The 57671-nt window shown below is 64.2% G+C and carries 54 protein-coding genes and 2 pseudogenes (2 of these 56 cut by a window edge); 43 read left to right on the forward strand and 13 right to left on the reverse strand.

What is annotated here, in order from left to right; all coding sequences use genetic code 11:
* The 7 genes and pseudogenes from EPN51_RS20320 to EPN51_RS20345 all read left to right on the forward strand — a co-directional run.
* A protein-coding gene (locus EPN51_RS20320) for a thiolase family protein (protein ID WP_293046066.1) crosses the window boundary here: on the forward strand, positions 1-1100 show its 3' portion. 46 nt of this gene lie to the left of the window's left edge; 1100 of the gene's 1146 nt are visible here — the last part of the coding sequence; the start codon falls outside the window, past its left edge; the stop codon is at positions 1098-1100.
* 247 nt (positions 1101-1347) lie between these two features.
* Complete coding sequence (locus EPN51_RS20325; protein WP_293046069.1) at positions 1348-2502, forward strand: cytochrome P450; 1155 nt, start codon at positions 1348-1350, stop codon at positions 2500-2502.
* Positions 2503-2534: 32 nt separating this feature from the next.
* Complete coding sequence (locus EPN51_RS20330; RefSeq protein WP_293046368.1) at positions 2535-2738, forward strand: ferredoxin; 204 nt, start codon at positions 2535-2537, stop codon at positions 2736-2738.
* A 79-nt stretch (positions 2739-2817) separates the two neighbouring features.
* On the forward strand, positions 2818-3603 hold the full coding sequence (locus EPN51_RS20335) for a PaaI family thioesterase (RefSeq protein ID WP_293046071.1): 786 nt from the start codon (positions 2818-2820) through the stop codon (positions 3601-3603).
* Positions 3604-3691: 88 nt separating this feature from the next.
* Complete coding sequence (locus EPN51_RS20340) at positions 3692-4807, forward strand: CaiB/BaiF CoA-transferase family protein (protein ID WP_293046371.1); 1116 nt, start codon at positions 3692-3694, stop codon at positions 4805-4807.
* 188 nt (positions 4808-4995) lie between these two features.
* Positions 4996-5403 (forward strand): annotated as a pseudogene (locus EPN51_RS29065) (LLM class flavin-dependent oxidoreductase); the annotation flags it as partial.
* 28 nt (positions 5404-5431) lie between these two features.
* Positions 5432-5608 (forward strand): hypothetical protein, encoded by a 177-nt coding sequence (locus EPN51_RS20345; RefSeq protein ID WP_293046074.1) that lies wholly within the window; start codon positions 5432-5434, stop codon positions 5606-5608.
* Positions 5609-5777: 169 nt separating this feature from the next.
* Here EPN51_RS20345 and EPN51_RS20350 read toward each other — a convergent pair whose 3' ends face one another.
* Positions 5778-6947, reverse strand: a complete 1170-nt coding sequence (locus tag EPN51_RS20350; RefSeq protein ID WP_293046076.1) for a cytochrome P450 — start codon at positions 6945-6947, stop codon at positions 5778-5780.
* Positions 6948-7028: 81 nt separating this feature from the next.
* Between EPN51_RS20350 and EPN51_RS20355 the strand changes: the two genes are divergently transcribed.
* Positions 7029-7682, forward strand: coding sequence for a TetR/AcrR family transcriptional regulator (locus tag EPN51_RS20355; protein WP_293046079.1), 654 nt, complete (start codon positions 7029-7031; stop codon positions 7680-7682).
* Positions 7683-8160: 478 nt separating this feature from the next.
* On the opposite strand, the gene EPN51_RS20360 is transcribed toward EPN51_RS20355, so the two are convergent.
* Positions 8161-8859, reverse strand: coding sequence for a TetR/AcrR family transcriptional regulator (locus EPN51_RS20360; protein ID WP_293046081.1), 699 nt, complete (start codon positions 8857-8859; stop codon positions 8161-8163).
* Between the two features lie 369 nt (positions 8860-9228).
* Here EPN51_RS20360 and EPN51_RS20365 point away from each other — a divergent pair, with 369 nt between their 5' ends.
* The 26 genes and pseudogenes from EPN51_RS20365 to EPN51_RS20490 all read left to right on the forward strand — a co-directional run.
* Positions 9229-9942, forward strand: a complete 714-nt coding sequence (locus tag EPN51_RS20365) for an ABC transporter permease (protein WP_293046374.1) — start codon at positions 9229-9231, stop codon at positions 9940-9942.
* Between the two features lie 38 nt (positions 9943-9980).
* Positions 9981-10790 (forward strand): ABC transporter permease, encoded by an 810-nt coding sequence (locus EPN51_RS20370; RefSeq protein ID WP_293046377.1) that lies wholly within the window; start codon positions 9981-9983, stop codon positions 10788-10790.
* A gap of 4 nt (positions 10791-10794) precedes the next feature.
* Positions 10795-12132, forward strand: a complete 1338-nt coding sequence (locus tag EPN51_RS20375; protein WP_293046083.1) for an MCE family protein — start codon at positions 10795-10797, stop codon at positions 12130-12132.
* Positions 12133-12157: 25 nt separating this feature from the next.
* Positions 12158-13186, forward strand: coding sequence for a virulence factor Mce family protein (locus EPN51_RS20380; protein ID WP_293046086.1), 1029 nt, complete (start codon positions 12158-12160; stop codon positions 13184-13186).
* Entirely contained in the window at positions 13183-14529 is a 1347-nt protein-coding gene (locus tag EPN51_RS20385) for an MCE family protein (RefSeq protein ID WP_293046088.1), read from the forward strand. The genes EPN51_RS20380 and EPN51_RS20385 overlap by 4 nt, the downstream gene beginning before the upstream one ends.
* Positions 14526-15896, forward strand: a complete 1371-nt coding sequence (locus EPN51_RS20390; RefSeq protein WP_293046091.1) for an MCE family protein — start codon at positions 14526-14528, stop codon at positions 15894-15896. The genes EPN51_RS20385 and EPN51_RS20390 overlap by 4 nt, the downstream gene beginning before the upstream one ends.
* A complete protein-coding gene (locus EPN51_RS20395; RefSeq protein ID WP_293046093.1) occupies positions 15893-17032 on the forward strand; it encodes an MCE family protein in 1140 nt (379 codons plus the stop codon). Before EPN51_RS20390 ends, EPN51_RS20395 begins: the two co-directional genes overlap by 4 nt.
* A gap of 1 nt (position 17033) precedes the next feature.
* Positions 17034-18503, forward strand: a complete 1470-nt coding sequence (locus EPN51_RS20400) for an MlaD family protein (protein WP_293046096.1) — start codon at positions 17034-17036, stop codon at positions 18501-18503.
* A complete protein-coding gene (locus tag EPN51_RS20405) occupies positions 18467-19165 on the forward strand; it encodes a mammalian cell entry protein (RefSeq protein ID WP_293046099.1) in 699 nt (232 codons plus the stop codon). The genes EPN51_RS20400 and EPN51_RS20405 overlap by 37 nt, the downstream gene beginning before the upstream one ends.
* A 35-nt stretch (positions 19166-19200) precedes the next feature.
* On the forward strand, positions 19201-19869 hold the full coding sequence (locus tag EPN51_RS20410) for a hypothetical protein (protein ID WP_293046101.1): 669 nt from the start codon (positions 19201-19203) through the stop codon (positions 19867-19869).
* A 57-nt stretch (positions 19870-19926) separates the two neighbouring features.
* Positions 19927-20649: a CAP domain-containing protein gene (locus EPN51_RS20415; RefSeq protein ID WP_293046103.1), complete on the forward strand. Its 723-nt coding sequence runs from the start codon at positions 19927-19929 to the stop codon at positions 20647-20649.
* Positions 20650-20686: 37 nt separating this feature from the next.
* Positions 20687-21595: an alpha/beta hydrolase family protein gene (locus EPN51_RS20420; RefSeq protein ID WP_293046106.1), complete on the forward strand. Its 909-nt coding sequence runs from the start codon at positions 20687-20689 to the stop codon at positions 21593-21595.
* Positions 21596-22595: 1000 nt separating this feature from the next.
* Positions 22596-23384, forward strand: coding sequence for an FCD domain-containing protein (locus EPN51_RS20425; protein ID WP_293046107.1), 789 nt, complete (start codon positions 22596-22598; stop codon positions 23382-23384).
* Positions 23385-23892: 508 nt separating this feature from the next.
* A complete protein-coding gene (locus tag EPN51_RS20430; protein ID WP_293046110.1) occupies positions 23893-25074 on the forward strand; it encodes an amidohydrolase family protein in 1182 nt (393 codons plus the stop codon).
* Complete coding sequence (locus EPN51_RS20435; protein ID WP_293046111.1) at positions 25053-26168, forward strand: hypothetical protein; 1116 nt, start codon at positions 25053-25055, stop codon at positions 26166-26168. Before EPN51_RS20430 ends, EPN51_RS20435 begins: the two co-directional genes overlap by 22 nt.
* The gene (locus tag EPN51_RS20440) at positions 26168-27262 is read left to right on the forward strand and encodes a hypothetical protein (RefSeq protein WP_293046113.1); all 1095 of its coding nucleotides are present in this window, start codon (positions 26168-26170) and stop codon (positions 27260-27262) included. The genes EPN51_RS20435 and EPN51_RS20440 overlap by 1 nt, the downstream gene beginning before the upstream one ends.
* 1 nt (position 27263) lies before the next feature.
* Positions 27264-28238: a hypothetical protein gene (locus EPN51_RS20445; RefSeq protein ID WP_293046114.1), complete on the forward strand. Its 975-nt coding sequence runs from the start codon at positions 27264-27266 to the stop codon at positions 28236-28238.
* Complete coding sequence (locus tag EPN51_RS20450) at positions 28235-28972, forward strand: SDR family NAD(P)-dependent oxidoreductase (protein WP_293046115.1); 738 nt, start codon at positions 28235-28237, stop codon at positions 28970-28972. The genes EPN51_RS20445 and EPN51_RS20450 overlap by 4 nt, the downstream gene beginning before the upstream one ends.
* 42 nt (positions 28973-29014) lie before the next feature.
* Entirely contained in the window at positions 29015-29431 is a 417-nt protein-coding gene (locus tag EPN51_RS20455; protein ID WP_293046117.1) for an OB-fold domain-containing protein, read from the forward strand.
* Positions 29428-30615: a thiolase family protein gene (locus EPN51_RS20460; protein WP_293046119.1), complete on the forward strand. Its 1188-nt coding sequence runs from the start codon at positions 29428-29430 to the stop codon at positions 30613-30615. The genes EPN51_RS20455 and EPN51_RS20460 overlap by 4 nt, the downstream gene beginning before the upstream one ends.
* Before the next feature lie 32 nt (positions 30616-30647).
* A complete protein-coding gene (locus EPN51_RS20465) occupies positions 30648-30845 on the forward strand; it encodes a ferredoxin (protein WP_293046122.1) in 198 nt (65 codons plus the stop codon).
* Between the two features lie 97 nt (positions 30846-30942).
* Positions 30943-32076 carry a nitronate monooxygenase family protein gene (locus tag EPN51_RS20470; RefSeq protein ID WP_293046124.1) on the forward strand — a complete coding sequence of 378 codons (1134 nt, stop codon included), beginning with the start codon at positions 30943-30945 and terminating at the stop codon, positions 32074-32076.
* A 7-nt stretch (positions 32077-32083) separates the two neighbouring features.
* Positions 32084-34474, forward strand: coding sequence for an acetyl-CoA acetyltransferase (locus EPN51_RS20475; RefSeq protein WP_293046127.1), 2391 nt, complete (start codon positions 32084-32086; stop codon positions 34472-34474).
* Complete coding sequence (locus EPN51_RS20480; protein WP_293046129.1) at positions 34471-36567, forward strand: acyl-CoA dehydrogenase family protein; 2097 nt, start codon at positions 34471-34473, stop codon at positions 36565-36567. Before EPN51_RS20475 ends, EPN51_RS20480 begins: the two co-directional genes overlap by 4 nt.
* Before the next feature lie 24 nt (positions 36568-36591).
* The gene (locus EPN51_RS20485) at positions 36592-38991 is read left to right on the forward strand and encodes a CoA transferase (RefSeq protein WP_293046130.1); all 2400 of its coding nucleotides are present in this window, start codon (positions 36592-36594) and stop codon (positions 38989-38991) included.
* 51 nt (positions 38992-39042) lie between these two features.
* Positions 39043-39240: pseudogene (locus tag EPN51_RS20490) on the forward strand (acetyl-CoA C-acyltransferase); the annotation flags it as partial.
* 85 nt (positions 39241-39325) lie between these two features.
* On the opposite strand, the gene EPN51_RS20495 reads toward EPN51_RS20490, so the two are convergent.
* Together EPN51_RS20495 and EPN51_RS20500 are read right to left on the reverse strand one after the other, a co-directional pair.
* Positions 39326-40099, reverse strand: a complete 774-nt coding sequence (locus EPN51_RS20495; protein ID WP_293046133.1) for an enoyl-CoA hydratase/isomerase family protein — start codon at positions 40097-40099, stop codon at positions 39326-39328.
* Positions 40100-40147: 48 nt separating this feature from the next.
* Positions 40148-40753: a MarR family transcriptional regulator gene (locus EPN51_RS20500; RefSeq protein WP_293046135.1), complete on the reverse strand. Its 606-nt coding sequence runs from the start codon at positions 40751-40753 to the stop codon at positions 40148-40150.
* A gap of 124 nt (positions 40754-40877) precedes the next feature.
* Here EPN51_RS20500 and EPN51_RS20505 point away from each other — a divergent pair, with 124 nt between their 5' ends.
* The 5 genes from EPN51_RS20505 to EPN51_RS20525 all read left to right on the forward strand — a co-directional run bounded on the left by EPN51_RS20505 (position 40878) and on the right by EPN51_RS20525 (position 44399).
* Complete coding sequence (locus EPN51_RS20505) at positions 40878-41366, forward strand: SDR family NAD(P)-dependent oxidoreductase (protein ID WP_293046138.1); 489 nt, start codon at positions 40878-40880, stop codon at positions 41364-41366.
* Positions 41367-41419: 53 nt separating this feature from the next.
* Positions 41420-41644, forward strand: coding sequence for a hypothetical protein (locus tag EPN51_RS20510; protein WP_293046141.1), 225 nt, complete (start codon positions 41420-41422; stop codon positions 41642-41644).
* A 264-nt stretch (positions 41645-41908) separates the two neighbouring features.
* Entirely contained in the window at positions 41909-42496 is a 588-nt protein-coding gene (locus tag EPN51_RS20515; protein WP_293046144.1) for a hypothetical protein, read from the forward strand.
* Between the two features lie 46 nt (positions 42497-42542).
* The gene (locus tag EPN51_RS20520; protein ID WP_293046147.1) at positions 42543-42809 is read left to right on the forward strand and encodes a fibronectin-binding protein; all 267 of its coding nucleotides are present in this window, start codon (positions 42543-42545) and stop codon (positions 42807-42809) included.
* Positions 42810-42899: 90 nt separating this feature from the next.
* Positions 42900-44399 (forward strand): fatty acid--CoA ligase family protein, encoded by a 1500-nt coding sequence (locus EPN51_RS20525; protein WP_293046149.1) that lies wholly within the window; start codon positions 42900-42902, stop codon positions 44397-44399.
* Between the two features lie 16 nt (positions 44400-44415).
* Here the strand turns inward: EPN51_RS20525 and EPN51_RS20530 are convergent, their stop codons facing one another.
* The 3 genes from EPN51_RS20530 to EPN51_RS20540 all read right to left on the reverse strand — a co-directional run bounded on the left by EPN51_RS20530 (position 44416) and on the right by EPN51_RS20540 (position 47431).
* Positions 44416-45021, reverse strand: coding sequence for a TetR-like C-terminal domain-containing protein (locus tag EPN51_RS20530; RefSeq protein WP_293046152.1), 606 nt, complete (start codon positions 45019-45021; stop codon positions 44416-44418).
* A gap of 104 nt (positions 45022-45125) precedes the next feature.
* A complete protein-coding gene (locus EPN51_RS20535) occupies positions 45126-46187 on the reverse strand; it encodes an acyl-CoA dehydrogenase family protein (RefSeq protein WP_293046154.1) in 1062 nt (353 codons plus the stop codon).
* Positions 46184-47431, reverse strand: coding sequence for an acyl-CoA dehydrogenase family protein (locus EPN51_RS20540; protein WP_293046157.1), 1248 nt, complete (start codon positions 47429-47431; stop codon positions 46184-46186). The genes EPN51_RS20535 and EPN51_RS20540 overlap by 4 nt, the downstream gene beginning before the upstream one ends.
* 55 nt (positions 47432-47486) lie before the next feature.
* Between EPN51_RS20540 and EPN51_RS20545 the strand changes: the two genes are divergently transcribed.
* On the forward strand, positions 47487-48467 hold the full coding sequence (locus EPN51_RS20545; protein ID WP_293046160.1) for an acyl-CoA dehydrogenase family protein: 981 nt from the start codon (positions 47487-47489) through the stop codon (positions 48465-48467).
* Between the two features lie 12 nt (positions 48468-48479).
* Here EPN51_RS20545 and EPN51_RS20550 read toward each other — a convergent pair whose 3' ends face one another.
* Complete coding sequence (locus EPN51_RS20550) at positions 48480-49037, reverse strand: TetR/AcrR family transcriptional regulator (RefSeq protein ID WP_293046164.1); 558 nt, start codon at positions 49035-49037, stop codon at positions 48480-48482.
* Between the two features lie 224 nt (positions 49038-49261).
* Here EPN51_RS20550 and EPN51_RS20555 point away from each other — a divergent pair, with 224 nt between their 5' ends.
* The 3 genes from EPN51_RS20555 to EPN51_RS20565 all read left to right on the forward strand — a co-directional run bounded on the left by EPN51_RS20555 (position 49262) and on the right by EPN51_RS20565 (position 53618).
* Positions 49262-49873, forward strand: coding sequence for a TetR/AcrR family transcriptional regulator (locus EPN51_RS20555; protein ID WP_293046167.1), 612 nt, complete (start codon positions 49262-49264; stop codon positions 49871-49873).
* An 83-nt stretch (positions 49874-49956) separates the two neighbouring features.
* Positions 49957-50961 (forward strand): hypothetical protein, encoded by a 1005-nt coding sequence (locus EPN51_RS20560; protein WP_293046169.1) that lies wholly within the window; start codon positions 49957-49959, stop codon positions 50959-50961.
* A 35-nt stretch (positions 50962-50996) separates the two neighbouring features.
* A complete protein-coding gene (locus EPN51_RS20565) occupies positions 50997-53618 on the forward strand; it encodes an NAD-dependent epimerase/dehydratase family protein (RefSeq protein ID WP_293046171.1) in 2622 nt (873 codons plus the stop codon).
* 278 nt (positions 53619-53896) lie between these two features.
* Here the strand turns inward: EPN51_RS20565 and EPN51_RS20570 are convergent, their stop codons facing one another.
* The 5 genes in view from EPN51_RS20570 to EPN51_RS20590 are tightly spaced (at most 15 nt apart) and all read right to left on the reverse strand, a layout consistent with a single transcriptional unit that may run on beyond the window.
* A complete protein-coding gene (locus EPN51_RS20570) occupies positions 53897-54730 on the reverse strand; it encodes an SDR family oxidoreductase (protein ID WP_293046174.1) in 834 nt (277 codons plus the stop codon).
* Between the two features lie 13 nt (positions 54731-54743).
* Positions 54744-55901, reverse strand: coding sequence for an acyl-CoA dehydrogenase family protein (locus tag EPN51_RS20575; protein ID WP_293046177.1), 1158 nt, complete (start codon positions 55899-55901; stop codon positions 54744-54746).
* Positions 55902-55916: 15 nt separating this feature from the next.
* Positions 55917-56693, reverse strand: a complete 777-nt coding sequence (locus EPN51_RS20580; RefSeq protein ID WP_293046180.1) for an SDR family oxidoreductase — start codon at positions 56691-56693, stop codon at positions 55917-55919.
* Positions 56690-57580, reverse strand: coding sequence for an enoyl-CoA hydratase/isomerase family protein (locus EPN51_RS20585; protein WP_293046183.1), 891 nt, complete (start codon positions 57578-57580; stop codon positions 56690-56692). The genes EPN51_RS20580 and EPN51_RS20585 overlap by 4 nt, the downstream gene beginning before the upstream one ends.
* Position 57581: 1 nt before the next feature.
* Positions 57582-57671, reverse strand: partial view of an acyl-CoA dehydrogenase family protein gene (locus tag EPN51_RS20590; protein WP_293046185.1) — the end only. The gene runs 1083 nt beyond the window's last position; only the last 90 of its 1173 coding nucleotides appear in the window; its start codon lies off the right edge, out of view — the gene reads right to left on this strand; the stop codon is at positions 57582-57584.

Consider the following 57671-nt stretch of genomic DNA (forward strand, 5'->3'; position numbering starts at 1 on the left):
GCTACGGGGACAAGCTTTGTCTACAGATGGGTGCCGAGGCCGCACAGGCGGCGCTCGCCGACGCCGGCACCGAGTGGTCGCGCATCCAGGCCGCCTACGTCGGTAGCTACGAGGTATCCAATCCCGATGCCGTCGTGGGATGGCTCGGATTGACGGGCATACCGGTGCGCGGTGTGTTCAACGGCTGCGCGACCGGTGGCACATCACTTCAAATGGCGGCGCAGGCAATTCGCCATGGCGAGGCTGATGTCGCGATGGCGATCGGGATGGACAAGCATCCGCGTGGTGCTTTCGCCGCCGACCCCTCCGTGGTCGGACTGCCGAGCTGGTACGGCCAGACGGGGATGTTTCTCACTACCCACTTCTTTGGCACAAAGATCAACCGCTACATGCACGAGTACGGAGTGACCACCGGGACACTGGCGCGTGTCGCCGCCAAGAATCTCGCCAATGGCGCAATCAATCCGCAAGCGTGGCGGCGAAAGGCGATTTCGGTCGAGGAAATCCTGCACTCCGATGTGGTGAACTACCCGCTGACTCGTTACATGTACTGCAACCCCGACGAAGGAGCGGCCGCACTGGTCTTGTGCCGCGCCGACCTGGCTGAACGGTTCACCTCCAAGCCGGTCTACGTGCGGGCGGCGGAATTGCGCACTCGTCGTGACGGGGCATTCGAGGTGCAAAGTCCATCATTGCCGTTGCAGAGTTCTCCCAGTCCGACCGCCGATGCGTCGCGGGCGGCCTACGAGATCGCCGGTATCGGCCCTGAGGACGTTGACGTCGCTCAGCTGCAGGACACTGACGCCGGATCGGAGGTAATCCACATGGCCGAGAACGGGTTCTGCGCCGACGGCGAACAGGAGAAGTGGATTGCCGACGGCGACACCGAGATCGGTGGCCGGTTACCGGTCAACACCGACGGCGGGCTGATTGCGAACGGCGAGCCGATTGGGGCATCCGGCCTGCGCCAGGTCTACGAGATCGTCCTCCAGTTGCAGGGTCGTGCCGGCAAACGCCAGGTTTCCAACGATCCCCGCGTCGGCTATACCCACCTATACGGTGCACCGGGCGCCTCGGCGGTGTCGATTTTGTCACGCTAAGGCCCACCGACGGTTGTCTAGCTGCCAGTAAGTGCTGCCGTTCACGTGACCGGTGCATCAACGATCATGCCTTGACGTTAAATTATTTAACCGATAAATTGCCTGATAGAAGTGCTGCATGTGGACGCGTTTCAGTGCGGCCGCATCACATACGTGGCGGAAATCTCACGGGTGAGGCAGGGGAGATATGGAAACCGCATCACGATTCGACGCCCGGCTGGCCCCGGTTACCCAACGTGTCAAGAGCATGGCGACGCCGCAAACCTTCTTCAGTGACAAAGCCGGAAACGTTCGTGCCGAACGCGCCGACGGTGTGGTCACTCTGTACCGGCACGAGGACATCATCAAGATCAACCGTCATCCCGCGATACTCGGCACCGGCGGCAGGGGTGGGACTTTCGGCAACGACAACCCGCTGATTCCACTCGAGATTGACGGCGAGGAGCACAAGAAATGGCGGCGCCTACTCGACCCGTTGTTCGCTCCGAAACAGATCGCCTTCCTCGAATCATCGGTGCGGGATCGCGCGTGCGCGCTCATCGATGCATTCATCGATCAAGGTAAGGTCGAACTGACCGAGGCATTCTGTGTCCCACTTCCCTGCCTGACGTTCCTCAACTTGGTCGGCGCGCCGGTCGAAGACCTCGATTTCTTCCTCGAGTTCAAGAACAACGTCGTCCATCCCAAGGGTGACACCATCGAAGAGATGGACGCCAACATGACCATCGCCGGCGCGAAGCTGCTGGAATACTTCGTGGACTTCATCGCCGAGCGCCGCCAAGATGCCGAGCCCAAGGGCGACCTGATTGCAGTCCTGATGGAGTCGGAAGTCGACGGATCACCACTGACCGATCAGGAACTGCTGAACATCATGTTCCTGCTGATGTTCGCAGGTCTGGACACTGTCACGGCGTCGTTATCGTGCGTCTTCGCCTGGCTTGGCCAGCATCCCGGCGAGCGTGACCGGTTGGTCGCTGACCCGTTGCTGATCCCCACGGCCGTGGAAGAGATCATGCGCTACGAGTCGCCAGTTCCCTCCGGACAGCGTTATGCGGAGGAAGACATCGACCTCGGTGACGGCCTGGTAGTCGAAGCAGGCGAAGCAATTCACGCCATCTGGGCCGCGGCCAATGTCGATCCCACAGCGTACGACGATCCGCTCACCGTCAATTTCGACCGCGGACGGACAAGTCATATCGTGTTCGCCAGTGGCACACACCGGTGCCTCGGCTCTCATCTTGCACGAATGGAATTGCGCATCGCCACCGAGGAATTGCTCACGCGCATTCCCGACTTCCATGTCACGCCTGGGGAGGAGCTCTTGTACGACAACGTCTCAGTCCGCACGGTCACCCGCCTTCCTATTTCCTTTGCAGCGCAATCAGTTTCATCCGGCACTTAACCTCCGGCACGACGCATAAGGAGAGAATGTCTTTGAAGATTCGGCTCGATTCCGACAGGTGTGTTGGGCATGCCCAGTGCTATGCGGTAAATCCCGACATGTTCCCGCTCGACGATGCCGGCTACAGCACATTGCAAGCTCACATCGTTCGTCCCGAGGACGTCGATATCGCGCGTGCCGGGGTCTCGGCCTGTCCGGAACAGGCTTTGATCCTCGAGGACGATGATCAGCCCTGAGGGTGTGAGCCGGATCGGCTGGTGGATCGTTGTGCGCGCCTGATCCCGTAGAGCCCACGACGTCGAAACGCCGGATCCCGTGGAGGAAAGGTTCGGGATCGAGACGCTCGATTATCAACAAGGGGATGCCACGGCGATCCTGCGGCTACCGATTCGCGGGCTGCGAAATCCGATTACAAACGAACCGACTCTCGCCCCGCTGGCGCTGCTCGTCGACGATGCTGGCAGTACCGCCACGTACGCGTGTCGTGGCAGACGTTGGCGGGTCACGTCGGAGCTGAGCATGCAGTTCGTTGCGGGTGCTGAATCGCTTGTCGAATGCGGTCTCGACGAGTACGTGCTCGCAAATGCCCGAATATTGAGCGCAACCCCTGGCAGTGCACTAGCCGAGTGCACACTGATGTTCGGCCCCAAACTAATTGGGGTGGCAACTGTACGGTCGGTGTACATCTCGGGGCACGTGGCCACTACCCACCGCCCATCCGAGACATTGGTGAAGACATCATGCACGTCGCTCGCCGAGCTCATGGCAGTCACGCCCTCGCCGGACGCGATATCGCGCTATACACTAAAGCAATTGCCCGATCCGATGGTCTTCAATGCAAAGGGGACGGTGCACGGAGGGGTGTCGGCCACGGCTGCCGAACTAGTTGCCAGCGCTGCTATCTGGGGTGAGACCTCTGGTGGCGGGTTTCGTTCAGGGTCTCTGCACGTCAATTTCCTGCGGCCATTCATCGCCGATGCCGATTCATGTTACCGGGGATCCGTCGTGCATGCGGGTTCAACAGTCGCCGTCGCCGAAGCGCAAGCAATCGCATCAAACGGCAAGATAGTGGTCACAGCACAGTTCACCGAATATCGATAGATGTAGGGGCAGAATCGATTTCATTATACGAGCTTTTGGGCGCCTCCGGCCGAGCGGCAGATCGCACATCCAGGGAGTCGTAGGAGGAATCTTGGGGCCACTGGCAGGACTGAGGGTCATCGAAGTCACCAATTTGGCACCGGTGCCATTCGGCTGCATGGTATTGGCGGATTTGGGAGCACAGGTGGTCCGGATCGACCGTCCCAAACGGGCCGGGCCCACCCTTCAACCACCACCCGGACCGCTGGATCGTGGTAAGTACGTTCTGAGCCTCGACATCAAAGCTGTTGAGGGCAAGGAGAGGTTGCTTGCGATCGCTGAGCACGCCGACGTCTTCGTGGAGGGCTTTCGGCCAGGTGTGGCAGAGCGATTCGGGATCGGACCGGCCGACGTTCAATCCCGTAATCCTGGGATCATCTACGGCAGAATGACCGGCTGGGGCCAGCAGGGCCCCCTGGCCCACATTGCCGGCCACGACATCAATTACATCGCGGTCGCCGGTGCTTTAGATCTGATCGGCCGTCCTGGTCAATCGCCGGTACCACCAGGCAACCTTCTGGGTGATGTCGCGGGTGGCGGAATGTTGTTGGCACTAGGTATTTTGGCAGCGTTGCACGAACGGCACACCTCAGGCCACGGCCAGGTCGTCGACGCGGCAATGGTGGATGGCGCTGCGCTCTACACCGCATTCATGCACGGCATGCACGCCGCCGGCTTGTGGAACGGGCCCCGCGGCCACAACGTGGTTGACGGTGCGGCTCCGTTTTATGACTCCTACCAGTGTGCTGACGGCGCCTACATCGCAGTCGGATGCTTTGAGCCCCAGCTCTCTCGTGAGTTGCTCGAAAAGCTGGATATCGACCATGCGGCCGTTCCGGCGCAGATGGATCGCGCCGGATGGCCGATGCTGCGCCAGGCACTCGGTGAGAGGTTCAAACAACGCTCACGTGACGAGTGGGCTCGTTTCTTCGCCGACTCCGACGCATGCGTGACGCCGGTGCTTAGCCCATGGGAAGCGCACAATCATCCCCATCATCGCTCACGGAAATCCTTCATCGAGGTGGCCGGCCTTGTGCAGCCGGCGCCGGCGCCGCGGTTCGAACGAACCCCGCCGCCGACACCGGGTCCCCCTGTCGACAGCAGAGCGTCTGTCGAAGAGTTGCTCTCGAGTTGGGGAGTCCCGGATGCGTCTGCCGCCGTCTGACCGTGAGGCGGTGGTTGTCTTTGCGAGGGCCGCGGGCATGCGGTGAAGGTCGGCTGTTGGCGGCTGCACGACCGGATCGCCCGCTTATCAACAGCGAGATCGCCTCGACCGAGGAACACGGCGCCGGCCCACTGCGGGCTGCCGGCCATGTGCTAATCGGAATGCGGGTCCCGAGGCGCTGACAAACGATGGCACGCTTGGCCGCACTGAGCGAAAGGGTGTTGGTAGGTCCGGTGGTGCTGCTATTACCGCTCTACGATCCGGCGATTCTCTCTAAGCAGTTGGCGGAGTTGGACCGCAGCAGAGGTGGCCGCATCGCCGTTGGCATCGGTGTAGGAGGGGAGTATCCGCTGGAGTTGACTGGCTGCGGTGTCTCATTGCACGACCGGGGACCGCGGACCGACGAGGCAATCGACCTCATGCGCGCGTTGTGGATGGACAGGCGCGGCAACCACGAAAGTCGTTACTGGCCTGCGCTCGACGCCACCGTCGGCCCACCGCCAATACGATGTGGAGGTCCGCCGATCGTCGTGGCCGGACGTAAACGCCCGGCGACGTGCCGCGCTGCTCGTCGTGGCGACGGGGGATGCCCTTCTGGTCTCTCCCCGGAGATATGCAGAGTCGGTGAACGTCATCGCCTTCGAGGCCGCCAGTGCGGGACGGGATTGGGCCGCGTTCGAATGGATGTGTTTCGTGTATGTCAGGGTCGACGATGATGCGTCGGCGGCGCGGCAGCGAGCGCTCAGTTTCATCGGTGACGGTCAGGCGGGAAGCTTCCACGTCGATTCAATGCGGTGCTGAACAAGATCGCGGCGGTGGGCGACCGGATACGGTAACCACGCGCTTACACGTATACGTTGACACTGGGGTTGGTCACCCGGTTCTCGCCTGCTGTGCACACGGGTGCTCACAGAAGTAACCCCAAGGCTTTTGGCGCCGCGGCGGGTGATCGGGGAATAGCCACTAAGCTTCACCATGCCACTGGCAGGGTGCGTCGGCCCCAGAAATTGAACGGTGCAATCCGTGTGGTGGGACCATCGAGTCGCAGAGTCGGGAAGCTGTCGAGCAGCGCGTTGACGGCGATGTGTGCCTCAAGCCGTGAAAGTTGGGCGCCGGGGCACACGTGTGCCCCACGGCCGAACGCGACGTGACGGCGTAGTTCCTCGGGAGAGCGGTCAAGCCGAAATTCGTCTGGCTCGGTAAATACGTCCGGATCCCGGTTCGCTGAACCGTAATTGACGTGAATCTTGGACTTCGCCGGGATCGCGACGCCGCTGAGTTCGACGTCATGCAGGCTGGTTCGGAACATGCCCAGCACGGGAGCGTCGAAGCGGAGGCTTTCTTCGATCGCGCGGTCGACAAGCGAACGATCTACGACTAGCGCAGCCCAGAGGTGGGGTTGTTCCAGCAGTCGCCAGATCAGGTTTGTCAGAAGTGAAGTGGTGGTCTCGTTTCCTGCGAGCAGCAGGTTCATCAGGGAGTTCGAGATCTCCAGATCGGTCAGTGGCCGGCCATCTTCGGTACGGAACACTAGGAGGGTCGACATCAGATCGTCGGGTATCAGTATTCCCAGATATTTGGGTCCTGGCTCCGCGACCGATTCGAGTGCGGCGCGGCGCGGCGCGAGTTGCTCATCCCAGTACTGGTTGAGTTCATCGACGATGCGATGGAATTCGCTGACGTCGGTGTTGTTCATGCCCTCTGCCATGAGCGTGTCGGACAGTTCCTTGAACCGATCGTGATCGCCGCTGACTCCCAACAGCCTGGCAATCACAGCCACCGGCAGGGGGGCGGCGAACAGGTCATGAAAGTCACCGGGGCCGTGCTGGCGCATGCCGTTGACGAGATCGTCGACTTGCGCGGTGATTTCAGGCTCGAGCGCAGCGATGCTGCGCGGTGTAAGCCCGGAGAGCACGGCGCGCCGGAACTTCAAATGTTCGGGACCATCGTTGTTGAAACCGACGCCGCGTTGGAACTGCGGTGAGATGCCATAGCGCGCGGTCCAATCGTCGCGGTTCATCGCGATCTCCACCACGTCGGCGTGTTTGAACGCGGTGTAGAAGGGTGGCTCGTGGCCATCGAATCGGTGCACTGGACACTGTGCCCGCATGGCGGCATAGGCAGGGAAGGGGTTCTTCATGACTTGGGGTCCCAGGGGGTCGTAGATCGGGCAGCCGGGCACGGTGATACTCCTATATTAAGGATCCAGGGTGGTGCCCTAATGATTGCGCCGTTGTGCGGTTCCGTCAAGGGGTGCGATGCTGCGGCCGTGACGACTTCGAAACCCCGGCAGCCCAACCGCGTAGGCAGGCCTCGCGATCAGGCCCTAACTGCGCGCATCCTGGATGCCGCGCGCCAAGAACTTGCTGCGGTAGGCGTCGACGGTTTCAGCATCCGGCAGGTTGCGCGCCGGGCGCAGGTGACGCGCAAGGCAATCATCGGCCGCTGGCCAGCCGCTGAGGGCCTCCTGCATGACGCCCTGGGGGCCATCGATGAGCTGCAGTTTGAACCCACGGGCGATTTGGCTACCGACCTCACTGAACTCGGCGAGCTTTTCATCGCCGGCCTGAGATCTGGAGCGCTCGACCTGCAGCTGCGTGTCACTGCCGACGCCCCCGAGCATCCACAGGTCTACGACATACTCCGGCGACACGTGGAAGAGCCGATGTCGCGAGCACTCGGCAAGGCGTTTAAAGCGGCGCAGGATTCAGGACAGGTTCGCGGTGGCGATGTCGCCTGGCTGATACGCGGGTTCGTGGGCGCCCTTCTCGCCAGGACCTTTCAACAACCACGGCGTGTCCCTCCGTCATCGATCGATCTGCAGGAGCTGGTTGCAGAGATGCAGCAGTGGAGCCGGCCAGCATCGTCGCCGTGAAATCGAGCTGACTGTCACGCATGTGGCCCTGCGGGGCGCTTTCCCAGTTCCGATCGCAACGATCCCCAGCCCCAAAGCCGGGGAAGTACCCGGTGCGGCGGCGAAAACCGCATTTGCGTGAGGGGTGTCTCCACCCCCCGGATTCGGGGACCGGGCGCTGGGATATGGAACGTCAATCGCGACAACCCGTTGTACACGTGTCCCATGCGGTGCCGCCCGATTCGCCACCGGCCCAGGGGAAGCGAGCCCGCGAAGCGATGATCCGCACGACAGTCAAGAACGTCGCGAGGCTCAGTTGGGCAGTTTCGCAAAGGCCCATCACTGTTAGCTCGACGGATCTCTGACCGCCCGGAAGCGAGGAATCCGATAAATTGTATAGACGTATAGGTTAGGTAATCGGATGTTGCTCGCGGGCCGGCGGACACCTGACGCGTGATTTTCTTAGCGTCTTCGGATACGCACGTTCCCTAGACCGTAATTAGTGCAATTGTATTCCTGAATCGAAGTGCAATGGGAATGCATTGGTCGGCGTCGAGTGCCGGTGTGCGGATGCGACTACAGGGAGCACTTCGTCCACTGCGGTAGCGATGAGGGCCGACAGTTCGGAATCGGGGACGGTGGCCCATCGTCGGTACGCAACGGTAATCGCGCCAATCAGGGCGCTGGCCCGCACGTCCCAGAGCAGCAGGTCGTCGGCGGAGGGTTCTGTCGCGTACTCAGTCGCGGTTGTGGCGCGAAGCGCGGAGGCCAGCGTGGTCTGTACCCGATGCGATGCCCCCAGGAAATATCGCCACACTTTTTCGTCCGTCGCGGCCAGTCGCATCATTTCGCGACTTTCTCCATTTAATTCAATATCGGCGTCTTTGATGGCAGTTATGATTGCGTCTCGCAGTGGCAAACATTGAATCAATTCGGAGAGTTGCTGCAAAAATTTTTTGATCGATTCCTCGACAGTTGCTGCAAATAACTCGCTCTTGCTTCCGAAATACCGATAAAGCGTCCGAGGTGATACACCCGCAATGGCAGCAATAGCCGACATCTTGGTCGCCGTATAACCTTGGACTCGGAAGGTATGGATTGCTGCCGCGACTATCTCGCGGTGCGTCGTCTCCATCCGCTCGCGCGTTGGTACCGCCTCGTAACTGGGAAAAGAGCCGGACGAACGACGACGCGCCACGTGTCGCAGTGTGTCACAGTCACACCGTGCCGCACGAGGATTGGTTTCCCGGGGTGTTCGTATCAGATGTCGCGCGCGAGGCCTCAGCAAAGGCGCTGGTTTGGCGTGAGAGTACCAACCTGTATTGAAAAACCAATTGCATCGACTGTTGCTCGACAAGTTTTTTGTGGTGTAGGGTTCACCGCAGCCGGGGGTGCTTCGATCACAGTATTAACGGAGACCTAGGAAATCGGGGATTGCGGAGGGTTAGTTGGCAATGCAGTGTCCAGGTCCGTCCGGTGGAGGCGCGTTTTGATCTCCGCCGGAACTCTCTCTAAGGGCATCGAAGGCGCAGCCAAGCCACTCCGGGGCGTCGGTGGCTTCTTTGCGATGTCGCTGGACACGTTCGTAGCGATCTTTCGGCCGCCCTTCGCGCTGCGCGAGTTCCTCACCCAGACCTGGTTCGTGGCGCGCGTATCGCTGCTGCCGACAGTCCTGCTGTCGATACCGTTCACCACGCTGGTGGTGTTCATCCTCAATGTGTTGCTCGTCGAGATCGGGGCGGCCGACTATTCGGGAAGCGGCGCGGCGTTAGGCACGGTGAACCAGATCGGTCCGATCGTGACCGTGCTGGTCGTCGCCGGGGCCGGAGCGACCGCCATGTGCGCCGACCTGGGAGCGCGCACCATCCGCGAGGAGCTCGACGCGATGCGGGTCATGGGCATCGATCCCATCCAGGCCCTCGTAGTGCCGCGCGTACTGGCGGGAACCCTTGTCGCCCTGATGCTCTCCGCGTTGGTCACGATGGTGGGCTTGGTTGGCTCATTCGGATTTTCGGTCTTCATCCAGCACGTCACACCGGGCGCGTGGGTGGGTGGACTGACACTGATCGTCGGGTTGGCGGACGTCATCATCGCGATGATGAAGGCCGCCCTGTTTGGTCTGTCCGCCAGCCTGATCGCCTGTTACAAGGGCACCACGGTGGGCGGTGGGCCCGCCGGCGTGGGCAACTCAGTGAATGAGACTGTGGTCTATACATTTATGGCTTTGTTCGCCATAGACGTGGTCGCGACCGCGGTGGGCGTGAAGGTGAGTCCGAAGTGAGTGCAACCGTACCGAGCACCCTGTTTGGCCGCACCGCCATGCTGGGATCGGGGCTCGCATCGGGCTGGAACCGCATCGGGCGGCAAACCCAGTTCTACATATTCACCCTGCGCAGCATTGGTGATGCTGTAGTCGCCTACCCTGTCGAACTACTGCGTCAGATCGCCCAGATGGCCTTGGGTGCAGGCGCTTTGATACTCATCGGCGGCACGACGGTCATCGTTGGCTTTCTCACGCTGTCCGCCGGTGCTCTTGTCGCGGTCCAGGGTTATAACGCTCTGGCCAACATCGGCGTGGACGCACTAGTCGGGTTTGTCGCCGCATTCATCAACGTTCGCCTTGCCGCTCCGTTGATCGCCACCGTCGGGTTGGCGGCCACCATCGGAGCGGGTGCCACCGCTCAGCTGGGTGCCATGCGCATCAACGAGGAGATCGATGCCCTAGAAGTCATCGGGGTCCGATCGGTGTCGTTCCTCGCCTCTACGAGGGTTGTCGCCGGTGTCATCGTGGTGGTACCGCTGTATTGCGTCGCGTTGCTCACCTCTTTTATGGCTTCGCAAGTAGTTGTCGGCATGTACGGTCAGTCGGCGGGTGTCTACAAACACTATTTCCGCACGTTCCTGAATCCGACCGACATGCTGTGGTCGGTGCTGCTGGTGATCATCTCCGGCGTCGTGGTGATGCTGGTGCACACCTACTACGGTTACACGGCATCGGGCGGACCCGCGGGTGTGGGCGAGGCCGTGGGACGTGCGGTGCGGGCGTCACTGGTCATTGCGGTATTCGTGATCTTGTTCGCGTCGTTGGCAATTTACGGCCACACCGGCAACTTTCACCTCGCGGAGTGACGGCGTGACGCGCAGACCTGGAGAAAGTCGCCTGCATCCGGCATGGTGGACTGGAGCTCTCATCATCGGGACCGTCGGCATGGTCGTGCTGTCCATGCTTCTGTTTAACCGGTCCTTCAATTCCTATGTGCCGGTGACACTTACGTCGGATCGAGCCGGTCTCATGATGGAAGCCGGCGCGAAAGTCAAATTACGCGGCGTCGACGTCGGACATGTCGCGGCGATCTCCGGGGGCAAGGAACCGGTCAGCCTGCACCTGAACATCGACACCGGCCAGATCAAATACATCCCGGCCAACGTCGACGCCCAGATCAAGGCCACCAGCGCGTTCGGCAACAAGTTCGTGGAGCTGGTCTATCCCAAAAACCCAAGTCCCCGAAGGCTTTCAGCCGGAGCAGTGCTGCACTCACGTAACGTCACCGTGGAGGTGAACACCGTCTTGCAGAACCTGGTCAATCTGCTCCACCAGATTGACCCGTCGAAACTCAACGCAGTGCTGACCACGCTCGCGGACGGTCTGCGCGGCCAGGGCGATCGCATTGGTGAAGCTATCACCGGCGCCAACCAGGTTCTTATGGCTGTGAACCCTAGAAGCGAGACCATCAGGCAAGACTGGCGTGCGCTCGGGAATTTCAGCGACACGTACGGCGCCGCGGCGCAGAACATCCTCAGCACCCTTGATGCGGCCAGCGTCACCAGCGCCACGATCAACGATCACGCGAAGTCGTTGGACTCACTGCTACTCAACGCAATCGGGCTCGCCCACGAAGGAATCAACACCATTGGTCCCAATGAAGACAACCTGATCCGCGCGATCAACATTCTCGAGCCAACCACCAACCTGCTGATGAAGTACAACCCGGAATACACCTGCTTGCTGACGGGGACCAAGCATTTCCTGGACACGATCGGCTACTACGCCACCGGCGGCGGAAACGGGTACAGCCTGATCACCGACACCGCGTTGATGTTCGGCGAAGACCCCTATGTATATCCAGACAACCTGCCCATCGTCGCGGCCAAGGGCGGGCCAGGTGGTAAGCCGGGTTGCGGCTCGCTACCCGACGCGGCGAAAAACTATCCGGTTCGCTACTTGGTGACGAACACCGGCTGGGGGACCGGCATGGACATACGGCCCAACATCGGCCTGGGCCATCCCTGCTATTCCCAATACTTCCAAGTGACCAGGGGCACCCCTCAGACTCCGAGCTACCGCTGCGTAGGCCCGCCATCGCCGGGCCTGGCCGTTCCGGCGCCCGGACCGCTGCCGCTGCCCCCACCCCCCGGGGGGCCGCCGCCCGGGCCAGTCCCCGAAGCCGCACCAGCTCCGCCGGGCCCATGATGATCTTCGACCAAAGGAACTCGCGATGAGAGAAAGCCTCTCCGGAATCCTATGGCGCCTCAGCCTCTTCATGATGGTGTGCGTGCTGGGCATCGTCGCGATCATCGCGGTGTTCGGACAGCTCAGGTTTCAATCAGAGAAGACCTATAGCGCGATCTTCGCCGACGTCAGCGGCCTTCGTGACGGCAATTTCGTACGCATCGCCGGTGTTGAGGTCGGCAAAGTGAAGAAGATCGACGTCAACGACGACGCGACTGTGACTGTGCAGTTTTCCGCCGACGACTCGGTGGTGTTGACGCAGGGCAGCAGGGCGGCTGTCCGTTACGAGAACCTCATCGGCGATCGGTATATGGCTCTCGACGAAGGAACCGGCTCCGTTCAGATACTTCATCCCGGTCAAACCATCCCCCTCGAAAGAACGCAACCCGCACTGGATTTGGAAGCCCTGATCGGCGGCTTCCGTCCCTTGCTGCGCGCTTTGGACCCCGACAAGGTCAACGCATTGACGGGACAACTGATCGTGGCGTTCCAGGGCGAAGGCGCCACGATCGGCTCCTTTTTGACTCAAACCGCCTCGGTGGCAAATACTTTGGCGGACCGTGACCAGCTGATCGGCCAGGTCATCACCAACCTCAACACGTTGCTGGATTCTCTGGGTGGCCAGACCAAACAATTCGACAAGGCCGTGCAATCCGTGTCAGAGCTCGTGAAGGGTCTTTCTGATCGCCGCACGGACGTCAGCAACGGGGTCGCCTACCTCAACGCCGCCGCGGGTTCGGTTGCCGACTTGCTCACCCAGGCACGCCCTCCGTTGCAGAACACCGTTCACCAGGCCGACCGCACGTCCGGACAGATCCTCGCCGACCACGACTACGTCGACAATCTGCTCGACAAATTGCCTGAGAAATACGCGATCCTGGCACGGCAAGGCCTACAAGGCGACTTCTTCAGCTTCTACCTGTGCGACGCGATCCTCAAACTCAACGGCAAGGGCGGCCAGCCAATGTATGTGAAGGTGGCCGGCCAGGCCTCGGGTAGGTGCACGCCGAAGTGAAAACCTTCTCCGAACGCAATCCGCTCATCATCGGCGCCATCGGGTTGGGCGCTACGGCTGGAATTGTGCTCGCCGCGCTGTTCTACGACAAGCTGCCGTTCATCTCCAGCGGAACCACGTACACCGCGTACTTCACCGAGGCCGGCGGGCTCAAAGGTAACGCCGACGTTCAGGTGTCCGGGTACCGCGTGGGAAAGGTCGCCAGCATCAAACTCGACGGGCAAAGAGTCCGGGTGACTTTCAAGATCACCGACAACATCCGCCTGGGTGACCGCACCGAGGCCGCCATCAGAACCAACACGTTACTGGGAACCAAGATTGTCCAAGTGAGTCCGCGCGGCACAGGCCGACTATCCGAGCCCATCCCGCTGGAGCGGACCACATCCCCGTACCAATTATCAGATGCCCTAGGGGATCTCACGAAGACCATCAGCGGCCTCGATACGGGTCAAGTGTCCAAATCGCTCGCCACCCTCGCGCAGACCTTCAAGGACACCCCTCCGGATCTGCGGGTTGCGGTCGAAGGTGTGTCCCGCTTGTCGCAGACTCTTGACAACCGCGACGAGCAGCTGCGCAATCTGCTGACCAACGCCAACAAGGCGACCACGGTATTGGCCCAGCGGAGCGACCAGGTAGTCGGCTTGATCTCAAATACCAACGCCTTGTTGGCTTCTCTGCTCGAGCAGAGCAGCGCGCTCGACCATATCGCCAACAACGTCTCGTCGCTGAGCAAGCAGCTGTCCGGCCTGATTGCCGATAACCGTAGTCAGCTCAAGCCAGCTCTGGACAAGATCAACGGTGTCCTGACAATCCTCGACAACCGCAAAGACCGCATCCAAAAATCCGTCAAACTGCTCAATGCCTACGCGATGTCATTGGGCGAATCCGTCGCGTCGGGACCGTTTTTCAACGCCTATGTAGTGAACCTGCTGCCGGGACAGTTTGTGCAGCCGTTTGTCGATGCGGCCTTCAAAGACCTGGGACTGGACCCCCATGTCCTGCTGCCGTCTCAGCGCACCGAGCCTCCGGTGGGACAGCCCGCGACGCCGCCGCTTCCGATGCCCTATCCGCGTACCGGACAAGGGGGGCCGCCACGGCTCAACCTGCCTGATGCCATTACCGGCAATCCCAATGATCATCAGTGCGGTCCCGTGCCATTGCCGGGTCCGGGGTGTTATCCATATCGCGAGCCACCACCGGCCCCGCCGCCAGGGGGGCCGCCGCCCGGCCCGCCGGCGCCGGCACCCCCAGGATTTGGCTCCGTGCCCTCGCCGTCACCGTCGCCTGTGTTCGTTCCGGCGCCCGGCGAGGCGGCCCCCGGATCTTCAGGGGGACAGCGATGACCATTCGTCGTAAGGCGCAAGCCGCACTCGCCGGCACGCTTGCGCTGCTGTTGGTGGGCGGCATCGCCATGGCCGTCCTCAACGCCAGCGCCGGCGCGAAGACGCGAATTGTAGCGTATTTCGACAACAGCAACGGTATCTATGCCGGTGATGACGTGTTCATCCTGGGTGTGTCGGTCGGCAAGGTCGAAAAGATCGAACCCCAGCCGATGCGGGCCAAGATCACCTTCTATGTCGATGCCGAATACAAGGTTCCCGCCGACGCCAAAGCGGCAATTGTCTCTCCGACGCTGGTGACGGCGCGCGCGATCCAACTCACCCCCGTCTATGCCAGGGGTCCCGCGATGAAGAGCGGTGCCATCATCCCGCAGGACCGCACAGCCGTGCCAGTGGAGTTCGATGATTTGCGTAAACAACTCGATAAACTGACCGCGACGCTGCAACCGGACCGGCCCGGCGGCGTGAGCACTCTCGGTGATTTCATCAACACCGCCGCGGACAACCTCCGCGGCCAGGGTGTCAACATTCGTGACACCCTGATCAAAGTCTCGCAGGCGTTTTCGGTGCTGGGCGATCACAGCAACGACATCTTCGGCACCGTAAAAAATTTGGCGGTTCTCGTCTCGGCGCTGCAGTCAAGCACCGACCTGATGCGCCAGCTCAATCAAAACCTCGCCTCGGTCACCGGTCTGCTCGCGGACGATCCCAATGCGATCGCCAACGCCGCCGACAATCTCAACAAAGCTGTGGTCGACGTTCAGTCCTTCATTGGCGAAAACCGTGAGCCGCTGGGCACCACCGCGGACAAGCTGACATCGGTGAGCAACGCGCTCGTCGAGAGCATCGACGACATCAAACAGACGCTGCACATCGCCCCGACGGCCTTCCAAAACTTCGTCAACATCTATCATCCCGCCTACGGCGCTTTCACCGGCGCCTTGGCGGTGAACCAATTCTCCGACCCGATCGCCTTCCTGTGCGGCGCAATTCAAGCGGCCTCCCGGCTGAACAACGAGCAGTCGGCCAAGCTGTGCGTGCAGTATCTGGCGCCGATCGTCAAGAACCGCCAATACAACTTCCTTCCGCTGGGTGGCAATCCCTTCGCTGGCCCCATCGCACGACCCAACGAGGTCACCTTCAGCGAGGACTGGCTGCGCGGGTTGTCCGAACCTGGACAGATCAGGGATCACTATGAGGGGCCACTGCCCGATGAAGGCCACCCACCACCGGGCACGGTGCCCCCGGTGGCGGCACCCATTGGGGTGCCTCAGGATTCAAGTCCGGTACCGCTTCCGGCTCAGGCCACCCCTACCGATCCTGCGGCCGGGCTGTCCGGCCTGATGACGCCCCCCGGAGGTGGGTCATGACCTGCCTGCTGCACAGGCCGCGCGCGGTGATGGCGTTGGCCGCCATCGGGCTGAGCCTCCTGTCGGGATGCCAGTGGCGTGGACTGAACTCGCTGCCATTGCCGGGAACCGCCGGGGGAGGGCCCGGCTCCTACAGCGTGCAGGTGCAGCTACCCGATATCACTACGCTACAACAGAATTCGCGGGTCCGTGTCGGCGACGTCACCGTTGGCAATGTCACCAAGATCGAGCGCCAAAACTGGCATGCCCTGCTGACGCTGAGGCTGGCCGGAGATGTCGACCTGCCGGCCAACGCCACCGCCAAGCTCGGACAGTCCAGTCTTTTGGGATCGGTGTATGTCGAGTTGGCTCCCCCCGCCGACACACCGCCGCGCGGCAAACTGCGCCAGGGGTCAATGATCCCGCTGTCGTCCGCCGGGATGTACCCGACCACAGAACAGACACTCTCGGCGGCGTCGCTGCTTCTCAACGGCGGGGGTGTCGGTCAGATTCAGCAAATCACCCAAACGCTCAGTGCCGCGTTCGCCGGACGCGAGCAAGACCTCAAAAGTCTGATCCACCAACTGGATAAGTTCGTTACCTACTTGGATGACCAGTCAGGCGACATCATCTCGGCCACCGACAAACTCAACAACCTGGTCGGTCAGTTCGCCGACGACAAACCCGTCGTCGACCGCGCGTTGAAGACCATCCCCGACGCGCTGGCGGTACTCAAGGATCGGCGCGCACAACTGGTCGAAGCCGTCGACCAACTCGGGAAGTTCAGCGCGTTGGTCGCCAAGGCAAGTAACCAGACCAAGGAGAGTTTGGTTTCCGAACTGCGCCAAATCGGCCCGGTGCTGGATTCGCTGGCCAATGCCGGTCCCGCCCTGACCCGATCGTTGAGCCAGCTTGCCACCTACCCGTGGCCTAATGAAACGCTGGACAAGTGGATTCGTGGTGACTACGCCAACCTGACCGCCGTTGTCGACTTGACGCTGAGCCGGATCGACCAGAGCATATTCACCGGCACGCGATGGGAAGGCAACCTCACTGAACTCGAAATGCAGTGGGGCCGAACGATCGGGCAGATGCCCAGTCCCTACACGGCCGGCAATCCGCTGATCAGACCCTATCGCTGGGATCAGGGGCCCTGACATGAACCTCACCAGAAAGATCAGGATCCAACTGGCGATCTTCGCTGTGGTCGCTGTGGTCGCGATCGGCATCATCGGTTTTGGCTACATGAACTTGCCGTCCCTCCTGTTCGGCGTCGGTCACTACGACGTCAAGATGGAGTTGCCGGAAGCAGCCAACCTGTATCCCACCGGCAACGTCACCTATCGCGGGACCGAGGTAGGTCGGGTCACCTCGGTACATCTGACCGACAGCGGAGTCGAGGCCGAATTAGCGCTGAGATCAGGGATTCCCATCCCTTCGGATCTCGATGCCGAGGTGCACAGTCAGACGGCCGTCGGTGAGCAATACGTTGCGCTACTGCCGCGCAACGCCACGTCGCCGCCGCTGAAAAACGGCGACGTGATACCGCGTAGCCAGACGTCGGTTCCTCCCGACATCAACGATCTGCTCAACTCCGCCAACCACGGCCTGCAGGCCATCCCGAACGACAACCTCAAAACTGTGGTCGACGAAAGCTACACCGCACTGGGCGGCCTGAGCCCCGAATTCACCCGCTTTGTTAAGGGATCCACCTCACTGGCCATCGACGCACAAAAGAACATCGATGACATCACCGCGCTGATTGATGGCAGCAAACCGGTGCTGGACACCCAGACCGACACTAGCGATGCCGTGCAGGGGTGGGCCAAACACCTGGCCACCATCACCGGCGAACTCAAGAACAAAGACCGCGCCGTCGCCGGCGTCCTCGACAACGGTCCGGCCGCAGCGGATCAAGCGCGAGCATTATTCGACCGGCTGAACCCAACGCTGCCAACGTTGCTGGCCAACCTGGTGAGCGTCGGACAGGTCGCGGTCACCTACCAGAATGACCTGGAACAGCTACTGGTCCTGCTGCCAGTGGGCATCGCCGACATCCAGGGCAGCGGCGTGCCGGATCAAGATCTCAAGTCCGCCTATCGCAGCATCTACCTGAGTTTCCATTTGAACCTCAACCTGCCGCACCCGTGCACCACCGGCTTCCTGCCCGCACAGCAACGGCGCGACGCCTCCTTCGTCGACGCTCCGGGTCGCCCAGCGGGTGAATTATATTGCCGCATACCCCAAGACGCGATGTTCGATGTGCGCGGCGCGCGCAACATTCCCTGCGAGACAGTTCCCGGCAAGCGAGCGCCGACCGTGAAACTGTGCGAGAGCAAGGACCCCTACATACCGCTGAACGAGGGCGACAACTGGAAAGGCGACCCCAACAGCACTCTGTCGGGCCAAGACATTCCGCAGATGCCGCCCGGCACCCCACCGCGCTCGGTATCGCCGGCGCCGGGTGCCCCGCCACCTATACCGGCTGTCGCCGCCGCTGAATACGACCCCGCGACAGGCACCTACCTGGGTCCGGACGGACGCACCTATACCCAGGCCGACCTGGCTGACCACCGACCAAGGGAGCAGACGTGGCAAAGCATGCTGATGCCGCAGAACGCGCGATGAACGGCTCGACGGCCGTGCTGCTGCAGCCGGGGGCACCCGTCCCGGAATTCGATGACAACCATGGCCCGGTCGAGGAAGAGGTCGGCGCCGCCGCCGCGACCCAAGGAGAGTGTGAAGGCGAGGAGCAGGCCCAGGCCGCAGAATCCGCGGACGGATCCAATGCCTGTGCGCCCGAGCCTAATCAGGGTGTTCGACTTGCGCTGGTCGTGGGGCTGGTAACCGTGCTCGCGCTGGGCGGTGTGGCCGGATGGTTCGGCTACGACGTCTATCAGAACCACCAGCAAGACAAGACGCGCAGCCTGTTCCTGGCCGTCGGAAAACAGGGCGCGCTGAACCTGACCACCATCAACTACACCGAAGCCGACGCGGACGTCCAGCGAATCCTGGAGTCATCGACCGGGCAGTTCTACGACGACTTCTCCAAACGTGCCCCAGCGTTCGTCGACGTGGTGAAGGAAGCGCAAGCCAAGACCGACGGCAAGATCACCGAGGCGGGCTTGGAATCGGTGAACGCCAATTCGGCGCGCGTGTTGGTGGCGATGCTGGTGAACACCACCAACAAAGGCGTCAGCGACCAGCAGCCACGGCACTGGCGGATGCGCATCGACGTACAGAAAGTAGGCGACACAGTGAAGGTCGCGAATGTGGGGTTTGTCCCGTGATCGGATTGCGTCGTCGCCGGCGGAGCGTTGACGAGGTGAATGACACCCGCTGCGATGCGCTCGACGAGGCATCATCGCCGGATCAGGTGTACGACGCCGCAATCCTTGACGCCGACGCTGCTGACAACATCGAGGCATGTTCTGCCGCTGAGGACGAGCGGCAGGATCCACCATCAGACACCGAAACAAGCGATCCTGCGACGTACGCGAAAGTTGCCGGCGCCCGGTGGAAGCGGATGGTCGCGTACGGGCTGCTGCCGGTGTTTGTGCTCCTGACCGCGGGCGGTACCGGATACCTCAAATGGCTACAGGCCAGTGCACGCGAAACGCAAAGCGCACGAATTGAATCCGTGCAGGCGGCCGCCGAAGGCACAATCAAGATACTTTCCTATAGCCCGGAATCGGTTGATCATGATCTCGATGCGGCGCGTGACAGACTTACTGGCGCTTTCCGTGACGCTTACACCCGGCTGGCCCACGAGGTGGTCATTCCGGGCTCCAAGGAAAGGAAGATCTCGGCGACGGCGACCGTGCCCGCCGCAACGTCGGTATCGGCAAGCCCGAGCCGCGCAGTCGTCATGGTCTTCGTCAACCAGAGCCTTGCGGTTGCCAATGATCCACCCTCCAGCACTGCGTCAACAGTGCGAGTCACGATGGACAAGCACGAAGACCGCTGGCTCATCTCCGATTTCACGCCCATCTAGCGACTGGCGGGTACAACATCCGCCGGCCTGGACGGTTGAAAGAGAAAGGAATACCGGATGATTCACTCGTTACGCGGCCGTGCGCCAACGTTGGCCGTTCCGGTGATTCTGATCGTCGGGGCAGCTCTTAACGTGCCAAGCGCTCACGGCGACAATGACAACAACACCCTTGTGCCGAACAACAAACGACTCAATGACGGTGTCATCGCCAACGTCTACACCGCGCAGCGGCAGGCCGGTTGCGACCACGACGTCAACAGCAACCCCCAGCTTCAGCTGGCTGCCCAACGGCACACCGACGATCTGATGAACAACCGGAACCTAAACGGGGACATCGGCTCCGACGGCTCCAACCCCCAGGATCGTGCAAACGCCACCGGCTACCGCGGCGCGGTCACGGAAACCGTGGCGATCAACCCGGCGATGGCCATCAATGGCATGGACATTCTCAAGCAGTGGTTCAACGACCCTGCGGCGAAGGCGACGATGACCGACTGCGCCAACAGCCAAGTCGGGGTGTGGTCCGAAAACAGCCTCAATCGCACCGTCGTGGTGGCCGTCTATGGTCACCCGGATCAGCGACCGGCGAGTCACCAGCCGGCACAGCCGGCGGCGGAACCCGGGCAGCTGCCACAGCCCCTCGACGTACTTGCCAGCGGCCCAGTCGCCATGGATCCCACCCCCGACTACGACGCCAGCGACGAGGTGGAAAAAGTAGACCAGTGGTTCGCGTGGATCCTGCGGGGCGTGAGCCCGTCGCCGGGCTACCCGCCGCAATAATGCTTATCTGCAACATATTTGGGCGACGGAGGCTGACATGGGGGTCGTGGTGTTGTCACCGGTGGTGCGAGTGATCTGCGTTGCCGTCCTGTCTCTCGGGTTTGGCGGTGCAAGCGTGACGGCGGGAACTACGGCGATAGTAAGGGCGGCCGGCTACGAAAGCCTGATGGTCCCGTCTGCGGCGATGGGCCGCGACATCCCCGTGGCCTTCCTGGCCGGCGGTCCGCACGCGGTCTATCTGCTCGATGCTTTTGACGCCGGCCCCAATGTCAGCAACTGGGTCACTGCGGGCAACGCGATGAGTACGCTGGCCGGAAAGGGGATCTCGGTGGTGGCCCCGGCCGGTGGGGCATACAGCATGTACACCAACTGGGAGCAAGACGGCAGCAAGCAGTGGGACACCTTCCTGTCCAGTGAGCTGCCGGACTGGCTGGCCGCCAACAAGGGCCTGGAGCCAGGTGGCCATGCCGTCGTGGGTGCTTCTCAGGGTGGTTATGCCGCAATGGCATTAGCCGCCTTCCACCCCGACCGGTTCGGCTACGCCGGTTCGCTGTCGGGATTCTTATACCCGTCGAGCACCACCACTAACGGCGCCATCCTGGCCGGTATGCAGCAATTCGGCGGTGTGGACGGCAGCAGAATGTGGGGTGCTCCGCAGTTGGGCCGGTGGAAATGGCACGACCCGTGGGTGCATGCCGCGCTCCTGGCGCAGAACAACACGCGCATTTGGGTGTTTTCCGCAAAGTCCGGAGCCAGTGATCCCGCGGCCGTATTCGGCGTCCCCGACCAGGTGACAGGAATGGGCCTCGAGTTCTACCAACAGTACCGCAGCGTCAGCGGGCGCAACGGCCACTTCGACTTCACCGACGGCGGCGACAACGGCTGGGGCTCGTGGTCCGGACAGTTGGGCGCCATGTCCGGTGACGTCGTCGCGACGATCCGCTAAGCCCTCTTCGCTGCGCGGCAACCCATCCTGACGTCACCGCGGGCAGCTATTTCGGCCCCGCTGAGGACTGGAGGCCCGACCAGGGGGATCGCGTCCCGCGTGGTGGTAGTCATAAGAGCATGGCATCGCGTCGAACAGCCGACCGACCATTGGCGGTGTCGAGACACGTTGGTGAACTCGGTTTGACCAGTGACGACGGTGGCCCGTTGTATCGATGGTCGGAATCCACTTGGCCGGATAATGCGGACGCAGTGTCCAACGGCCTGACAGTCGACATGACGGGTTTGACGGCATTTGCGGGCCGGGCGGGGCTGCAATCTACGTTCACCGGAAGGCCAGACACCGATGAGCGGCATCGGTACATCACTGTGATGTCCAAGTCCGAACTAGGTATCAAGTCGCTTGACCGTGAAGGACTGTCGTTGGGCGGTCTGTGACCTCGAGCCGGAGTCCCGTGCCATTGTCGATCTCCAGGACACCGCCGGCTTTCCGATCTTTGTCGTCTCGAAGCCACCATTGCCCAACGCATCGCCGAATTAGCCCCATACCAACAGCCTTGCGCTGATCTGCCGAGAAGTGAAGTGCTAGCTGCGGGCGGACTGCACAAAGTGCGTCGGTCCGCCCGGGCCCTTTGCAGACGCCAGGGCAGGGGCGAACGAGTCATAGTGACGAAACGATTCGTCAGGCGTCTTGGGTTGGCTTGCCGGCGGGGCGCCCGTGTTCGCGCCTAATCGGTGAGCTCCGAAGAAATGACACGAATTTGAAACGGATCGCAGATGACACCGTGTGAGACACATGCGATCGCCGCAGGTCAAGGCTCCGCGATATGACACCGGATTTGGGAGCCTACAGCGGGGGTGTGTGGGGTACATCGCGCCGCGCAGACCGGCGGCTATGGCGGACACACGAGTGCACTGAAGGCCATGAAGCTAGCTCAACTAGATCAGCTGTATCTGCTGTATCGTGTGGATTCGGCATTCGGCAAGCTGAGCCGGAAGGGGTGTTCGTGGCCGGGAGAGAATCTTTCGTCTTAGCCGGTAGCCATGAGCGTGTCCGTCCGATGAAGATGTCGGATCAGGTTGCGGCTCAGATCCGGCGGATGATCGCGCGAGGCGAGCTTGTCGACGGGGACTGGTTGCCCACCGAGGCCGAGCTCATCGAGCGGTTCGGGGTTTCCCGCCCTACCCTGCGGGAAGCTTTTAGGCTGCTGGAAGGCGATTCTCTGGTCACCATCCGTCGCGGTCCCCCCGGCGGGGCACGGGTCACGCTGCCGGGCCCGGACGCCGTCGCGGACCTGTTCGGGATGATCTTGATGCTGTCGGGCACCACGATCGGCGACGTTTGGGATGCACGGTTGACCATCGAACCGCCGGCCGTGCGGCGGCTGGCCGAATCGGCCACCAAAGACGCGCTGAAAGACCTTGATACCGAACTGGAACACGTCAGGGCCGCCATCGATGATCCCCGCGAATTCAGCAAAGCGGGAGTGCGGTACCACGTCAAACTGGTGCAGCTATCGGGGAATCACACTCTCACCGCTGTCATCGGCATGCTCTCTGAAATCGTCGAACGCGAGCTCACGAAATCTTTGGCCGAAATCGGACCGGACAGCGACGAGGTGCGCCGCGCGAACCGCCGTGCCCTTCGAGGCTACGAGAAAATCGCCGAACTGATCCACGCAGGTGACGGAGAAGCTGCCGAAGCCGCATGGCGCGATCACATGAAGAGCGCGCGCCGCTACGTCGCGAAGACCCAAAAGCAGGATCGCGTCATCGACTTGCTGTACTAGCGCCGACTCCGCTTGACGTGCGGAGCCGCTTCGCGAGGGGCCCTCGCTATTGACCGGGGGCGCGCCAGATAACTAACTGCGGTTGCCTCATACGCGCCCGAGAAGCAGCTCGGGCCACACCCCGGATATTTGGTGAACAGTTGGGGCCGCGCATCCGATCGGTCGAACACGGCCGGAGCCGATAACCCGTGTCGGCTGCTGGCGGCCGGGCGGTCGCAGGGGATATCGAAGAATATAAAGAATCTTACTTCAGAGGATTGACACAACGCCGCAATAACGCCTACATTCGCCAATGAAAGACAAGCGGAAGACGGGCGAATCGCGGATGCGTGCGACAAACACCCTCGCCTTGAGCGATCTACGTCTCTGCTTTCTTGCCCAGCCTGCTCGCGTGGCACGCGGTGGGTGTTCTCAGGCGACAGCCAAAGCCGCTGACCACGACCGCGTAGCTATTGATTTTCAGTTTGCTGAGCGGCACTAAGCCCGCTGCGGTGAAAGGAGTTATATTATGCCGCTTCAGGATTGGATGAAGTTGGTATCGGTGGACGATCATGCGATCGAGCCGGCGGATGTGTGGACGTCGCGGATGCCCGCGAAGTACGACCGGGGCGAGATTCCCCATGTGGAAGAGGTCGAGGTCGACGCGGCGCGGCTGCAACTGGGGGCCACCGCACACGGTCGAGTGCAGTCCTGGGTGTACGCGGGCAAGAGTTACCCGCAGATCGGGCTGAACGCGGTGGCGGGCAAGGATCCGCGGACCTGGGATGTGGAGCCGGCCCGCTACGACGACATGCGCCCCGGCTGCTACGACCCCGTTGAGCGGCTCAAGGATATGGACGAAGACGGGGTGTGGGCGCACCTGTGCTTCCCCAGCTTCGCCCGGTTCGCCGGTACCCGGTTCCTGGAGGGGCCCGACCGCGAGATGGCCCTGGATTGTGTGCGGGCCTGGAACGACTGGATGCTGCAGGAATGGTGTGGTACCGCGCCGGATCGCTTTGTGCCCCTTACTATTCTGCCGCTATGGGACGTGGAACTGTGTGTGGCGGAGCTGCACCGGGTGATCGGGCTGGGAGCGCGCGCGATCTGCTTCCCCGAGAACCCGTCGCCGCTGGGGTTGCCGTCGTTCCACACCGAGCACTGGGATCCGGTGTTGTCGATCGCGCAGGAAAGCGGGATGCCGTTGATGCTGCATTTCGGTACGAGCTCGCGTACGCCGTATGTCAGCCCGGACGCCCCCACGCCGGTGGTGGTCTCCCAGATGGGGCTGAACTCGATGGGCACGCTGGCCGATCTGCTGTTCTCGCGGACGTTTCACGCCTTCCCCGACCTGAAGGTGGCGCTGGCCGAGGGTGGCACGGGTTGGCTGCCCTACATGCTTGAGCGCATCGATCAGGTATGGGACAAGCATCGCTGGTATGCCCACGTGGACACCGAGACGCGACCGTCGACGCTGTTCTCGAAGAACGTGTGGGGGTGCTTCATCGTCGACCAAGCCGGCATCGACTTCCGTCACCGCATCGGCGTGGACCGGCTGACCTGGGAATGCGACTACCCGCATTCGGATTCTCGCTGGCCCCACTCGCGTAAGGGTATGGCCGAGATGCTGGCCAACGTTCCCGATGACGAAGCCCACCGCATCGCCGAGCTCAACGCCTGCGAATTGCTCGGATGGCGACCCTGGGCGTCATAGCCGGCGCCAGCCAGAAGCCGGTCCGGGTCGTTCAGTGGGGTACGGGTAACACCGGAGCCGTTGCGCTGCAGGCGATCCTGGAAGTGGCGGGCCTCGACCTCGTCGGGGTATGGGCGCACAAGCCCGAGTTGTCCGGCGAAGACGCCGGACGGCTGGTGGGGGCAGATCATGCGATCGGCGTGACCATCACCAACGACCGTGAATCCGCGCTGGCGGCCACCCCCGACTGCGTCAGCTACATGGCCACCGACCGGGGCCGCCACCACGACGTCATCAACGACTTCTGCATGATCCTGGCCGCCGGGTGCAACGTCGTCACCACGACCCACCCGTTGTTGGTTCATCCGGCCGGCGACGGGCAGGAGGTGCACGATCGCATCGAAACCGCTTGCCAGACCGGCAGATCGTCGTTTTTTTGCACCGGCGTCGAACCGGGTTTCATGGCCGATGCCCTGGTGTTACACCTGACCAGTTTGTCGCGCGACATCACCCGCATCCATGTGCAGGAGGCCATGAACGTCGGCAGCTACCGCGGCGGCCGGTGGCGTTCCGGGCTGGGCAGCGACGTGACGACCGATGCGCAGCGATACGTGTCCGGGACCATCGCGCACAACTGGCTGGGCCCGATGACGATGCTCGCCGACGGTCTCGGTGTCACGCTCGGCCGCGTATACGAGAAGCGTGAAATCGCGTCCGCTGGACACGAATTCACCGTCCCAGCGGGGACATACGGCCCAGACGAGGCCGCGGCACTGCGTTTCGAGGTGATCGGTGAAGTCGGGGGCCAGCCGCTGTTCGTCATCGAGCACTGCTACCGGTTGCTCGACGAGGTCGCGCCGGACTGGCCGCGGCCGGTCGACCCCCGACGCCGCACCACACGTATCCGGATCTCCGGTCGCCCCGACATCGACGTTGACGTCGCCCTCGGCGGACACGACCTCGACGCCACCCAACAGGGCGTACTGGCGACCGTGATGCGTGCGATCAACGCCATTCCCGTTGTCTGCGCGGCAGATCCGGGTATGTACAGTCCCCTCGATCTGCCATTGATCACGGGGCGAGACACCATCCGGAACACCAAGACGGAGGCGTGATGAGCGATCTCAGGGTTGCCCTGTGCGGAATGGGCGACGTCGGCCACTACGCCATCCGGGGTGTCCTCAGCCGGCCCGACATGACGCTCTGTGCGGTGCAGACCTTTTCCCTGGACAAGGCGGGCAAGGACGCCGCGGAGTTGATCGGCTGGGAGTCGTGCGGCGCCTTGCTGACGACGTCGCTGGACGAGGTCCTGGCACAGCGGCCCGACGCGCTCCTCTATTGCGGCAAGAGCCGTAGCTACGAACCCGTCCTGCCCTACCTGCGAGCCGGAATCGACATCGCATATTTGGGGATCCCCGAGCTGCTGCACCCGCCGTCGTGTCCGCCGGAGATCCGTGAGCCCATCGAAGAGGCGGCGTTGGCAGGGGGCGCGTCGATCATGTACGGGGGCATCGATCCCGGCTTCTCCACCCAGTTGCTGCCCTTCGTGCTGTCGGCGGTAAGCGAACGCATCGATCACCTCACCGTCTACGAGGTACGCGACTACGACCCGCTCCCGCTGTGGCGCCTCGACGATCTGGGCCTGGGCGCCATGGATACGTCCGCCAGCCGCTTCTACCGCGCCGGAGTGCTGGACCGCACCTGGGGATCCTCGCTGCGGGGGCTGGCCGACGCATTCGGATTCCCGAACGTGCAGGTGGAGGAGTTTCACGAAAGCTTCCGCTGCACAGAGCCTTTCGACGTCCCCGCCAAGCGTGTCGAGACCGGGGCGATCGCCGCGATCCGATTCGGCCTCACCGGCGCCGTCGACGGAGTGGAGCGGTTCAGAATCGAACACGTCAACCGGCTGCGCCGCGACATCGCCGAACACTGGCGCCATCAACAGGGCTACGGGGTCGAAATCCGTGGCATACCAGACTATGATCTGCATTTGAGCCTGCGCGACCCAGCGGGAAAGCAGGACCGCCCCGCGCTGTTCGGCACCGCGATGTACAACATCAACATCCTGCCGGCCCTGATCGCCGCCGAGCCGGGCATCCGCACCCCGTTCGAGCTGGCCGTCACCGGGTGCCGCAACATCGGTGGCCGTCACCAGGACGACAACTGGACGATCTCCCCCCACCTGCACGCGCGCCAGGCGGGAGGCTGACATGCCGATTTCGCTTGCCAAGCAACGCCGCGGTGACTTCAACCATCAGGCGGTCCTGTCGGCGGTTGAGATCGACTTCGCGGACATGCTGCCGACGTTTCGCTACCACCACCTCGTTCAAGACGGCACCTACCTGTACGGCGGCTTCGCCGACCAGGCGGGACGCCGATACACGGTGTTGCGCAAGATCAGTGGCGAACTCAGCGCCGGCTTGGTGCTCAACGCCTCGGACGGCCAGAACCTTGCTGCACACCCCCGGGCCGCCGAGACGATGCGCGGGGGCACCCTGCGGTACCAGGCCGACGACAGCGGATTTCGCATCCGGCCGTCGTCGGTAAAGGGCAGCTTGGGTGAGCCGTTCAGCCTGGAGATGACGCGAGAGACGACGGTATGGGACGAGGGCGACGTGATGCGCGTCGAGGGCCGGATCGTCGGTGACTGCGGACTGCAGTGGTATGACCCAGGCCGCGAGGCCGGCGACCTCTACGTGTCGCACATCCTGCGGGCAGCCGGAACGCTGCTCGGCCAGCAGGTGGAGGGATTTTTTTCCGTCGATCAGCAACACCTGGTGCCCGGAACGGTCTGGCGGCAGACGCCGTACTTCCAGCGCCTGGAGGTGGCGTGGTTCACCATGGGCGTCGAGTACGACGACGGGACAATCGAAGTCGGCCAGCTGTGTCATGGCGGTGACGACTGGGGATTCGCCATCATGGCCAACCAGGACGGCCCGTTCAAGCTGACGCGCGATGTGACGGGCAGGCCCAGCTTCGGCGACGACGAGTTTCCCACGCGGGTCGACTACATTATCGACGGCGAGGACTGGGTGTGGCAGGCGCATGCCGACGGGGTGATGCCCGGCTACGCGGCCGACCCGCACTACCGCCCGGCCGACGGATGGTGTACACGGGCCGGCGAAAAGCGCTCCGTCGTCGCATCATTCGGCTGGATCGACGCCTTCAACGACGGCCGCAGTTGAGCGGCGACCTGATCGGTCGCCGCGTCCTGGTGACCGGGGCATCCACCGGCATCGGAGCGGCCGTGGCCCGGCGCGTCGTGGCCGCGGGTGGCGTCGCCGCGCTGCTGGCGAGGCGGGCTGATCGGTTGTCAGAGTTGGTGTCGGAGTTGGGCGATCGCGCATCAGCGGTCCTCTGCGATGTCACGGACCAGACGCAACTACAAGCCGCAGTCGCGGAGGCGGCCGCAGCCATGGGCGGCATCGACGCGGTAGTGGCGAACGCCGGTGCGGCCCACATGGGCCACATCGCCACCGGTGATCCGGCTGTCTGGCGTGAGTTCATCGAGCTGAACGTGGTCGCGTGCCTGAGCACCGTACGTTACTGCCTCGACCACGTCGCCGCCGCGCCCGCTGACGTCGTGCTAGTTGGCTCGACGGCCGCGCACCGGCCCTCGGAAGCGACCGGGATCTATGCCGCCTCGAAGACTGCGGTCGCGGCCGCAGCGGAATCGCTTCGGCTGGAACTGGGTTCCCGCGGGATCCGGGTGTGCCTGCTGGAACCGGGACGGGTCGACACCGATATCGGGCAGAACGCGCGACTCGAACCCGGCGGCCGCCATGGAACGATGGGATCGGACTTCACCCCCCTCACGGCGGAGGAGGTCGCCGAGGTGGTGGCGTTTGTATTGAGCAGACCGGACAACGTCGCGCTGAACACGGTGGTGTTGCGGCCCGTCGGTCAGCGATCGCCATGAGGCTTATCTGTTGAAATATCCTTTAAAGCAAGGAGATTGGTGATGTCAGAAGCTAAGGCTCCGTTGCCGGCGTTGGATCCCGGCAACACGCCGTTTTGGACCGGAGGCGCGGCGGGCGAGCTGCTCATCTGCCGGTGTGGCGCGTGTCGGCGCTGGCTGCACCCGCCGGTCCCAGTGTGCAGGTTCTGCCTGAGCACCGACGTGACACCCGAGGCGTCCTGCGGCCGCGGCACCGTGTTGACCTACACGATCAACCGTCAGCCGTGGTTGCCCTCGCTGCCGCCGCCGTACGTCATCGCGGTGATCGCTCTGGATGACGACCCGGAGCTGCGGCTGACGTCGCGCCTGGTGGACGTCGAACCGGAGGAGGCATCGATCGGCATGCGGGTCAGTGTTCGATTCGAAGAGGCCGACGACGTCTGGCTGCCGCTGTTCGGCCCCGAGCGGGATCAACGATGAGCGACGAAGGCACCGGCACGGTAATCAGCGGGATCGGGCAATCCGAGGTCGGTCGGCGGTTGGGTCGCTCCGGTTTGTCCCTGACCATCGAGGCGGTGCTCGGTGCGCTCGCCGACTCGGGTCTCGATCGGTCCCAGATCGACGGGATCTCGACGTGGCCGGGTGGATCGGGACCCGCTCCCGGCTTCACCGGGGCGGGCGTGTGGGACGTCAAGGACGCGCTCGGCCTCAACCTCGAGTGGTTCTCGGGCGGTAGCGAAACCGCCGGTCAACTCGGCGCGATCATCAACGCGGTGGCGGCGATTCGCGCCGGGCTGGCCACCCACGTCCTGTGTTTCCGCACCGTGTGGGAGAGCACCGCGCAGACGGCAGGCCGACGCGCATCGGTGATCGGATCCGGCGGCGAGCGCGTCGAGGGCTCGCATCAATGGATGGTGCCGTTCGGCGCGGTCTCGGCCACCAACTGGGCGGGCCTGCTTGCCACCCGTCACTTCCACGAATTCGGCACCACGCGTGAGCAGGTCGCCGGCCTGGCCACCACGCTGCGCGCCAATGCCGCCCTGAATCCCAAAGCGGTGCTGAAGGATCCGATGAGCATCGACGATTATCTGAACGCGCGCATGATCTCCGAGCCGCTGTGCCTGTTCGACTGCGACATCCCGGTCGACGGCTCCACCGCGGTGATCGTCTCCGCCGCCGGCGCCGCAACCGATCTCGCGGCACATCCCGTCCGCATCGAAGCGGTGGGTGCCGCATTGCATGGCCGACCGTACTGGGACCAGCATGCCGATCTGACGTCGATGGCGGCGCAGGACGCCTCGGAGTCACTGTGGTCTAGGACGACACTGACGCCCAAGGACGTCGACATCGCCCAGTTGTATGACGGCTTCTCGATCTTGACGCTGATCTGGCTGGAAGCCCTCGGATTGTGCGGCAAGGGGGAGGCGGGCCCATTTGTGGCCGCCGGCAAGCGGATTGCGCGCACGGGCGAACTCCCGCTCAACACGGGGGGCGGCCAGCTGTCGGCCGGGAGGCTGCACGGGTTCGGCCACCTGCACGAGGCCTGTGTCCAGCTGCGCGGGGTGGGTGGGAAGCGCCAGGTTCCCGGCCAGCCTGAGGTCGCGGTGGTGGCCGCGGGCGGCGGATACCTGGGCGGTGTGCTGCTACTCACTTGCAATCGGTAATGGGAATTCGATCAAGGAAGGGAAGGGATGCGATGAAGGTCAGTGTCGACAACTCGCGCTGCGAGGCACACGGAATGTGCGAGGCGACGGTACCGGAGTTCTTCACCCTCGATGACGACGGCTACAGCTCGATCGGCAAAGACAAGCCCGTGCCGCCCGGGCAGGAGGACCTAGTTCGTATGGGCGTCGAAGCCTGCCCGGTCCAGGCCCTGTCGATCACCGAAGACTAGCGAGGCGGGCTTGTCACAATCGAATAGCTAGCCTAAGCTGCTATCCGTATCGGACGGTATCCGTCGGTAATCGAAGATCTAGTGAATCGAGTTCTAGGTGAAAACCCCCATTTGCGACATGCTTGGCGTCGAATTCCCCTTGCTGGCCTTCAGTCATTGCCGTGACGTAGTCGCCGCCGTGACCAACGCCGGCGGGTTCGGTGTGCTTGGGGCGTCGTCGCACAGCCCCGAGGAACTCGAGCACGAGCTGGCCTGGATCGACGATCACGTCGGCGGCAAGCCCTACGGGGTCGACATCGTCTGCCCGGAGAAGTTCGAGGGCAAGGGACTGGACCTGACTACCGAACAGATCGTCGCGATGGTCCCCGCCGAGCACCGCGAGTACGTCGCCAAGTTGCTCTCCGAGCACGGGGTGACCCTTGACGAGATAGGGGACGAGCCGTTCAGGATGATTCAAGGGGTATCCGACACCATTGGCGAAGAGCTGCTTGATGTGTCGTTTCGCCATCCCATCAAGCTGATGGCCAACGCCCTCGGTGTTCCGCCGCAGTTCATGATCGACCGCGCCAAGGCCGAGGGTGTTCCGGTCGCCGCGCTGGTCGGCGCGAAGGAGCACGCCATCAAGCAGGTGAACGCGGGTGTGGATGTGCTGGTGGTGCAGGGCACCGAGGCCGGCGGCCACTGCGGCGAGGTCACGACCATGGTCCTTGTGCCCGAGGTGATCGAGGCCATCCGCCCGGTCCGGGACGTGCCGGTGTTGGCCGCCGGGGGCATCGTCACGGGGCGTCAGGTGGCGGCCTCGATCGCGCTGGGCGCCGCGGGCGCCTGGACGGGATCGGTCTGGTTGACCACCGAGGAGGCCGAGACGGCGCCCTACACCGTGGAGAAAATGCTGAGCGCCTCGTCCCGGGACACGATCCGGTCCAAGGGCCGCACCGGAAAGCTGTCGCGGCAACTGAAATCGGCGTGGACGGACGCGTGGACGGCCGAGGCCAGCGGGCCTGGCGCGCTGCCGATGCCGTTGCAGTCGGTCGTGTCCGAGAACGTACTGCGCCGGCTGGACGTTCTCGCCGAGAACGGCAACACAGGAGCCCAGGAGTTGGCCACCTATTGGGTGGGTCAGGGCGTTGGTCTGATGGACAAAGTCAAGCCGGCTCGTGAGGTGGTGCGCGAAATGATCGAGGACTACGTGGATGCGGCAGAACGCCTCGCGGGCTCACTGGAGGGCTGACCTAACGATGACAACCGAGACCATCACCCTCGACCCGCGAACGCCGATTGTTGTGGGCGTAGGGCAGGCCGCCGAACGCGTCGACGACACCGACTACCGGGGCCTGTCACCGATCGACCTCGCGGTCACCGCCGCACAGGCGGCGGTCGCGGACGCCGGTGCGGACGCGCCGAAAGTCATTGCGGCGATCGACACCATCGCATGCACCCGCCAATTCGAGGACTCGACCCCCGGCGCACCGGCGCCGCTGGGAAAGTCGACGAAATACCCTGTCTCGGTCGGCAACCGGCTCGGTGCGACCCCCAAGCGGGCGGTCCTGGAGATCGCCGGGGGACAGTCACCGCAACACCTGGTCACCGAGTTCGCTCGTGAGATTGTCGCCGGAAACGTCAACGTCGTCCTGCTGGCCGGAGCCGAGGCGATATCCACCATTCGCCATCTCGCCAAGTCGGAGAACAAGCCCGACTTCTCCGACGACCCGTCGGATTCCGACGCCACGTACGAGGATCGCGGTTTCGGCCTGGCCGGGTTGGTCACCATGGAGCAGGTGGCCCACGGACTCACCACCGCGCCCGCCCAGTACGCATTGCTGGAGAACGCCCGTCGGGCGGTTCGGGGCGAGACCCGGGAAAAGTACTCGGCCGCCATGGGCGCCCTGTTCGCGCCATTCACCAAAGTGGCCGCCACCAATCCATTTTCAGCGGCGCCCGATGAGCACAGCGCCGAAGAGCTCGCCACGGTCACCGAGCGCAACCGGATGATCGCCGACCCCTACCCGCGCTTCATGGTTGCCCGGGATCAGGTGAACCAGGGCGCCGCGGTGCTGCTGATGTCGGTGGAATCGGCCCGCCGCATCGGGATCGATGAAAGCAAATGGGTGTTCCTGCACGGTCAGGCCGACCTGCGCGACCGAAACCTGCTCGAGCGTGCCAACTTAGGAGAGGGGCCTGGCGCCGTGTCTGCGGTCAGGCATGCCCTCGAGGTCGCCGGCCTGAGGCTCGATGACATCGGCTTTTTCGACTTCTATTCCTGCTTCCCGATCGCGGTCTCCAATATCACGGAAACGCTGGGGCTTTCACCCGACGACCCGCGCGGCCTGACCCTTACCGGCGGCCTGCCGTTCTTCGGCGGCGCCGGCAACAACTACTCGATGCACGCCATCGCCGAGGCGGTGGGCCGAGTCCGTTCTAAGCCCGGAAGTTACGCGTTGGTGTCGGCCAACGGCGGTGTCGTCTCGAAGACGTCGGTGGGCATCTATGGCACCAAACCCGCTGAGTTGCGGACGGATAACAGCGACAAGTTGCAGCACGAGATCAACGCCCTCGACTTCCCGCCCCACATCGCCCACCCCAGCGGCTGGGCCACCATCGAGGCCTACACCGTGGTGCACGGCCGCGGCGGGCAGAAGACCGGCATCGTGATCGGGCGCCTCGACGACGGTGGGGGGCGGTTCCTGTCCCAGGTCGCCCACGGGGACGTCGAGTTGCTGTCGGTGCTGGAAACCTCCGAGCAACCCATCGGCGAACGCGTGTACGTCACCGCGTTCGGATACGGCAACCGCGTCACGCGCTCGGACGCGACCGCTGCGTCGCTTTTCCCCACGCGCGCAGCCGTTCTGCGCGACGACTACGAGTTCATCAAGGTCCGTTGCGACGGGCACCTACTCGAGGTCACCATCAACCGGCCCGATGTGCGCAACTGTCTGCACCCGCCGGCCCACGAGGAACTCGACGAGGTGTTTGACGTGTTCTTCGCTGATCGTGACCTGTGGGCGGCGATCATCACCGGAGAGGGAAGCAAGGCGTTCTGCGCCGGCAATGACCTGGTTTACAGCGCGAGCGGCAAGCCGATGTATGTGCCGTTCAACGGCTTCGGCGGGCTGACCGGTCGGCGAAACATGCACAAGCCGGTGATCGCCGCGGTCAACGGGTTCGCCATGGGCGGTGGTTTTGAGATCGCCCTGACCTGTCACCTCGTGGTCGCCGACGAGTCCGCAAAGTTCGCGCTGAGCGAGGTCAAGGTCGGGCTGATTGCCGGCGCCGGTGGGGTGATCCGGTTGCCGCGATCGATTCCGCCAAAGGTCGCCAACGAGATGATTCTGACCGGCCGTCGCATCGGGGCGGAAGAGGCAAAGGAGCTGGGCGTCGTCAACCGGGTGGCTCCCGAGGGCCAGGCACTGGCGGCCGCCCGGGAGTTGGCGGCCGAGATCCTCGACGCCTCGCCGACATCGGTGCGGTTGTCGCTGAAGCTGATGGAGCAAACGCGCGGCATCGCCGACACGGTCGACGCGGTGACCGCGCCGAACGACATCGTCGACGAGCTGATGACGAGCGCGGACGCGATCGAGGGCATGACCGCGTTCGCGATGAAGCGCCAACCGGAGTGGAAGAACCAATGAGCAACGACGCGTCGGAACTGGCCGCGTTCGAGAATTCCGTAGCCGGGGTCATCGAAAAGATCTGGGGTGATGCCACCTCCGCCGAAAGCGGTGAGGTGGGCAAGCTTTGGGAGGCCGCCGCCGAACAGGGCTGGTTCGAACTGGGTGACGCAGGGGCGCTCGACCTCGCGGTCGCCGCGACGCGGCGGCTGGGTCGCTCGGCCTGTCCGCTCCCGGTCCTGGACACCTACGCGGCAACCGAGCTGTTCGACGAGCCGGGCATCGCGAGCGGCGAGGTGCGCCTGGTCCTCACCGCGGACCCGAGTGGCCCGATCGACGCGGGTGGCGCGGCCACGCATGTGCTGGTGATACCGAGCGAGGGCGGCGTCGCGCGGCTGCGCGCTATCACCGAGCAGACGGCACTGCCGGGCCTCGCCGTGCCATCGTGGAGTCGTGTCAGTCTGGGCGAGACGGTGGCGGAGCGCGAGATCGACCGCGACCGGGCCGACCGGGCTCTGGTGCTGACACGGTTGGGCAAGGCCGTACGCGCTTTGGCCGCTGCCGAGTACGCCCACGAACTGGCCCTCGAACATGCCAAAGCGCGCAAGCAATTCGGCAAGGTGATCGGAAGCTTCGGCGCCGTGCAGCAGCGCACCGCGCAGTGCCAGATCGAGATCAGATCGGCTAACCTGCTTCTCGGGGACGCTATTTCGGCACTCCGCAACGGCCGCACCGGCGCGGTGTTGGCAGCTGAGATCGCCGTAGCCCACGTCGCGGCGATCGCCCCCAAGGTGCAACTGGGCGCTCACCACACGCTGGCCGCCATGGGCTACTTCAACGAACACCCCGCCCCGTGGCTGTTCCGGCGGGTGCACAGCGACGTCACTTTGCTGTCGACGGTCGCGCTGGCCCAGGGGTCCGTGGGCGACGTACTGGTGGAGACCGAATCTCGGCTGCCTGCAGCGGATCTCGGGGAAACCGGCGAAGCCTTCCGCGCCGAGTACCTCCAGTTCATCGCCGAGCACGGCGGCCGGGACAAGGCGCCGACACCGATGAACATCGATACCGACATGATCCACGGCATGGCGGACAACGGGTGGTTCGGCTTCGGCTGGCCCGCCGAATACGGCGGTCGCAATGCCTCACTGGCCGAGCAGGTGGTGCTCAACGAGGAGACCACGTACAACCGGGTCGGAGCGACGAAGCCGCTGGGATCGGTGATGCTGCTGGGCGCGTCGATCCTGAGGCACGGCAGCGAGGAGCAGAAACAGAAGTTTCTTCCGATCATCCGTGCGGGCGAGATGAACTTTTGCCTGGGCTACTCGGAGCCCGAGGCCGGTTCCGATCTCGCGTCGCTGCGCACCCGCGCGGTCCGCGACGGCGACGAGTGGGTGATCAACGGCCAAAAGCTGTGGACCACGGGTGGGCATGTCTCCGACTGGGTTTGGCTGGCCGCGCGGACCGATCCCGACGCCCAGCCCCGCCACGCGGGCATCACCGTGTTCCTCTTTCGCATGGACACACCGGGTGTGACGATTCAGCAGCACACCGCGCTCTCCGGTGAGGTGTCGTGCACCGTCTTCTACGACAACGTGCGGATGCCCGATTCCGCGCGCGTCGGTGAGGTGAACGGCGGCTGGTCGGTCATCGTGGACGCCCTTGCCGGCGAACGAATCACAATGGGCAACATCGCCGCATCCATGCATCGCCAACTCGACGATCTGCTCGACTTCGTCGGCCCCGACCCGGTGGGCCTGGTCGGCGCGCGAGGCTCGGCGAAGCGCGCATCGATCACGGACCTCGCGGTGCGAGTCCAAGCCACCCGGGCGCTGGTAACCGCCGCCGTGCAGGCCAGCTCGACCGACATCGGCGCGATGTTCGACGCCGCGATGGCTGGGGTGATGGGGGGCGACCTCGCCGAGGACTTCGGTGAGGCTACCTTGGCGATCTTCGGTCCGTCCGCCGCGTTGAGTCGCGGCTCGGGCGAGAACGACATTCCCGGCGGCGGGGCCTTTGAATACGGGCTTCGGCAATCGATCATGTACGTGGTTGGCGGCGGCACCAACGATGTCCAGCGCGGGCTGATCGCCCGTGGCCTGGGCCTGCCCCGCTAGCCGACTAACGAAAGGACGGCGACCATGCCCGACACACTTCCCTTGAGCGGCCTGCGCGTCATCGACTTCACCGACGGCGCGGCCGGTTTCGCGGGCCGCTTCCTGGCCGACCTGGGCGCCGATGTAGTGCTGGTGGAGCCGCCGGAGGGCGCCGCGTCGCGCCGGTCCGAGCCCCAATACGACGGCCACGGTCTGCGCTTCGCGACCGCGCATGCCAACAAGCGCGGCGTCGTCGTCGACATCAACACGGCCGAGGGACGTCAACAGTTGCTCGGATTGACCGATGGCGCGGACATCTTCCTGGAATCCCATCCGGCGGGGCGCCTCACCGAACTCGGCGTCGGGCACGCGACGATGCGCGAGCGCAACCCACGGCTGGTCGTGGTTTCGGTTACCGACTTCGGGCAGACCGGCCCTTATCGCGACTATCACGCCAGCGAGGCGGTGTTCACCGCCATGTCGTCGCTACTCACCCGCTCCGGAGCGCCAGGGCGTGAACCGCTTTTGCCACCTGGCGAATTGGCCACGCAGACGGCCGCCGTCGACGTCGCCTATGCCGCGCTGCTGGCGTACTTCAAAGCGCAGCGCGGTGGCGGTGGGGATTATCTCGACTGTTCGTTGTTCGAACTCGTTGCCCAGGATCTCGACCCCGGATTCGGGATGGCCGGCACTGCGACCATGGGCCAGCCGCTCTACACCGCGGCGCCGGGGCGGCCAGACGTGCGCATGATGTACCCCATCGTGCCGTGCGGCGACGGACACGTCCGGATGTTCGTCGCCTCGGCCAAGCAGTGGCGTGCCCTTTTCACCTGGATGGGCGAGCCAGAGGCGCTGTCCGATCCGGTGTTCGAGCAGCTCTTCGGCCGCTTCATGAACTGGGGCAAGATCCGCCCGGTAATCGTCGACTTCTTCGCCGACAGGACCCGCGACGAAATCGTCTCGCACGGATCCCAATTGGGAATCGCGATCGCACCACTGAACACCGGCCATGAAATCCTGACCAGTGACCACGTTCGCGAACGTAAAGCCTTCGTCGACGCGGAGATCGCACCCGGCGTGCGCGCCGCCATCCCGAACGGCTACCTCGAATTCGACGACGAGCGGGCTGGATTTCGGCACCGCGCACCGGAACTCGGCGAGCATACGGACGAAGTTTTGGCCGAAGACTTTCGTCCGGCGGCCATGGCGAGCACGGACGTGGACGCCCGGCCGCTGGCCGGTGTGCGGGTGCTCGATCTCGGCGTCATTGTGGTCGGCGCGGAAACCGGTCGCCAGCTCGCCGATCAGGGCGCCGAGGTGATCAAGGTGGAGAACCGCGCGTTCATCGACGGTGCGCGCCAAACAGATTCCCCAGGGAAGGTGGGCTATTCGTTCGCGCTGGGCAACCGCAACAAACGCAGCTTGGGACTGAACCTGCGCAGCGACGCGGGCAAAGAGCTGTTCGGCCGATTGGTCGCCTCCTCCGATGTGGTGCTGACCAACTTCAAACCCGGAACGCTCGACTCACTCGGGCTGGGCTACGCCAAGCTCAAAGCCATCAATCCACGCATCATCGTGGTCGAGAGCAGCGCGTTGGGCAGCACCGGGTCGTGGTCGCGGCGAATGGGTTACGGTCCCCTGGTGCGCGCCACTGTGGGGCTGACCACGCTGTGGCGCCACCGCGACGCACCTGAGGGTTTCGGTGATGACCAGACTGTCTATCCCGATCACGCCGCGGCGCGCGTGGGTGCCGCCGGGGTCGTCGCCGCGTTGATCGAGCGCGAGCGGACCGGGGTGGGGCAATGGATCGGTGTGGCACAAATGGAGACGGTGTTCTGCCAGTTGGCTACCGAATACGTTCGCGAATCCCTCGACCCCGGGACCATGGTCGCTAAAGGAAACAGCGGCGAATTCGACGCGCCGGCAGGCATTTACCGGTGCACTGGTGAGGACGCATACTGCGCGGTGACCGTGCAGGGTGATGACGACTGGGCCAAGCTGGCCAAAGTCATCGGCCGGCCGGAGTTCGCGGACAAGGCCGAGTACGCGACGGCCGCCGATCGCGTCGCGCACCGCGGTGAACTCGACGCGCTGGTGCAGGATTGGATCGCGCCGCTGACGCCGCGTGACGCGCAGGAGCGCCTGCAGGCCGCGGGAGTGGCCGCCGGTGCCGCGGTCCACGTCAAGGATCTGCTCAGCGAGCCGCACCTGGCGGCCCGCCATCAGCTGGGCGAACTGGACCAGCCCGGCCACGAAGAGCCGCTGGAGGCCTTCATGGGTCCGGCGCTCTTCGAAAACATCCCAGAGCCACTGCTGCGGGCCGCGCCCGCGATGGCGGCCGATACCCGCGACATCTGCCGCGACCTGCTCGGCATGTCGGCCGCCGAGATCGACGAGCTCGTTACCGCCGAGGTCCTCGCACTCACTCAGGCCGCAGACAAATAGCGCCGCCCGTCACCAGTCTTACTAAGTAAACTATATTGGTTAGCGGTTCGTATTGACGCTGCAAGCAGCAAGGCGGCCATCGTCGCCGCTGCGCGCACCGCGATCGGCACCTCGCGGTGGGGCAGCCTCGCGAGCATGCCGGCGATCGAGCTGGCCAAGCCGGTGGTTGCGGCCGTCGTTGACCGCTCGGGTCTGGCCCCAAGCGATTTCGACGACCTCGTGTTGGCGGAAAGTCTGCAAGGCGGTGGCGGCCTCGACGCGCTGTCCATGTGCGCCGGTGGCGGCATGGGCGCGGTGATGGTGATCGAGGTTTCCTAGATCCGGAACGTCCCTCTCAGCGGGTGCGCGGCGCGCGCTTGTTGGTGCGTGAATCGGTGTCGGCGCCGGCGTTGCCGATATGGGTGTAGGACAACCCGTGTCGCTGCGCCACGCTGGGCGGTAGGTCACGGGCCTCCCACATCGCGCGGACGGTGCCTTGGATCGCCTGCGGGCGTCGGGTTGCGATCTCTGCCGCTAATTCGGCTGCGCGGGAACGTAGTTGGTCGTCCGGTACAACTTCGGTCACCAGCCCGAGGCGCTGTGCAGTGTCGGCGCCGATCCGCTCCTCGCTGCCGAGGAGCGCCCAGCGCATCACGTCGCCGTAGGGCACGCCTCGAGCAATCATGCCCATCGGTTCGAGCGCGGACACGACGCCGCCGTTGGCGTGCGGGTCGAAGAACACCGTCGACTCGGAGCAGATCGCGAAGTCGGCTTCGTTGACGAAATACATTGCGCCGCCAGCCACCATGCCGTGCAGCGCCGCGATCACCGGCTTCCACACCAGGTGCGCCTTGGGGCCGAGCAAGACGCCCGGATCCTCCTGGTTGAAGATCGGCTCGTGAAACCACCACGGACCCTTTTCGACGTCGATACCGGTGGAGAACGCCCGGTCACCGTTGGCCTGCACGACGGCCACCCGGATGTCATCGTCCTCCCGGGTCCGGCGCCAGACCGCGGCCACTTCGTCGGCCATGCGTTCGTTGAAGGAATTCAGCCTCTCGGGCCGATTGAGCGTCAGCGTGGCGACATGGCCGCTCACGTGGAACTCGATGGTCTCAAAGTCGGTCATGTCTGTCACATTGCTCCTGCCTTGCCTGCTCATTCAGAAGGACACGGGTTAATGGGCGTGGCCGGCCTGGGCCTCGCTCTCGCGGGTGAGCCCGGCGGCCAGTATCAGTTCCTCGTGCAACTCGAACCACACGGTGTGATACGAGTCGACGATCGGGCGTGTCAGCCAGGCCGTCTCTCCCGCCTGCACCTTCGTCAGCGCGGCCTGCAACTTGTCCGAATAGCTTGCCAACCGAGGTATCTCGTTCGCGACGGCCGCGTTGACCGGTGTCACCCTCCGGTGTACGTCGGCGAGCCGGGCCAGCACGGCCGCGTCGTACTCGTCGTCATCGTGCGGATTCGGCTCACCGTTTTTGAGCTGCCAATCCGACACCAGCGCTTTGAAATCGGCATTGATGCTGCGGAACTTGTCATAGGCGACGGCGATGGCATCCTGGTCCCCCTTTTCCCGCTCGCCCGCAAGCAGCTCGCTGAGCCGGGTGCGACCCTCGGGGGAGATTCGGATCGTCTTTCCCTCGATGAGCAAGCCCGCCTCGATCACCGCTCTGACCGCGTCGGCCACGGTGGCTGGGTCTTCACCTGTGGTGCTCGCGATGTCGTCCTGCCCGATGCGGCCTTTGAGGCGAACCGCTTGCAGGACTTTCAGCTCAATCATCACCGATCCTTCCAACGACCACGCGGTCGCCATCGCGGCTCGAACTCCGAATATATATCCTTCAGATGTATAGCGCCCTCGATCATAGCCAGTTCGATGCCGCGTTCTTCGGGAGGAGACCGTGATGGTCGCCGGGGTCGCCGTCGTAACCGGAGCCGCCAGCGGAATGGGCGAACTGATGACCACCCGGCTCACGAACGCGGGATGGACCGTGGCCGCGGTCGATCTCCCCGGACCCAAACTGGACGCCGTCGCCGCCCGCACCGGCGCTGTCGCGCACCCGTGTGACGTCACGGATGACGACCAGGTCGGCGCGACCGCCCGGGCCGTCGCGGACCGATTCGGTGCGATCGACAGAGTGGTCAATGCGGCCGGCATCGCGGTCTCGGGCCGCATCGAAGATCTGCCGCAGGATGCCTTCGAACGTTCGATGAACGTCAACTACCTCGGGACCGTGCGTTGGGTGAAGGCGGTGCTGCCGGGTATGCGCGCACGCTGCGCGGGCGAGGTGGTGCTGTTCGCTTCGCTCGCCGGGTGGATGCCGACGCCTGCGATGGCGGCCTACACGGCGACCGCCGTCGTGGGTTTGCCGGGACCCTGGATATGGAACTGAAGGGCAGTGGTGTCAGTGTGCGGTGCGTCTGTCCCGCTGGGGTTCAGACACCGATGCTCGACGACATCATGGCCCAGGGAATGTCCGAACGGCTGAAGAACCTGTCTCCCGTTGCGGCTCCCGAGCAGGTCATCGACGCCATCGAGGCGTCGCTGGTCCGTCGGCACGCGAGGATCCACGTGTTCCCCGGTATACCGGCGAAAGGACTATGGCGAATGCGCCGGCTATCGCCGCGGCTGCTTGCCGGTGTGGTGCGACGCCTCTCGGCCATCACCTGAGTCGCGCCGCACATCCATCGCAACAATTACCTAGCACCGGTTCACAGGTTGAGCTGTTTAACTTAGTGTGATAGCAGCGAGGACGCATGGTCATTGCTGCGAGCCAGGGAGCGGGGTGGTCTCATGGGGGTACGTCTGGGGAAGAACGCCTCCGGCGGTGTCACCAGCGGGCGGCACCGACTCCCGCGCGCTGCCGAACCTGCAGCGTCCGATGCGACGGAGCCGATCGCCGGTTGGAATACGGCCGATTGGCCCGATGAGCTGGTGGACCTCGAGGAGGCATCCACCGTGGGCCTTCCCGGGGTCCCGGCTGATGTGGACAAGGCCCCGACTGATGACTCGACGGCCATTGCTTCCCCTCCGAAGGGCCGCCGCTGGCCACGGGTCGTCGCCTTCGTCCTGCTGCCCACGCTGACCGTGATCCTCGGGGGCGGCGCCGGCTGCTTGGCGTGGGACACCATGTCGGCGCATCTCGTGCAGCAAGCGCGCGCGGAATCGGTTCATGCGGCTACGGACGGCGCGTTGGCTCTGCTGGCCTACCAGCCCGACACCGCGGAGAAAAGTCTCGGCGCCGCCCGCGAATTGCTGACCGGCAAATTCAAAACGTCTTACGCAGTATTCACACACCAGCACGTGATCCCGGACGCACGCGAACAGCACATTACTTCGGTGGTCACGGTGCCAGCCGCGGCGTTCGTGCAGGCATCGATCGACCACGCGGTGGTCATCGTATTCGTCAATCAGACCTTCCTCCGCGACCCGGACCCGCCCACGAGCACCGCGTCCGACGTCCGCGTAACCCTCGAGAAAATTGGCCACCGCTGGTTGATCTCCGACTTCACGCCGGTCTGATCGCTAGCAAGACACCCGCCGCCCGAATCAACAGCTAAGGGGTTCAATGAAAATCGTCAAGAAGGCCGTGATGGCTGCAATTGGTGCCGCCGTGGCGGCGTTGTGCTGCACGGCGCCGGCTGGCGCTGACCCCGCCAACGATCCTTGCGAACTGGCAGTGACATTTCTCTGCAAATTCATGCCCGTCGCGCCAAATCTCGACCACGACATTGACCTGACACAGGGCCCGGCCACCATCAACGGCGTATCGGTTCCGCAGCTTCCCGCCTCGAATCCCAGTGGCGCGCCGGCGGCGTCACCATTTGGTCCGTGAGTGGATGGCGCTGCCACCGGCGCGCGCATCCGTGTTAATATAGTTAACCTGGTTATATATTTTAGGGATCATCACTAAGGGGTCGATCGGTTGACTATTTCGTTGCTGCTGGAAATGGCCTCCAGTGAAGCGCCCGAGCGTCCGGCGGTAGTCGACGGTGATACCCGTTGGACCCTTGCCGATTTATCGCGGCTGGCCGACGGTGGCGCCGGGGTGGCCGCGGCGAGCGGTGCACGTCATGTCGCCTACATCGGAGTCGGCGGGGCGATGTTGCCGCTGCTGTTGTTCTCGAGCGCTCGTGCCGCAGTACCGTTCTGTCCGCTGAATTACCGCCTCAGTAGCGACGCGCTGCGCGAGTTGCTCGACCGGATCGCGTCTCCGTTATTGATCGTTGATCCGCAGTATCGCGGCATCCTCGCCGATCTTGGCGTCGAGGCGTTGTCAAGCGACGAGTTCATCCAGCGCGCTGCGACTGTGGAGCCGGTGGCGATGATGCCAGAGCCGGACGACGTCGCGGTGTTGTTGTTCACCTCCGGAACGACCGCACGTCCCAAAGCCGTGGAGTTGTCTCATGACAACCTCGTCAGTTATGTCACGGGGACAGTCGAATTCGGTGCGGCGTCACCGCAGGACTCCGCGCTAGTTTGCGTACCGCCCTACCACATCGCCGGTGTGGGCGCGGCATTGTCGAACATCTATGCCGGCAGGCGGCTGGTTTACCTTCCCAATTTCGATGCGCGAGAATGGATCCGCCTGGTCGACCAGGAGAAGGTCACCAACGCGACGGTGGTGCCGACGATGCTGGACCGGATCGCCTCGACTTTGGAATCTGAACCTGCTGACTTGAGTTCACTGCGCAGCCTCGCCTACGGTGGCTCCAAAGTCCCGCTGCCCCTGGTTCGCAAGGTGCTGACACTGCTTCCACACGTCGGCTTCGTGAACGCCTACGGTCTCACCGAGACGAGTTCGACGGTCGCGGTGCTGACTCCCGAAGACCATTGGGCGGCACTCAATTCAGACGATCAGGCCACCGTGCGGCGCCTGGGCTCGGTTGGACGTCCGGTGCCCGACATCGAGGTGCAAATCCGAGATGAGAACGGTCGAGTCCAACCCGCCGGCGTCACCGGGGAACTGTTCCTACGCGGCCCCCAAGTGTCCGGACGTTATGCAGAAATCGGCTCGGTGCTCGACGACGACGGATGGTTCCCCACTAAAGATCTGGCGCTGCACGACGACGACGGCTATCTGTTTGTCCTGGGCCGTAGCGACGACACCATCATTCGCGGCGGAGAAAACATCGCGCCGGCTGAGTTGGAAGAGGTTCTGGTCGAGCATGCTTCGGTGCGTGACGTCGCGATTGTCGGCGCCGATGACCAAGAATGGGGACAAATCATCGTCGCGGTCGTGGTGCCCGCGGCGGGTACGAGTCCGACGGATACCGAGCTGCAAAAGTGGATGCGCGCGCGTCTCCGAGGGTCGCGCACGCCCGACCGCATCGTGTTCCGTGATGAGCTGCCGGTCTCGCCGACGGGCAAAATTCTTCGCCGGGAACTCACCAGGGAACTGAATTCGAGCCTCGCTCAGCCCTGACGCCGGGCAGCCGCCCTCACGTCGTGGGCACGGCAGCGAGAACCATATCGACCAGTGCCTCGGTGAACTTTTCGGCCTCTTTGGCAACTCGCCCCATGCGTGACGGTGGTGTAGCCATGTAGTGCATCAGCAGCCCGCCGAAAAGGGCATCCAGCATGAGGGTGACCGGCGCGTTTTCAGGTAGGTCGCCGCGTTCGACGCCACGCTGTGTGATCGCCCGCATGGCGGTGGCCTGCGCGGCCATGAAAGCCTCCCAGCGCGGCGCCAGTTCGGGTACTGAGCGCGCCTCCGCGCTGAGCCGCACGACGACGTCACCGACGTCGCTGACCAAGAGGTCAAACGTGCTGCGGCTCAATACACGTAGGTCACTGCGCAGGCTGCCCGTATCGATATCGAGCGGCAGCGCGATGCGGGCCTCGAGCGTGTCGAGGAGCAACGCCGTTTGGTCGGGCCAGCGCAGGTAGATCGACGACTTGCCGACCCGGGCCTCCCTGGCCACCGCGTCGATGCTGAAACCGGCCCAGCCGACGCGCCCATACAGTTCACACGCGGCCTGGCGCACGCGTTCCTCCACCATCGGGTCGCGGGGCCGACCGGTGCCCGCATTTGCCGATCGTGTCATGACCGTCCTTGCCCGTTCGACTCGATCTCAGAAAAATACTGGAGCGCAATTATGGCCCAGGATCGGGGGACTGCCCGCCAAACGCGCAAACCAGCGGGCCGTTTTCAGCCGTCGAGCAGGTTCTGCGCGATGAGCGCGCGATGCGTTGACGGTGATCCGTACGTCGCCTCGAGGGCCTTGGCCCGGCGCAGAAACAGATGTAGATCGCATTCCCACGTCACACCGATGCCGCCGTGCAACTGGATCGCGTCGCTGACCACCGTGACGGCGTTGCCGGTGGCCACCGCCTGGGCCAACCACACCGACCGCGCGGTGCGGTCGCTTTCGGCGAGCGCCCAGGCCGCGCCGTAGACCGCCGATCTCGCGTTCTCGACGGCCACAAGCATGTCGGCAAGGCGATGCTTGACGGCCTGGAAGGTTCCGACGGGAAGGCCGAACTGGTGCCGTTCGGTGGTGTAACGCGCGGTCTGCTGCAGTGCGGTATCGGCAGCGCCCGCCGCCTCGGCGGCAGCCAGGGTCATCAGCAGTTCGCCGGGGCGCTCGGTGGTCTCGGTGCCGGACAGCAGCTCGGCGTCGGCGTCACCGAATTCCGCGCTCGCGGCGGGCCGGGTGCGATCGACGGTGGGCAGAGCGGTGACTTGGGCGGCCTCGGTGATGAACCATCTTGTCCGCCCGTCGACGATGGCGGGGACCAGCAACACGTTGGCGGCACCGGCGTCGGGGATGAGCGGAAGATGACCGTTGAGTCGCCACTGCATCCCGTCCCGGCGCGCCTCGATCGCATCGAGGTTGGCCGGGGTCGGCAGGACGATGCCGGCGATCGACTCGCCGCGAGCCAGTGGGATCAGCAGCCGTTTCCGCTGATCGTCAGAGCCCAGCAGCGCAACGATTTCGGCGGCGGCGGAGTGTTCGCTGAACGGGACTGCCCCTACCGTACGGCCCAACTCCTCGGCGATGATCACCTGTTCGACGGGGCCTGCGCCGCCGCCTTCGTAGCGCTCCGAGACTCCCACGCCTACCACACCGGCGTCACACAGCGCGCTCCAGAGCCGGGCGTCGAACACCGACTGGCCCTCGTAACACCCGCGAGGTTCGGCCTCCCGCCGACACGCCTCGGAAATCAAGCTGCGCAGCGCTTCATGCTCTTCGGTGAACTCAAACTTCATGCATCGGCCCAAGGGTCTCGGGGCTGCCCGAGGATGCGCTCGGCCAGCACATTGCGCTGAATTTCCGAGGTACCGCCGCCGATGGTGGATGCGCGTGTGCGCAGCCAGCCCAGGGCCCACTTGCCGCGGTTGGGCGCATTGGCAGCACCGCGGTCGAGGATGGCGAACTCTCCGCCCAGATCAAGGGCCAACTCATGCTGACGCTGTTCGACGTGCTGGCCGAACAGCTTGGACATGGCGCCCTCCGGGCCCGGCTCCTTGCCGGCCAATACCTTGGCCAAATTTCGCATTCCATTGAGCCGCACCAGCTCCACGTCGATCCATGCCTGAGCGATTCGGTCGCGTATGTGCGGGTCATCAGCGGCACGAACGCCATGCGGATCCGGGGTTTTCGCCATCGCGATGGCCTTGCGCAGCGTCGCCGTCAACGCCATCTGCTGACCCATGAACAAGATCGCCCGCTCGTTGGCCAAGGTGGTGCGGGTGACGTTCCAGCCGTCGTTGAGCTCTCCGACCACGTTGCTCAGTGGCACCCGTACTTCGTCGAGAAACACCTCGTTGAACCCCGCGTCACCGGAGATCTGGTGGATGGGCCGGACGTCGACGCCGGTGGCGGACATCGGGACCAAGACAAAACTGATACCACGACGTTTGGGCGCGTCAGGGTCGGTGCGCACCAGCGCGAACATCCAGTCGGCGTGCTGGGCGCCTGATGTCCAGATTTTCTGTCCGGTGATCACCAGGCTGTCACCGTCGATGACACCTCGGGTCCGCAGCGACGCGAGGTCGGAGCCGGCCCCGGGCTCCGAAAAGCCTTGACACCATATGTGCTGGCCATCGAGCATCGGCGGCAGGAAGCGTTGTTGCTGCTCGGTTGTGCCGTGCGCGATGAGGGTGGGCCCGCACAGGTTCAGACCGATCCGACCGGCCAACGGGGGAACCCGGCGCTCGGCCGAAACGAGGTAGAAGATCAGTTGCTGTCGGGCGGTGGCTGCTCGGCCACCGAATTCGGGTGGCCAGGTGATGGCCGCCCAGCCACCGGCCGCCATCTCCGACTGCCATTCGCGGGTTAACGCATGCTTGACGTCGTCGCCGGTGGCAGTCGCGAGTCTCTTGTTCATCGGTGGGAGGTGTGCGTTCAGCCACGACGTCCACGCCTCGGCAAATACGGCATCCTCTTCGGACAGATCGATGTCCAGCTCGCCGAGCCCGGGGGGCGGCGCCGTCTTGGGGTCCTGCTGCACAGCGAATAGTATAACCTGGTTGACGATTTACTACGCGAGATGGTCGGAGTGACGGATGTTCGATGAGCGTTGGCCTCAGCAGGCCGAGGAACTTGCGGATGCGCTCGCCGCCGTTCTCACCAAATACTGCTCACCGGAGGCCCTGCGCGGCATGGAGGTTGGTGAGTCCGAGGCGGCGACCTTTGTTGAGCAGCTTGATCAGGCGGTCCGCGATTTCGGCCTGTGGGAGCTACCCCCCGATCCGTATCTGTTGACCCGCGCGGCGGTCACGCTCGGTGCGCACCTTGCGCCGGTGCCGTTCGTCTCGGCGATGCCGGCCCGCATTCTGCTCGGCAAGCCTGACGTGGCCAACGGCGTCGACCGGTCGGTGGTGCCGGCGGGACTTTCGCGAGTAGCGGTTCCCCTGCAGTCGGGTCTTGGCATCTCAGGACTGGCCGGTGCGGCGCGTCGCAGCGCCGCGGGAGAGTCCGTGGTATTCGTCGAAAACGTCAGTCCGCAGGCGTGTGATGGTGATGTGGACGCGATGCGTGCTTGGGGTTTTCTGCTGGAGTCGGCCCAACTGGTCGGCGCCGCCCAAGCGCTGATCCGTTATGGGGTCAACTACGTCGCCGAGCGCCGCCAGTTCGGGGTTCCCGTCGGCAGCTTCCAGGGTGTTTCCCATCCGTTGGCGGACGTTGCGACCGCCGTGCAGGCCGCCGACTTGCTGATGCGTCATGCGACGTATCTCGCCGCGGCAGACGGGGCCTTGCCGCTTTTCGCCGCGGTCATGGCGGCGGCCAAGACACGTGCGGCGTCGCGTCAGGCCGCGGCCACCGTGCATCAGGCGCTGGGCGGCTACGGCTTCACTGTCGAGGCCGACTGCCAGCTGTACTCCAGGCGCATTCGCGCGTGGAGCGCCGCGATGCCGGACCCCGCTCCGTGGCTGGCGCAACTGGCCCGAACGTTGGCCGATCCCGCGACGCGGGACCAAGCCACTGACTTATGGCAGTTCGACCGTGGTTTCACCTTGCCCCGGTGGTCACGCGAAAGTGGTTGAGCCGCAATCGGTCTAGGATCGTTTCTTTGCCGTACGGATCTTACTAGGTGGTGTCCGCACTGCCGGCAGGATCAGCGTGTCGATGACTTGACGAACGAAATCGGCGTCGGCCGTCTGTCCGCCGATGACACGCAGCAGGCCCATCGCCGATATGACGTCAGCGAGCAACGACCAGTCGTGGGTGGCGGACATCTCGCCACGGTCCGCGGCTCGCGCCAGGACTGTCGACATCATCCGTCTCCCCCTGAAGAGCATCAAATCGTCGAGTGCCGTGGCCAGTTCAGGGTCGTGCGCGGCCTCCAGGGCTACCCGCAACACCACGTCATTGGAGATCAAACCGTTGTCGTTGCGCTGCACGCGGTCAACCAGTGCATCGAGGTCTCCGACCAGGCTGCCGGTGTTGGGAGCGTCATCGCCGACCAACTCGGGTCGCCAGTAGACCAGAGCGTCCGTCATCAAGGCGGCTTTTGAAGACCACCGTCGGTAGATTGCGGCCTTGCCGACTCCCGCGCGGGCAACGATGTCGTTCAAGCTGGTGGCGTGGTAGCCGTGCTTTGCCAGGGCTTCCAACTTGCGAAATCGGCACCGGTCGGGGCATACAAATCTTTTTTGAACGCTCGGAACAAGTTGTGCCCCTAACCTTTCCCGCGCTGTGCGGACATAGCCATACCTAGAATGTTTATTGCGAAACCCACCCAGTTAGCGGAACTCGAGCTCCGCATCGATGGAACTGTTCAGCATCGGAAGAGATGGTCAGACGATGGAGGCCCGCCGGTGCGTGCGAGGATCCGGACGTGAGCACGAGGGGTTCGGGCGCGGGCCCTGGTCGCCCCCGCGACCCGGACATGGACGCCCGCGTGCTGGATGCGGCATTGCGTGTCTACGCCGCGCACGGCAAGGCGGGCTTCACCGTTGACCTGGTGGCCAAGACGGCCGGCTGCAGCCGACCGGCGGTGTACGCGCGCTGGCCGACCCGACAGGATCTGCTTCTCGCGGCGGTGAGATCGTTCGACGCGGGCCTCGAGGTCGCCGACGAGGGCAGTGTGCGGGATCAGCTTGTGTCCGTGGCGCAACAGATGCTCGAAGGCTTCTCCAGCACGCACGGAATCGCGACGTTTCGCATCGTCTTCGACAGCAGCGACGACGAGGCGCTGCGCGCCGAATGGGAACAGATCAATACCGTGCGGCTCAAGAGCGCACGAGAAGTCCTCGAGCGCGGTGTCGCACGGGGCGAGTGGCACCCGGACGTGGCCTCAACGGAATTTCTCCGCAGCCTCACCGGGGCGACGATGTTGCAGGGGTTCTATACGAACCTGGGCTTCCCCGAACAGTCGGCTTCCGCCCGGCGCGAGGCCGAAAGGATGGTCGATTTCCTGCTGCGCGGACGCACACTCGGTTCTGACTGAGGCCCTGTTACGGCGGAGGCTCGCGTGGTACGGTCACCAATTAGCTGCATTGTGTGCATTTAATTGGCCTGGAGGTCGCTGAGATGGCGGAGAACTTCCCGCGCCGAGCCGATTTCGCGCATCAGCCGTTGGTCGGCTTTTTCCGACCGGAGGCCGACCAGAGCGTGGTCACCCGGACCTACTTCGGGCTGGTCCTGGAAGGCACCTGGTTCTACGGCATCCTGCGCACCGCGGACGGGCGGTCGTACGCGATGCTACGCAAGGCGGTCGGGTACACCACGCGCGATATCGCCATCATGGCGTCCGACGACGTCGGGCTGCGGGCCGACCCCCGCAGTTCGCAGGCTTCCGTCGGCGGCAAGGTCCGCCGCGACTTTATCGACGGCTACGACCTGACGGCCGGCGGTTCGGCGCGCGCCGCGAACTTCGAAGTCCAGTTGGGGGACCGAGATTTCGCGTGGCGGGAACAGGGCACCGAAGGCCAACTTCTCGACATCCGCGGTAGCCTCGCGGCGCCCGGATTTCACGTCTACGTTCCCTGGCGCAACGGGCCGGGGGAGGCTGGGGTCCCGGGTGAGCCCGGCGCCCTGTATTACACGTCGACACCGTATTTCGCCGAGGGCACGATATTCGGCGAACCGGTCACGGGATTCTTCGCCGTCGACCAGAGCTATCTCCCGCACGGCGTCGACTGGAACAACAGCGCGATCTGGATGCGCCTGCAGGGCGGCTGGAACGTCTTCGCCAATGAGTACGGCGACGGTTCGGTCGAGTGGGGGCACATGAGCATCGGTGCCGACCGTTTCCGCTTCGCGGCGGTGGCGTCCTCGGATGCGGTGCTCGTCGACTCCCGCAACGTCGGCGCCAAGATCGATTGGCGCGACGACGAATTCGTCGACCGGATCACCTTTGACTTGGGAGATGGGCGACCGTGGGAGTTCGTGACCGACTCCAACGGTCAGATGGTCGAGTTCTCGGCTGCCCGGCCGGGTTGGTCGGGTCACGCCGGCGTGCTCCGGCGCGTCGGTGAAACTCGTGAACTCAAGCGCCACTGGGCATGGCAGGAAGTCTTTCCCGACCGCGTGTAAGTAGTTCCGCCACTTGCGATTTTGAGGAGCACTCGATGCGAGTCCTGGTGACCGGAGCCAGCGGTGTCTTCGGCCGGGTGATCTGCCGCGACCTCGTTCGGCGAGGTGCGTCGGTCGTGGCTCTCGCGCGGCGCACGGTCGACATCACCGGGGTGGCCTCTATCAGCGGCGATATTCGCGATGCCGAAGCTGTCGAGCGGGCCATGCGGGGTTGCGACCGGGTGGTGCATTTGGCCTTTCTGCTGGCTCCGTTGCGGTCGTCGACCGGCGTGGAAGACATCAACATCGGTGGGACGCGGAACGTGTTGCGCGCCATGGAATCCACCGGAGCCGAAAAGCTGGTCTTCACCTCCTCGACCCTCGCGTACGGGCCGTGGCCGGACAACCCGGACGTCATCGCGGAAGACCATCCGCTGCGGCCGCATCCGGACGTGCTCTACGCGAAGCACAAGGCGATCTGCGAGGAGCTGATTCACGAGTCGGGTGTGCCGTCGGTCATCACCCGCACCTGTGTGGTGGCTGGGCGCGATATGGACAATTACGAGTTCCGCTTCCTGGCACACCCCATGCTGGTGGCTCCCACCGGAGAGATGCGCCCGTGGCAGTTCCTGCACACCGACGACGTGGGCCGATTCCACGCCGAAGCGGCCCTCGGTGATCGCACGGGCACAGTCAACGTCGGACCCCTCGACACGGGTCTGACGATTGACGAGATCGCCGAGATTCTCCAAAAGCGGCTTGTCAAACTGCCTTTCAAAATCCTCCGCTCCGGAGCGGCCGCCGCATGGCGTGCCGATCTGCTCGAGCTCAGCCCAGCCGACCTGGACGGTTTCCGTTACATGCCCACCCTGGACACCACACGTTTGGTCAGCGAATGGGAATACACCCCGGTGCACGATTCGCGCTCGGCGTTGACCGATGCGCGTGCCGGAGTGAGGGCGGTGACGTATTTGGGCACAGCCCGGGTGCCCACACCTTGGCGAACCCCCACACCGGATCACCGTTGGGTGCGCGACCACCGTCCCCCGGAAGCGCATTGCGTCGATCCCGCCCCCGCCGGGCTGCGCGGCGAGTTCGACGATTACATCGACGCCCGCTATCCCACACTGACCACCGCCAACGTGGGCGAAGCATTCCCCGGAACGCTGACCCCGATGTCGCTGCTGATCGGCAGGGATGCGCTGCGCCTCGCCGGAGCCATCCAGGTCGAGGTGTTGGGCATGCGCGACGATGAGGTCGTGCGCGCGCAGCGCACACTGAGCATCGCCTCCGTCGGCCATCGCCTGTACACAAATCTCTCTGTCGTCCACGCGATGGCGCGCGCGATGCCGGGCACCAATCCGCGCGAGGTCGACGAACACGTGCTGGGCGTCGCGCACACCGCGGACAGCACCGACGAGCGTGCACCGGTCCTCGAGTCGCTCCGCTCGGTGCTGGGCATGCCCCCGGCCGTCCTGCGGATGGCCGGCGTGGGCCGCCGAGTGGCCGAAATCGGCCGGCGCATCGAGGCTTTAGCACCATCGCCGGAACAACTCGGCCGACTAAACGACAACGCCCTGGTGACACTGATCGACTCGATGCGCGAACTCACCATCGATGCCTGGGCGTATAGCACCACAACAAACTTGGTCGCGTCGGCGGCTCAGGCTCTGGTGCGCAAGGTGGCTCCCGACCTCGATCTGTCGGCGATGCGTGGCGGCACGACCGGACTCGCCAGTGCTTCCCTCCTGGGCGGGGTTCGCCGGCTGGCAGACATGTCGCGGGCACGGCCGCAACTCGAACGAGCAGTCCGATCCGAACCGGCAGAGGACCTCGTCAAGCGCCTCGACGATGTCGACCCGATGTTCGCCAAAGCCTTCTGGCAATTGATCGCGGCCGCCGGCCATCGGGGGCCGGGGGAGACCGAGCTGGCCAACCCGATGTACGGCGACGATCCCGCCAAGCTTGTCGATGTCGTGCGGATGGCGATGGACGTGCGGATCCACGCATTCCCCGATCCGGCAGGGCTTTCGGGGATTCCCCGGCGGGTCATCGCCGCGCTGAACGCCGCCGTGCGGCGACGCGAGCGCTCCAAGGACGTCGCCATGCGCGCTACTCACTCGCTCCGAGTAGGGCTCCGCGAGGTCGGTCGCCGTCAGGTTGAGGCCGGAGTGTTCGATGACGTCGGCGACATTTTCTATCTGGTGCCCGACGAGATCGCCGTGCCTGCGGCCAACGCCGAGCGCATACCCGCCCGTCGCGCTGAGCGCGTCAGGCTGGCGGGGCTGAATCTGCCCACTATCTTCACCCTGCATTGGGAACCGGTCCAGAACCGGAACGGCGAAACTAATGTTCAGCTGCTGCAGGGTATCGGCGCTTCACCGGGGGTTGTGCGCGGCCGGGTGCGGGTGGCGCATTCACCGGATGACATCGATGACATCGCACCCGACAGCATCCTCGTCGTGCGGGTCACCGATGTCGGCTGGACGCCGCTCTTCGGCTGCGTGGCAGCGGTCGTCACTGATGTGGGTGGTCTGCACTCGCACGCGGCGATCGTCGCGCGCGAGTTCGGCATACCCTGCGTCGTGGGAACGAGCTCCGCCAGCCTAGACCTCAGGAACGGTTGCCTCGTCGAGGTTGACGGCGCGCGCGGTACTGTGACGCCGGTGCGTCCCTGATGACGGAATATTCCGCCCTGGCTCGCTGAAGGGCCAAGTCGACGAGTTGCTCGGCGTAATCGTCACTCGGAGTGCTGACCGACACACCGTCGCGTCGTGCCATTGCTTCGTAAAGCACTGCACCGGAGAGCAATCCGGTGACCATGGTCGGCGACAGACCGGCTTCGATCTGGCCCCCATCGATACCTTGCTGGACGAGTTGGGTGACAGCCCACCTCTCGATCTCGGACTTGTGTGAAACCAGCAGGTGACGGGTGCTTCCCGGCGGACCGCCATGCTCAGAAGTATTCCGAGCCGCCGTCGACGTTGAGTAGCACACCGTTGACATAACTAGCCCGCTCCGACAGCAGGAAGGCGATGGCATCGGCGATGTCCTCGGGCACGCCGAAGCGGCTGCCCCAGGTCGCTCCGCCATAGACCTGGTTACGCTCGCGGAAATCCTCGTCCTCGGTGTGGCCGGATTTCGCCATGCGTTGCGTGCGCTCCTCGACCAACTGCTCGTTCAAGATCATGCCGGGCAGCACAGCATTGGCCCGGATGCCTTGGGCGCCGTATTCTTTGGCGAGGTTCTTGGTGAAATGGGCCAGCGCCGCCTTCTGCGCCGAGTAGTGCGCGATGCGGGGAATGAAGTGGCGCACCGACATCGCCGACGTCGTCACGATCGCGCCGCCACCGTTGTTCAACATGGCCGGGATCGCGGTGCGGGCGATCCGCACCGACGTCATCAGCACGGACTGAAAAGCCCTCTCCCACAAATCGTCCGGCTCTACGGGTGATGTCCGTACCTCGCACAAGCCGACGGTGTTGACGACCCTGTCCAAATGCCCGTAGTGCTCGGTGGTCTCTTTGACCACTTTCTCGGCGTCGCCGGCGCGGGTGAGGTCGGCGACCACGGTCAATGTGGAGGCTGCGCCGGCGTTGGCGACTTCTTGCGCGACCGATTGCAGGCTCGGCTTGGCGACATACCGATACTCGGAATCACCCTCTTCGCGCCCGCGCGAACACAGGACGACGTGGGCGCCTTCCGTCCCGAGCCGCAGCGCGGTCGCTCGGCCCATGCCCTGTGTCGCGCCGAGAACGACCGCGACCTTGTCCTTGAGTCCGAGATCCATGAGCTGTCTCCGTTCAGCCTCGCGGCAGGCCCAGCCCGCGTTGGGCGATGATGTTGCGCTGAATTTCACTGGTGCCGCCAATGATTGACAGCACTGTGGACGCGCGCAGGAAGTGCTCGGCGTCCTCGGCCAGGGGGTCCCCGCTGTCGCGGGTGTACGCATCGGGGCCCAGAGCGTCGACGAGCCACTGCGCGACACGCTGGGCGACCGCCGGCCCGTGCAGCTTGCTCATCGAGGCTTCGCCGCTGGCGGGCTCGCCGCGCTCGCCCAGCGCGACGACCTGCTGACCGAGCAGCCGCTCGGCCTGCAGTTCCATGATGAATTCGCCGATCTGGCGGTACGCGTCCTCGTCGAGTTGGGTGCCGCGGGTGCCGATCCGGTCGAGATAGCGTGCCAGCAACAGACGCGCCTCGCGGCCGCCGAAGCTCATCGAGCGCTCCATGTCCAGCGCCCGCGACATCATCGTCCACGCCTGGCCCGGCTGCCCGATCAGCGACCGCGCCGGCACTGTCACGTTGTCGAAGAAGCAGGCGTTGACCCGCCATCCGCCCATCACCCGAATCGGTTGGATGGTCACTCCGGGGGCGCGCGCATCGATCATCAACAGCGACAGCCCTTTATGGCGACTACTGTCGGGTTCGGTCCGCACCAGGGTGAAGATCCAGTCGGCTATATGCGCGCCGGAGGTCCACATCTTCTGGCCGGTGACGATGAAGTCACCGTCGGACGTCCGGGTGGCCTTGGTCCGCAGGGCCAGCATGTCGCTACCGGCCTCGGGTTCGCTGTATCCGCCGGCGTAGCTCCACGAGGCGTCGATGATGTGCGGGATATGCTCGGCCGCAAGGTCTTCGGGGCCGAATGTGGCCAACATCCAACCGACGGCCTCGGCCTGTTCCAGGCCGTAGGTGGGTAGTCCGGCCGAATCGAGTTCCTCGTGCGCGACGAACCGATCCGTCTGCGATGCGGGCCGACCCATCGGCTCGGGCCACCCCAGGCCGATGACGTTCTGGCGAACCAGCCACGGGTGAAAGTGGCTCGGCGCCTGGCGGTCGCTTTCCAGTTGGGCCATCTCGGCCCGCATCGCCGCCATGTCGGCGGCGCTGAACTCGTCGATGTGGCCGCGCAGCTCGTCGCGTAGCCGCGCCTCGTCTTCGTCAAGTCGGAAACGCATGTCCCTCCGTCGTTCTCAGGCGAGCAGGCTGTAGCCGCCGTCAACGGGAATGGTCAGCCCCGTGACGAACTGGAAGTCGCTGGACAACAGAGCGACGATGACCGAGGCCAGCTCGTCGGGATGACCGAGCCGGCGCAGCGGAGTCTTCTGCGCGACTGCGTCTTGCATGTCCTTGACGCCGGCGATGATGTCCTCGCCGCCGTGGCCGGGGTTGTTCACCAGCGAGGGGGAGATGCCGTTAACCCGCACGCCGCGCGGGCCGAGTTCGGCACCGAAGTAGCGGACGAGGTTTTCCATCGCCGCCTTGGCGGGTCCGATCGCTCCGTAGTAGCGCGCGTAGTGGTTGGCGCCCAGGCTGCTGACCGCCACTACCGAGCCGCCGACCTTCTCCAGTTCCGGCACGGCGGTGCGCACCGCTTCCCACAGGCCCCACACCTGCACGTCGAAGACGCGGTCGTACTCGTCGCGGGTCACCTTCATCGTGCGTCCGGCGGTGATCGGCACCGCGGTGGTCACCAATCCGCCGAGCCCGCCCAGCTGTTCGATCGAGGAAGCGACCAGGCCGGCCGCGTCGGTACCGAGATCGCCGCGCACCAGCACCGGCTCGGGACCGCCGGTGGCCGCGGCCAATTCCTGCGTTTCCTTGGCGGCGGTCTCGTTTTCCAGGTAGCCGATGGCGCAGCGGCTGCCCGCCGCGGTCAGTTCCACCACGGTGGAACGCCCGATTCCTCGGCTGCCGCCGATAACGAGGACCTTGTCGGGCAGGGTCCGGGTGTAGGTCTGCGCCGTCATTGCGCCGTCCCCTTTCCGTAGTGCTCGTCACGTTTCCGGAACGCGTCGCTGGTGCCGCCCTTAGAGCGTTCCTTGACGAAGTTGAACTCGTCGGGTTCGAACCGCAGGTTCGTGCCGTAGCTGTGGAAGAGGTAGGAGGTGGTTTCCTCCAGGCCCAACGCCGAGCTGGCCTCGACGAGGCGGTAAGCCTCCTTGGCGATGGTGATGCCGTCCGCGGGCATCTTCGCGACTTGTGCAGCCAACGCTTCTGTTTCGGCCGCGACGTCTGCTTCGTCACAGAAACGCGTGAACAGCTTGGCGGATTCGAATTCCGCGCCGGTGGCCATGCGTCCCGTCAGCATGAGGTCGCGCGCGATGACGGGTCCCAGCCGGTGCATGAACAGGGCGACGTTGCCCAGCACAGGCCCGAGGAAGCGCGCGGCCGGCATGCCGATCTTGGCCTGGCGGGAGACGACGGCCAGGTCCGCGGCCAGCGCCAGCTCCAGCCCCAACCCGAGCGCGTAGGACTCCACCTGAACGATGGTCGCCTTGGGGAATCCGATGAACTCGTGGAACATCCGCTGGCCCTTGCGGTCTACGGTCAGTCGACGTCGTTGGCTGGGGCGACGATCGTCGCCCGGCGTGTTGTACCAGCCGTAGGCACGGTTGAGGTCGACCCCCGTGGTGAAGACGCCGCCTTCGCCCCGCACCAGCACCACCTTGATGGCGTCGTCCTCGGCTAGGTCGTCCAGGTAGCGGCCCATCAGCTCGCAATCCTCGGGTGCCATCGCATTCTTCTTGGCCGGATTACAGATGGTGATCCGGGCGATGTGGGTGTCGTGGTCCTTGGTCAGGATCACCCGGTCGGCCTGATCGGGTGGGGCCGTGCCGGCTTCGGCTGCGGTCATGTCAGTTCCCTCCTTTGGGATCGGTGAAGAAGTTCTTGGTGACGACGTCGCGGGACAGCACCCGCAACATCACCTCGTCGGCGCCGCCCCC

The sequence above is a fragment of the Mycobacterium sp. genome, assembly GCF_004298145.1.
Taxonomy (GTDB): Bacteria; Actinomycetota; Actinomycetes; order Mycobacteriales; family Mycobacteriaceae; genus Mycobacterium.

Excerpts from the sequence above, each read along its gene's own strand:
- EPN51_RS20325 (WP_293046069.1), top strand. The coding sequence starts at position 1,348 with ATGGCGACGCCGCAAACCTTCTTCAGTGACAAAGCCGGAAACGTTCGT.
- EPN51_RS20350 (WP_293046076.1), bottom strand. The coding sequence starts at position 6,947 with ATGAAGAACCCCTTCCCTGCCTATGCCGCCATGCGGGCACAGTGTCCA.
- EPN51_RS20355 (WP_293046079.1), top strand. The coding sequence starts at position 7,029 with ATGATTGCGCCGTTGTGCGGTTCCGTCAAGGGGTGCGATGCTGCGGCC.
- EPN51_RS20365 (WP_293046374.1), top strand. The coding sequence starts at position 9,229 with ATGTCGCTGGACACGTTCGTAGCGATCTTTCGGCCGCCCTTCGCGCTG.
- EPN51_RS20370 (WP_293046377.1), top strand. The coding sequence starts at position 9,981 with ATGCTGGGATCGGGGCTCGCATCGGGCTGGAACCGCATCGGGCGGCAA.
- EPN51_RS20380 (WP_293046086.1), top strand. The coding sequence starts at position 12,158 with ATGAGAGAAAGCCTCTCCGGAATCCTATGGCGCCTCAGCCTCTTCATG.
- EPN51_RS20390 (WP_293046091.1), top strand. The coding sequence starts at position 14,526 with ATGACCATTCGTCGTAAGGCGCAAGCCGCACTCGCCGGCACGCTTGCG.
- EPN51_RS20395 (WP_293046093.1), top strand. The coding sequence starts at position 15,893 with ATGACCTGCCTGCTGCACAGGCCGCGCGCGGTGATGGCGTTGGCCGCC.
- EPN51_RS20400 (WP_293046096.1), top strand. The coding sequence starts at position 17,034 with ATGAACCTCACCAGAAAGATCAGGATCCAACTGGCGATCTTCGCTGTG.
- EPN51_RS20415 (WP_293046103.1), top strand. The coding sequence starts at position 19,927 with ATGATTCACTCGTTACGCGGCCGTGCGCCAACGTTGGCCGTTCCGGTG.
- EPN51_RS20420 (WP_293046106.1), top strand. The coding sequence starts at position 20,687 with ATGGGGGTCGTGGTGTTGTCACCGGTGGTGCGAGTGATCTGCGTTGCC.
- EPN51_RS20430 (WP_293046110.1), top strand. The coding sequence starts at position 23,893 with ATGCCGCTTCAGGATTGGATGAAGTTGGTATCGGTGGACGATCATGCG.
- EPN51_RS20435 (WP_293046111.1), top strand. The coding sequence starts at position 25,053 with ATGGCGACCCTGGGCGTCATAGCCGGCGCCAGCCAGAAGCCGGTCCGG.
- EPN51_RS20440 (WP_293046113.1), top strand. The coding sequence starts at position 26,168 with ATGAGCGATCTCAGGGTTGCCCTGTGCGGAATGGGCGACGTCGGCCAC.
- EPN51_RS20445 (WP_293046114.1), top strand. The coding sequence starts at position 27,264 with ATGCCGATTTCGCTTGCCAAGCAACGCCGCGGTGACTTCAACCATCAG.
- EPN51_RS20455 (WP_293046117.1), top strand. The coding sequence starts at position 29,015 with ATGTCAGAAGCTAAGGCTCCGTTGCCGGCGTTGGATCCCGGCAACACG.
- EPN51_RS20460 (WP_293046119.1), top strand. The coding sequence starts at position 29,428 with ATGAGCGACGAAGGCACCGGCACGGTAATCAGCGGGATCGGGCAATCC.
- EPN51_RS20465 (WP_293046122.1), top strand. The coding sequence starts at position 30,648 with ATGAAGGTCAGTGTCGACAACTCGCGCTGCGAGGCACACGGAATGTGC.
- EPN51_RS20475 (WP_293046127.1), top strand. The coding sequence starts at position 32,084 with ATGACAACCGAGACCATCACCCTCGACCCGCGAACGCCGATTGTTGTG.
- EPN51_RS20480 (WP_293046129.1), top strand. The coding sequence starts at position 34,471 with ATGAGCAACGACGCGTCGGAACTGGCCGCGTTCGAGAATTCCGTAGCC.
- EPN51_RS20485 (WP_293046130.1), top strand. The coding sequence starts at position 36,592 with ATGCCCGACACACTTCCCTTGAGCGGCCTGCGCGTCATCGACTTCACC.
- EPN51_RS20495 (WP_293046133.1), bottom strand. The coding sequence starts at position 40,099 with ATGACCGACTTTGAGACCATCGAGTTCCACGTGAGCGGCCATGTCGCC.
- EPN51_RS20500 (WP_293046135.1), bottom strand. The coding sequence starts at position 40,753 with ATGATTGAGCTGAAAGTCCTGCAAGCGGTTCGCCTCAAAGGCCGCATC.
- EPN51_RS20505 (WP_293046138.1), top strand. The coding sequence starts at position 40,878 with ATGGTCGCCGGGGTCGCCGTCGTAACCGGAGCCGCCAGCGGAATGGGC.
- EPN51_RS20510 (WP_293046141.1), top strand. The coding sequence starts at position 41,420 with ATGCTCGACGACATCATGGCCCAGGGAATGTCCGAACGGCTGAAGAAC.
- EPN51_RS20520 (WP_293046147.1), top strand. The coding sequence starts at position 42,543 with ATGAAAATCGTCAAGAAGGCCGTGATGGCTGCAATTGGTGCCGCCGTG.
- EPN51_RS20530 (WP_293046152.1), bottom strand. The coding sequence starts at position 45,021 with ATGACACGATCGGCAAATGCGGGCACCGGTCGGCCCCGCGACCCGATG.
- EPN51_RS20535 (WP_293046154.1), bottom strand. The coding sequence starts at position 46,187 with ATGAAGTTTGAGTTCACCGAAGAGCATGAAGCGCTGCGCAGCTTGATT.
- EPN51_RS20545 (WP_293046160.1), top strand. The coding sequence starts at position 47,487 with ATGTTCGATGAGCGTTGGCCTCAGCAGGCCGAGGAACTTGCGGATGCG.
- EPN51_RS20560 (WP_293046169.1), top strand. The coding sequence starts at position 49,957 with ATGGCGGAGAACTTCCCGCGCCGAGCCGATTTCGCGCATCAGCCGTTG.
- EPN51_RS20565 (WP_293046171.1), top strand. The coding sequence starts at position 50,997 with ATGCGAGTCCTGGTGACCGGAGCCAGCGGTGTCTTCGGCCGGGTGATC.
- EPN51_RS20570 (WP_293046174.1), bottom strand. The coding sequence starts at position 54,730 with ATGGATCTCGGACTCAAGGACAAGGTCGCGGTCGTTCTCGGCGCGACA.
- EPN51_RS20575 (WP_293046177.1), bottom strand. The coding sequence starts at position 55,901 with ATGCGTTTCCGACTTGACGAAGACGAGGCGCGGCTACGCGACGAGCTG.
- EPN51_RS20580 (WP_293046180.1), bottom strand. The coding sequence starts at position 56,693 with ATGACGGCGCAGACCTACACCCGGACCCTGCCCGACAAGGTCCTCGTT.
- EPN51_RS20585 (WP_293046183.1), bottom strand. The coding sequence starts at position 57,580 with ATGACCGCAGCCGAAGCCGGCACGGCCCCACCCGATCAGGCCGACCGG.